Annotated in this window: 56 protein-coding genes and 1 riboswitch (1 of these 57 cut by a window edge); of the genes, 29 read left to right on the top strand and 27 right to left on the bottom strand. The window is 71.7% G+C overall.

Annotated elements, in window-relative coordinates; translation table 11 throughout:
* The 3 genes from ACLJWH_RS11125 to ACLJWH_RS11135 all read right to left on the bottom strand — a co-directional run.
* Positions 1–91, bottom strand: partial view of a hypothetical protein gene (locus tag ACLJWH_RS11125; protein ID WP_411141478.1) — the 5' portion only. Its footprint begins 86 nt before the window's first position; 91 of the gene's 177 nt are visible here — the first part of the coding sequence; it begins with the start codon at positions 89–91; its stop codon lies beyond the left edge, outside the window.
* A gap of 254 nt (positions 92–345) precedes the next feature.
* Entirely contained in the window at positions 346–621 is a 276-nt protein-coding gene (locus ACLJWH_RS11130) for a DUF4031 domain-containing protein (RefSeq protein WP_411141479.1), read from the bottom strand.
* Positions 622–671: 50 nt separating this feature from the next.
* Positions 672–1,034, bottom strand: coding sequence for a hypothetical protein (locus ACLJWH_RS11135; protein ID WP_411141480.1), 363 nt, complete (start codon positions 1,032–1,034; stop codon positions 672–674).
* A gap of 129 nt (positions 1,035–1,163) precedes the next feature.
* Between ACLJWH_RS11135 and ACLJWH_RS11140 the strand changes: the two genes are divergently transcribed.
* From ACLJWH_RS11140 to ACLJWH_RS11150, 3 genes are all read left to right on the top strand, one after another.
* Positions 1,164–2,108, top strand: coding sequence for a MurR/RpiR family transcriptional regulator (locus ACLJWH_RS11140; protein ID WP_411141481.1), 945 nt, complete (start codon positions 1,164–1,166; stop codon positions 2,106–2,108).
* Positions 2,109–2,248: 140 nt separating this feature from the next.
* Positions 2,249–3,187 (top strand): N-acetylmuramic acid 6-phosphate etherase, encoded by a 939-nt coding sequence (gene murQ / locus ACLJWH_RS11145; protein WP_411141482.1) that lies wholly within the window; start codon positions 2,249–2,251, stop codon positions 3,185–3,187.
* Positions 3,188–3,227: 40 nt separating this feature from the next.
* Positions 3,228–4,826 carry a PTS transporter subunit EIIC gene (locus ACLJWH_RS11150; protein WP_411141483.1) on the top strand — a complete coding sequence of 533 codons (1,599 nt, stop codon included), beginning with the start codon at positions 3,228–3,230 and terminating at the stop codon, positions 4,824–4,826.
* Between the two features lie 96 nt (positions 4,827–4,922).
* Here the strand turns inward: ACLJWH_RS11150 and ACLJWH_RS11155 are convergent, their stop codons facing one another.
* Positions 4,923–5,105: a hypothetical protein gene (locus ACLJWH_RS11155; RefSeq protein ID WP_411141798.1), complete on the bottom strand. Its 183-nt coding sequence runs from the start codon at positions 5,103–5,105 to the stop codon at positions 4,923–4,925.
* A 23-nt stretch (positions 5,106–5,128) separates the two neighbouring features.
* Positions 5,129–5,542, bottom strand: a complete 414-nt coding sequence (locus tag ACLJWH_RS11160) for a hypothetical protein (RefSeq protein WP_411141484.1) — start codon at positions 5,540–5,542, stop codon at positions 5,129–5,131.
* Between the two features lie 101 nt (positions 5,543–5,643).
* On the opposite strand from ACLJWH_RS11160, the gene ACLJWH_RS11165 reads away from it, so the two are divergent.
* Both ACLJWH_RS11165 and ACLJWH_RS11170 read left to right on the top strand, forming a co-directional pair.
* Entirely contained in the window at positions 5,644–6,477 is an 834-nt protein-coding gene (locus tag ACLJWH_RS11165; protein ID WP_411141485.1) for a helix-turn-helix domain-containing protein, read from the top strand.
* Positions 6,467–6,847, top strand: a complete 381-nt coding sequence (locus tag ACLJWH_RS11170; RefSeq protein ID WP_411141486.1) for a DUF397 domain-containing protein — start codon at positions 6,467–6,469, stop codon at positions 6,845–6,847. The genes ACLJWH_RS11165 and ACLJWH_RS11170 overlap by 11 nt, the downstream gene beginning before the upstream one ends.
* A gap of 65 nt (positions 6,848–6,912) precedes the next feature.
* Here the strand turns inward: ACLJWH_RS11170 and ACLJWH_RS11175 are convergent, their stop codons facing one another.
* Entirely contained in the window at positions 6,913–7,467 is a 555-nt protein-coding gene (locus ACLJWH_RS11175) for an MBL fold metallo-hydrolase (RefSeq protein ID WP_411141799.1), read from the bottom strand.
* A 253-nt stretch (positions 7,468–7,720) separates the two neighbouring features.
* On the opposite strand from ACLJWH_RS11175, the gene ACLJWH_RS11180 reads away from it, so the two are divergent.
* Positions 7,721–8,458: a dienelactone hydrolase family protein gene (locus ACLJWH_RS11180; RefSeq protein WP_411141487.1), complete on the top strand. Its 738-nt coding sequence runs from the start codon at positions 7,721–7,723 to the stop codon at positions 8,456–8,458.
* A gap of 215 nt (positions 8,459–8,673) precedes the next feature.
* On the opposite strand, the gene ACLJWH_RS11185 is transcribed toward ACLJWH_RS11180, so the two are convergent.
* Entirely contained in the window at positions 8,674–9,324 is a 651-nt protein-coding gene (locus ACLJWH_RS11185) for a response regulator (RefSeq protein WP_411141488.1), read from the bottom strand.
* Positions 9,312–10,550: a sensor histidine kinase gene (locus tag ACLJWH_RS11190; protein ID WP_411141489.1), complete on the bottom strand. Its 1,239-nt coding sequence runs from the start codon at positions 10,548–10,550 to the stop codon at positions 9,312–9,314. Before ACLJWH_RS11190 ends, ACLJWH_RS11185 begins: the two co-directional genes overlap by 13 nt.
* 113 nt (positions 10,551–10,663) lie before the next feature.
* Between ACLJWH_RS11190 and ACLJWH_RS11195 the strand changes: the two genes are divergently transcribed.
* Positions 10,664–11,173 (top strand): hypothetical protein, encoded by a 510-nt coding sequence (locus ACLJWH_RS11195; RefSeq protein ID WP_411141490.1) that lies wholly within the window; start codon positions 10,664–10,666, stop codon positions 11,171–11,173.
* Positions 11,174–11,322: 149 nt separating this feature from the next.
* Here ACLJWH_RS11195 and ACLJWH_RS11200 read toward each other — a convergent pair whose 3' ends face one another.
* From ACLJWH_RS11200 to ACLJWH_RS11210, 3 genes are all read right to left on the bottom strand, one after another.
* Entirely contained in the window at positions 11,323–11,826 is a 504-nt protein-coding gene (locus ACLJWH_RS11200) for a hypothetical protein (RefSeq protein ID WP_411141491.1), read from the bottom strand.
* Positions 11,827–11,907: 81 nt separating this feature from the next.
* Positions 11,908–12,186 carry an LCP family protein gene (locus tag ACLJWH_RS11205; protein WP_411141800.1) on the bottom strand — a complete coding sequence of 93 codons (279 nt, stop codon included), beginning with the start codon at positions 12,184–12,186 and terminating at the stop codon, positions 11,908–11,910.
* 141 nt (positions 12,187–12,327) lie between these two features.
* A complete protein-coding gene (locus ACLJWH_RS11210) occupies positions 12,328–12,867 on the bottom strand; it encodes a transglycosylase SLT domain-containing protein (RefSeq protein WP_411141492.1) in 540 nt (179 codons plus the stop codon).
* Positions 12,868–13,548: 681 nt separating this feature from the next.
* Between ACLJWH_RS11210 and ACLJWH_RS11215 the strand changes: the two genes are divergently transcribed.
* On the top strand, positions 13,549–13,875 hold the full coding sequence (locus ACLJWH_RS11215; RefSeq protein WP_411141493.1) for a plasmid stabilization protein: 327 nt from the start codon (positions 13,549–13,551) through the stop codon (positions 13,873–13,875).
* Positions 13,876–14,088: 213 nt separating this feature from the next.
* Positions 14,089–14,493, top strand: a complete 405-nt coding sequence (locus ACLJWH_RS11220; RefSeq protein WP_411141494.1) for a hypothetical protein — start codon at positions 14,089–14,091, stop codon at positions 14,491–14,493.
* A gap of 113 nt (positions 14,494–14,606) precedes the next feature.
* On the opposite strand, the gene ACLJWH_RS11225 is transcribed toward ACLJWH_RS11220, so the two are convergent.
* Entirely contained in the window at positions 14,607–15,317 is a 711-nt protein-coding gene (locus ACLJWH_RS11225) for a DUF4232 domain-containing protein (protein WP_411141495.1), read from the bottom strand.
* 432 nt (positions 15,318–15,749) lie between these two features.
* Here ACLJWH_RS11225 and ACLJWH_RS11230 point away from each other — a divergent pair, with 432 nt between their 5' ends.
* Positions 15,750–16,334, top strand: coding sequence for a short chain dehydrogenase (locus ACLJWH_RS11230; protein WP_411141496.1), 585 nt, complete (start codon positions 15,750–15,752; stop codon positions 16,332–16,334).
* Positions 16,335–16,539: 205 nt separating this feature from the next.
* On the opposite strand, the gene ACLJWH_RS11235 is transcribed toward ACLJWH_RS11230, so the two are convergent.
* Positions 16,540–18,072 carry an amidohydrolase family protein gene (locus ACLJWH_RS11235; protein ID WP_411141497.1) on the bottom strand — a complete coding sequence of 511 codons (1,533 nt, stop codon included), beginning with the start codon at positions 18,070–18,072 and terminating at the stop codon, positions 16,540–16,542.
* A 166-nt stretch (positions 18,073–18,238) separates the two neighbouring features.
* A complete protein-coding gene (locus tag ACLJWH_RS11240) occupies positions 18,239–18,562 on the bottom strand; it encodes a hypothetical protein (protein ID WP_411141498.1) in 324 nt (107 codons plus the stop codon).
* 528 nt (positions 18,563–19,090) lie between these two features.
* Between ACLJWH_RS11240 and ACLJWH_RS11245 the strand changes: the two genes are divergently transcribed.
* The 6 genes from ACLJWH_RS11245 to ACLJWH_RS11270 all read left to right on the top strand — a co-directional run bounded on the left by ACLJWH_RS11245 (position 19,091) and on the right by ACLJWH_RS11270 (position 25,458).
* Positions 19,091–19,885, top strand: a complete 795-nt coding sequence (locus ACLJWH_RS11245) for a polysaccharide deacetylase family protein (protein ID WP_411141499.1) — start codon at positions 19,091–19,093, stop codon at positions 19,883–19,885.
* A gap of 328 nt (positions 19,886–20,213) precedes the next feature.
* Positions 20,214–21,353 (top strand): PucR family transcriptional regulator, encoded by a 1,140-nt coding sequence (locus tag ACLJWH_RS11250; protein ID WP_411141500.1) that lies wholly within the window; start codon positions 20,214–20,216, stop codon positions 21,351–21,353.
* 305 nt (positions 21,354–21,658) lie between these two features.
* Positions 21,659–22,873: a cytochrome P450 gene (locus ACLJWH_RS11255; protein ID WP_411141501.1), complete on the top strand. Its 1,215-nt coding sequence runs from the start codon at positions 21,659–21,661 to the stop codon at positions 22,871–22,873.
* Positions 22,874–22,928: 55 nt separating this feature from the next.
* Positions 22,929–23,882, top strand: coding sequence for a fumarylacetoacetate hydrolase family protein (locus ACLJWH_RS11260; protein WP_411141502.1), 954 nt, complete (start codon positions 22,929–22,931; stop codon positions 23,880–23,882).
* Positions 23,879–24,202 carry a 2Fe-2S iron-sulfur cluster-binding protein gene (locus tag ACLJWH_RS11265; RefSeq protein ID WP_411141503.1) on the top strand — a complete coding sequence of 108 codons (324 nt, stop codon included), beginning with the start codon at positions 23,879–23,881 and terminating at the stop codon, positions 24,200–24,202. Before ACLJWH_RS11260 ends, ACLJWH_RS11265 begins: the two co-directional genes overlap by 4 nt.
* Positions 24,199–25,458, top strand: a complete 1,260-nt coding sequence (locus ACLJWH_RS11270) for an NAD(P)/FAD-dependent oxidoreductase (RefSeq protein WP_411141504.1) — start codon at positions 24,199–24,201, stop codon at positions 25,456–25,458. The genes ACLJWH_RS11265 and ACLJWH_RS11270 overlap by 4 nt, the downstream gene beginning before the upstream one ends.
* A 285-nt stretch (positions 25,459–25,743) precedes the next feature.
* On the opposite strand, the gene ACLJWH_RS11275 is transcribed toward ACLJWH_RS11270, so the two are convergent.
* Positions 25,744–26,202 carry a VOC family protein gene (locus tag ACLJWH_RS11275; protein ID WP_411141801.1) on the bottom strand — a complete coding sequence of 153 codons (459 nt, stop codon included), beginning with the start codon at positions 26,200–26,202 and terminating at the stop codon, positions 25,744–25,746.
* A 418-nt stretch (positions 26,203–26,620) separates the two neighbouring features.
* Between ACLJWH_RS11275 and ACLJWH_RS11280 the strand changes: the two genes are divergently transcribed.
* The 5 genes from ACLJWH_RS11280 (at position 26,621) to ACLJWH_RS11300 (ending at position 31,840) form a co-directional block, all read left to right on the top strand.
* Entirely contained in the window at positions 26,621–26,833 is a 213-nt protein-coding gene (locus ACLJWH_RS11280; RefSeq protein ID WP_411141505.1) for a hypothetical protein, read from the top strand.
* A 1,331-nt stretch (positions 26,834–28,164) separates the two neighbouring features.
* Complete coding sequence (locus ACLJWH_RS11285) at positions 28,165–28,617, top strand: hypothetical protein (protein WP_411141506.1); 453 nt, start codon at positions 28,165–28,167, stop codon at positions 28,615–28,617.
* Between the two features lie 290 nt (positions 28,618–28,907).
* A complete protein-coding gene (locus ACLJWH_RS11290) occupies positions 28,908–29,774 on the top strand; it encodes an NAD-dependent epimerase/dehydratase family protein (protein WP_411141507.1) in 867 nt (288 codons plus the stop codon).
* A gap of 483 nt (positions 29,775–30,257) precedes the next feature.
* A complete protein-coding gene (locus ACLJWH_RS11295; RefSeq protein WP_411141508.1) occupies positions 30,258–31,343 on the top strand; it encodes a sodium:calcium antiporter in 1,086 nt (361 codons plus the stop codon).
* 110 nt (positions 31,344–31,453) lie between these two features.
* On the top strand, positions 31,454–31,840 hold the full coding sequence (locus ACLJWH_RS11300) for an ArsR/SmtB family transcription factor (protein WP_411141509.1): 387 nt from the start codon (positions 31,454–31,456) through the stop codon (positions 31,838–31,840).
* 232 nt (positions 31,841–32,072) lie between these two features.
* Here the strand turns inward: ACLJWH_RS11300 and ACLJWH_RS11305 are convergent, their stop codons facing one another.
* From ACLJWH_RS11305 to thrC, 5 genes are all read right to left on the bottom strand, one after another.
* Positions 32,073–33,590 carry an alanine/glycine:cation symporter family protein gene (locus ACLJWH_RS11305; protein WP_411141510.1) on the bottom strand — a complete coding sequence of 506 codons (1,518 nt, stop codon included), beginning with the start codon at positions 33,588–33,590 and terminating at the stop codon, positions 32,073–32,075.
* Positions 33,591–33,864: 274 nt separating this feature from the next.
* Entirely contained in the window at positions 33,865–35,487 is a 1,623-nt protein-coding gene (gene groL, locus ACLJWH_RS11310) for a chaperonin GroEL (RefSeq protein ID WP_411141511.1), read from the bottom strand.
* A gap of 349 nt (positions 35,488–35,836) precedes the next feature.
* Positions 35,837–36,040, bottom strand: coding sequence for a cold-shock protein (locus ACLJWH_RS11315; RefSeq protein WP_052859305.1), 204 nt, complete (start codon positions 36,038–36,040; stop codon positions 35,837–35,839).
* Between the two features lie 413 nt (positions 36,041–36,453).
* Complete coding sequence (locus ACLJWH_RS11320; RefSeq protein WP_094791336.1) at positions 36,454–36,732, bottom strand: MoaD/ThiS family protein; 279 nt, start codon at positions 36,730–36,732, stop codon at positions 36,454–36,456.
* A 91-nt stretch (positions 36,733–36,823) separates the two neighbouring features.
* Positions 36,824–38,107: a threonine synthase gene (gene thrC, locus ACLJWH_RS11325; RefSeq protein ID WP_411141512.1), complete on the bottom strand. Its 1,284-nt coding sequence runs from the start codon at positions 38,105–38,107 to the stop codon at positions 36,824–36,826.
* A 17-nt stretch (positions 38,108–38,124) separates the two neighbouring features.
* Positions 38,125–38,280, bottom strand: a riboswitch (SAM riboswitch).
* 171 nt (positions 38,281–38,451) lie between these two features.
* On the opposite strand from thrC, the gene ACLJWH_RS11330 reads away from it, so the two are divergent.
* From ACLJWH_RS11330 to ACLJWH_RS11345, 4 genes are all read left to right on the top strand, one after another.
* The gene (locus tag ACLJWH_RS11330) at positions 38,452–39,438 is read left to right on the top strand and encodes a glucosyl-3-phosphoglycerate synthase (protein WP_411141513.1); all 987 of its coding nucleotides are present in this window, start codon (positions 38,452–38,454) and stop codon (positions 39,436–39,438) included.
* A gap of 49 nt (positions 39,439–39,487) precedes the next feature.
* Positions 39,488–41,035: a trehalose-6-phosphate synthase gene (locus ACLJWH_RS11335; protein ID WP_411141514.1), complete on the top strand. Its 1,548-nt coding sequence runs from the start codon at positions 39,488–39,490 to the stop codon at positions 41,033–41,035.
* A gap of 112 nt (positions 41,036–41,147) precedes the next feature.
* Positions 41,148–42,191, top strand: coding sequence for a cytochrome c oxidase assembly protein (locus ACLJWH_RS11340; protein ID WP_411141802.1), 1,044 nt, complete (start codon positions 41,148–41,150; stop codon positions 42,189–42,191).
* Positions 42,192–42,298: 107 nt separating this feature from the next.
* Positions 42,299–42,970, top strand: coding sequence for a hypothetical protein (locus ACLJWH_RS11345; RefSeq protein ID WP_411141515.1), 672 nt, complete (start codon positions 42,299–42,301; stop codon positions 42,968–42,970).
* A gap of 53 nt (positions 42,971–43,023) precedes the next feature.
* Here ACLJWH_RS11345 and otsB read toward each other — a convergent pair whose 3' ends face one another.
* From otsB to ACLJWH_RS11360, 3 genes are all read right to left on the bottom strand, one after another.
* Positions 43,024–44,004, bottom strand: a complete 981-nt coding sequence (gene otsB, locus ACLJWH_RS11350) for a trehalose-phosphatase (RefSeq protein WP_411141516.1) — start codon at positions 44,002–44,004, stop codon at positions 43,024–43,026.
* Positions 44,005–44,152: 148 nt separating this feature from the next.
* On the bottom strand, positions 44,153–44,521 hold the full coding sequence (locus ACLJWH_RS11355; RefSeq protein WP_411141517.1) for a DUF3263 domain-containing protein: 369 nt from the start codon (positions 44,519–44,521) through the stop codon (positions 44,153–44,155).
* 55 nt (positions 44,522–44,576) lie between these two features.
* A complete protein-coding gene (locus ACLJWH_RS11360) occupies positions 44,577–45,800 on the bottom strand; it encodes an extracellular solute-binding protein (protein WP_411141518.1) in 1,224 nt (407 codons plus the stop codon).
* 329 nt (positions 45,801–46,129) lie between these two features.
* Here ACLJWH_RS11360 and ACLJWH_RS11365 point away from each other — a divergent pair, with 329 nt between their 5' ends.
* The 3 genes from ACLJWH_RS11365 to ACLJWH_RS11375 all read left to right on the top strand — a co-directional run bounded on the left by ACLJWH_RS11365 (position 46,130) and on the right by ACLJWH_RS11375 (position 49,388).
* A complete protein-coding gene (locus ACLJWH_RS11365) occupies positions 46,130–47,062 on the top strand; it encodes an ROK family protein (RefSeq protein WP_411141519.1) in 933 nt (310 codons plus the stop codon).
* The gene (gene nagA, locus ACLJWH_RS11370; RefSeq protein WP_411141520.1) at positions 47,062–48,273 is read left to right on the top strand and encodes an N-acetylglucosamine-6-phosphate deacetylase; all 1,212 of its coding nucleotides are present in this window, start codon (positions 47,062–47,064) and stop codon (positions 48,271–48,273) included. The genes ACLJWH_RS11365 and nagA overlap by 1 nt, the downstream gene beginning before the upstream one ends.
* Before the next feature lie 185 nt (positions 48,274–48,458).
* Positions 48,459–49,388, top strand: coding sequence for a 1-phosphofructokinase family hexose kinase (locus tag ACLJWH_RS11375; protein WP_411141521.1), 930 nt, complete (start codon positions 48,459–48,461; stop codon positions 49,386–49,388).
* 72 nt (positions 49,389–49,460) lie between these two features.
* Here ACLJWH_RS11375 and ACLJWH_RS11380 read toward each other — a convergent pair whose 3' ends face one another.
* Complete coding sequence (locus ACLJWH_RS11380) at positions 49,461–50,447, bottom strand: carbohydrate-binding protein (protein ID WP_411141522.1); 987 nt, start codon at positions 50,445–50,447, stop codon at positions 49,461–49,463.
* A gap of 332 nt (positions 50,448–50,779) precedes the next feature.
* Positions 50,780–52,456: a diguanylate cyclase CdgB gene (gene cdgB, locus ACLJWH_RS11385; protein ID WP_411141523.1), complete on the bottom strand. Its 1,677-nt coding sequence runs from the start codon at positions 52,454–52,456 to the stop codon at positions 50,780–50,782.
* 300 nt (positions 52,457–52,756) lie between these two features.
* Here cdgB and ACLJWH_RS11390 point away from each other — a divergent pair, with 300 nt between their 5' ends.
* Positions 52,757–53,362: a flavin reductase family protein gene (locus tag ACLJWH_RS11390; protein ID WP_411141524.1), complete on the top strand. Its 606-nt coding sequence runs from the start codon at positions 52,757–52,759 to the stop codon at positions 53,360–53,362.
* Between the two features lie 129 nt (positions 53,363–53,491).
* Here the strand turns inward: ACLJWH_RS11390 and arfB are convergent, their stop codons facing one another.
* Together arfB and ACLJWH_RS11400 are read right to left on the bottom strand one after the other, a co-directional pair.
* Complete coding sequence (gene arfB, locus ACLJWH_RS11395) at positions 53,492–53,920, bottom strand: alternative ribosome rescue aminoacyl-tRNA hydrolase ArfB (RefSeq protein ID WP_411141525.1); 429 nt, start codon at positions 53,918–53,920, stop codon at positions 53,492–53,494.
* Between the two features lie 172 nt (positions 53,921–54,092).
* On the bottom strand, positions 54,093–55,325 hold the full coding sequence (locus tag ACLJWH_RS11400) for an amidohydrolase family protein (RefSeq protein WP_411141526.1): 1,233 nt from the start codon (positions 55,323–55,325) through the stop codon (positions 54,093–54,095).
* Between the last annotated feature and the right edge of the window lie 113 nt (positions 55,326–55,438).

Consider the following 55,438-nt stretch of genomic DNA (forward strand, 5'->3'; position numbering starts at 1 on the left):
TGAAGGTGAGCGCGAAGAGCAGTCGGCCGGATCGACGCCGCAGACGTGGCCAACCTGGCGGGCCGGCTGCGGCCCTGGTGACCCGTATCACCTGGCCGGCTTCCGGCCGATGGCCGCGAACTCGCCGGCCGCGGCCAGATCTGAGGTGACCGCGCTGGCCGCCGCCCGGTAGGTGGCCGGGACGACTTCATGGGGTCGGTAACGGTTCGCAGGGGCCGGCGGTGGCCGCACAAGGGCGCCGCCGCCCCGGAGACCGTGGCCGAGTGTGCCCGTGCCCGGGACCGGACCATTGCGCCTCCCCCGGACATGCCGGTCCGGTGCCGGGCACGCCCCGGGCCGCCGCCGTCACACCTCCGGCGGCGGCCGGTGCTTCGGGCGGCGCAGGCCGGCGGCCGTCAGGCGGCGGACGAGTTCCTTGCTGCCGATCTCCACCGCCCCGGCCCGGACCGCGGCGCCGTAACGCTCCGCGGGCAGGTCGTAGTGGTCGCGCTCGAAGGCCCGCTGGGGTGTGCCGATACCGGCCGCGAAGTGGTGCAGCTCGTCGAAGGAGGCGTCGCTGACCAGGTGCGACCACATCCGGCCGTGCCCCGGCCAGGTGGGCGGATCGATGTAGATCGCCACGTCAGCCCTCCGGAGGCGCCGCGGGGACCGTCATGGCGGGGCTCGTCATGTCAGCCCTCTACGGGCATACCGAGCCGGCCCACGCGCGCCACCGCGGTCGCCGTCTTCGGGCAGACCCAGTGCGGATCGGGCCCCAACTCCGGCTCCACTTCGAGCGCGTGCGGATCGCCGGATTCGGTGCACACCGGGCAGAGCGGCCAGCGGCCGTACCGGTCCAGGAGGGCGTCCTGGACGTCCTGGGCCACCAGCCCCGCGACGAATGCCGCGCCATCAGGCCACTGCTCCACCCACCATCTGCGGTGCGCCACCGCGTCCTCGACGAGCGAGACGATGTCGGCGTCGGCGACCTCGTCCGCCACCAGGTCGGCGAGCACCAGGGCCCGCGCGGCGTGCAATGCCTGTTCCAGCTTCATGTCGTCCATTGTCTCGCGGCCCCGGCCGGGCATCGGCGTTGTCCACAGGCCGGGGCGGGCGGAGCGCTCTGTCCACAGGTCTCACGAAGAGGGTTGACGCGAGAGCATGGCTGAAATTACTTTTCAGTCGTGAGCAGCAGCGTGAAGGAAACTTTCAAGGACGTGTCCATCGAGCCCCGGCCGGCCCCGGCGCCGCCCGCCCCCGCCGCGCTGGCCGCCAAGGTCCGCACCCTCGGTCCGACCATGACCCGCTCCATGCAGCGGGTCGCCGAGGCCGTCGCGGGCGACCCGGCGGGCTGCGCCGCCCTCACCGTCACCGGCCTCGCCGAGCGCACGGGCACCAGCGAGGCCACCGTCGTGCGCACCTCCCGGTTGCTCGGCTACCCCGGCTACCGCGATCTGCGCCTGGCACTCGCCGCACTCGCCGCGCAGCAGGCGGCCGGCGGCGCACCCGTCGTGACCGCCGACATAGCGGTCGACGACTCCCTCACCGACGTCGTCGCGAAGCTGGCCCAGGAGGAGCAGCAGTGCCTGGCCGACACCGCCGCCGGGCTGGACGTCACCCAGCTCGAAGCGGCCGTCGGCGCCCTCGCCGCGGCCCGCCGCATCGATGTGTACGGCATCGGGGCCTCCAATCTCGTCGGCCAGGACCTCGCGCAGAAGCTGCTGCGCATCGGCCTGATGGCGCATGCGCACGCCGACCCGCACCTCGCCGTGACCAACGCCGTGCAGCTGCGCACCGGCGACGTCGCCATCGCGATCACCCACTCCGGGCGGACGACCGACGTCATAGAGCCCCTGCGGGTCGCCTTCGACCACGGCGCGACGACGATCGCGATCACCGGCCGCCCGGACGGCGAGATCGCCTCCTACGCCGACCTCATCCTGACCACCTCCACCGCCCGCGAGAGCGAGCTGCGACCGGCCGCCATGTCGTCCCGGACGAGCCAGCTCCTCGTCGTGGACTGCCTGTTCATAGGCGTCGCGCAGCGTACGTACGAGACCGCGGCCCCCGCCCTCTCCGCGTCCTACGAAGCCCTCGCCCACCGCCACGCCCCACGCTCCGGCCGCTGAACCGACCGCCGGCCCGCGACCGCCGATTCCCGACCCCTGACCGCCCGCCGCACCTCACACACGCCACCACCAGCACCACGACGCTGACCGCCCACCCAGAGCCACCCAGCCGTACGAGTCCGGAAAGAGCCCGCCACGCCATGACTTCCACCGCCGACTACACCCAGCTCCGCGCCCAGCTGGACACGCTCACCACCGAGGCGTTCCGGCCCGAGCTGGCCGAGATCGACCGGCGCTCCACCCTGGAGATCGCCCGGACGATGAACGACGAGGACGCCACCGTCCCCGCCGCCGTCGCCGAGCAGCTCCCGCAGATCGCCGCCGCCATCGACGGCGCCGCCGCCCGCATGGCCGACGGCGGCCGGCTGATCTACGCGGGCGCCGGTACGGCCGGCCGGCTCGGGGTGCTGGACGCCAGCGAATGCCCGCCGACGTTCAACACCGACCCCGGCGAGGTGCTCGGGCTGATCGCGGGCGGGCCGTCCGCGATGGTCACCGCCGTCGAGGGCGCCGAGGACAGCAAGGAGCTGGCCGCCGCGGACCTCACCGCGCTCGGCCTGACCGACCGGGACACCGTCGTCGGCATCTCCGCCTCCGGCCGCACCCCGTACGCCATCGGTGCGGTCGAGCACGCCCGCGCCCAGGGCGCGCTGACCGTCGGCCTGTCCTGCAACGCCGGTTCGGCACTGGCCGCGGCCGCCGACCACGGCATCGAGGTCGTCGTCGGCCCCGAGCTGCTCACCGGTTCCACCCGGCTGAAGGCCGGCACCGCGCAGAAGCTGGTGCTCAACATGGTCTCGACCATCACCATGATCCGGCTGGGCAAGACCTACGGAAACCTGATGGTCGACGTCCGCGCCTCCAACGAGAAGCTGCGCGCCCGCTCGCGCCGCATCGTCGCGCTCGCCACCGGCGCCCCCGACCACGAGATCGAGGCCGCGCTCGCCGCGACGGACGGGGAGGTGAAGAACGCCATCCTGACCCTCCTCGGTGAGGTCGACGGGCCCGCCGCGGCCCGCCTCCTCGCCGACTCGCACGGCCACCTCCGCGCCGCCCTCCAGGCCGCCCGGACCACCTGATCCCCAGCTCCCTCATTGCACGCACAGCAAGGCACCGCACATGTCCGAAGACAAGAACCGCGCCACCGCCGCCGCGATCCTCCCCCTCGTCGGCGGCGCCCGTAACGTCACCTCCATCGCCCACTGCATGACCCGGCTCCGCCTCGGTATCAAGCACCGCTCCATGGTCCAGGACGAAGCGCTCAAGGCGCTGCCGGCCGTCATGGGCGTGGTCGAGGACGACACGTACCAGATCGTGCTGGGCCCCGGGACGGTCGCCCGGGTCACCCCCGAGTTCGAGCGGCTGGTCGAGGAGGCGCGCGCCACCGCCGGCCAATCGGCCGCCGCCACCCCCGACGGCTCCGCCCCGGGAGGCCCGCACCCGGGAGACTCCCCCGCTCCCCCGCACACCACCGCCCCGAGCGCCGAGGAACTCGCCGCCCAGGGCGCCGCCCTCAAGGCCCGCCAGAAGGCCCGGAACGCCACCCCCGTCAAGCTCTTCCTGCGCCGGATCGCCAACATCTTCGTCCCGCTGATCCCGGCCCTGATCGGCTGCGGCATCGTCGCCGGTATCAACGGCCTGCTGACGAACCTCGGCTGGCTGCCCTCGGTCGTCCCGGCGCTCGCCGCGATGGCCTCCGGTTTCATGTCGCTGATCGCCGTCTTCGTCGGCTACAACACCGCCAAGGAGTTCGGCGGTACCGCCGTCCTCGGCGGCGCGGTCGCCGCGATCATCGTCTTCCCGGGCGTCGCCAACATCACCGCCTTCGGCCAGAAGCTCTCGCCCGGACAGGGCGGTGTGCTCGGCGCGCTGGCCGCCGCGCTGCTCGCCGTCCAGGTGGAGAAGTGGTGCCGCAGGTGGGTGCCCGAGGCGCTGGACGTCCTGCTCACCCCGACGCTCACGGTCCTGCTCTCCGGCCTGGTCACGATCTTCGGCCTGATGTACGTGGCGGGCACGGTCTCCACCGCGATCGGCACCTTCGCCACCTGGCTCCTCGCTACCGGCGGTGCCTTCGCCGGCTTCGTCCTCGGCGGGCTCTTCCTCCCCCTGGTCATGCTGGGCCTGCACCAGGCCCTCATCCCGATCCACACCACCCTCATCCAGGAGCAGGGCTACACCGTCCTGCTGCCCATCCTCGCCATGGCGGGCGCGGGCCAGGTCGGCGCGGCCCTCGCCGTCTACCTCCGCCTCCCGCGCAACGGCTCGGTGCGCAAGACCATCAAGTCCGCGCTCCCCGCCGGGTTCCTGGGCGTCGGCGAACCGCTGATCTACGGCGTCTCGCTGCCCCTCGGCCGCCCCTTCATCACCGCCTGCATCGGCGGCGCCTTCGGCGGCGGCTTCGTGGGCCTGTTCAACCAGCTCGGTGACGCCGTCGGCTCCACCGCCATCGGCCCCTCCGGCTGGGCCCTCTTCCCGCTGGTCAAGGGCAACCAGGCCATCGGCACCACGATCACCATCTACGCCCTCGGCCTGCTCGTCGGCTATGTCATCGGCTTCCTGGCCACGTACTTCTTCGGCTTCAGCAAGCAGATGCTGACGGACCTCAACGCCACCCCCGAGCCCGCCGCAGCCACCCCGCCGCCCGGCTCCGCCACCCCCGACCCCGCCACCGGCCACGGCCCCGCCCCGGCGCCCGACCGGCCGGGCGCCGGCTCCTAGCCCGCGGGCGTCTGACCGTACGCACGCCCGCCCGTCACCGCCGGGTGGGGCACCGCCGCCGGATACGCGGCGCCGCCCCACCCGGCGGGACGCCCGTCACGGCATCCGGCTCTCCCAGTTCAGCTCCTTGATCCGGGCCGTCAGCAGGGCCGTCGGCGGCGCCGCGCGCAACGCGTACGGCGGGCAGTCCCACTCCTTGCCACCCCCGGGCGGCCGCAGCTGGACGTACGGCCCCTCATGGCCCATGACCAGCCCGATCCGCCCGTCCCGCCCGTCCATGACGTAGCTGCCGCGCTCCGGAATCACGGCCGTTGCCCCCGTGGACCGTGCTGCGGCCCGTCCTGCCCACCACCTTGCGCGCCGCCCCCCGTACGGCCCGCCGCGCCGCCGGGCGCCCCGCTCCCCGGACCGCCCGGCACACAGGTGGCCAGCACCTCGGCGAGCCGATGAGCGGTGGCGAGATTGCAGCGCCCCAGCTCGACCAGCGGCGCCATGGAACTGCTCGCGAGCGACACCGGATCGATGCCCAGCGACGGCAGCGTGATCCCCAGTGCCCGGAGTACGGAACCCAGTTCCGTCGCCGCCGCCTCCGCCGCCCGTACCCGCTCACGTGCCGTCGTCGCCCTCACCATCGCCGCACCCTCCATACGTTCCACACCGAGTTCTTCCACGCCGACTTCTTCCACGCTCAGTTGTTCCACGCCGAGTTCTTCCACGCTGAGTGTTTGCCTTGCACACACAGCGTGGTCGCTTCCCCGCTAATCTGGACAGAGGCGCAGACCCAACAACCGCACGTGTGCTACAGGGAGTTGCTGCGATGACCCGACCAAAGAAACTCGACCCGTCCTCATCACCCCGCGCAATGCTCGGGGCCGAACTACGCCACCAGCGGGAGAAGGCAGGGCTGTCCCAAGAGCAATTGGGCAGCCCTCTTTTCGTCAGTGGGTCGTTCATCGGCCAGTTGGAGGCGGGGACCAGGCGGATGCAGTTGGAGTACGCCATCCAGATAGACGAGATCCTCCAGACGGACGGCTACTTCGAGCGAAACTGCGGGGCAGCAACGAAGTCGAAGTACCCGGATCACTTTGCGGAGGCCGCCGAGGCCGAGGCGGTTGCGGTGACCATCAAGGAGTACGCGCCGCTGCTGATCCCTGGGCTGCTCCAGACGGAGGCTTACGCACGGGCCGTTTTCCGTGCGTACCACCCGACGGCGCCGGAAGAAGAAATCGACGAGCTGGTATCGGCTCGACTGGAGCGGGCGCAACTCCTCGACGACCCAACAAACCCGATGTTTTGGTCCGTGCTTGACGAGGCCGTGCTGCGTCGGCGTGTTGGCAGCCCGGCGGTGATGGCGGAGGCGCTGCGGCATATCGCGTCACTCATCCGACGGCATCGGATCATCGTGCAGGTACTGCCGTTCTCAGCGGGCTCGCACATAGCGCTGGGAGGCGGCTTGAAGCTGATGGCATTCAACGACGCGCCGCCACTGGCCTATCTTCACGGTTTGGGCACTGGCCAGTTGCTGGACGATCCGGCATCGGTAGCCCGCTACGAACTGACCTACGATCTGGTCGGGGCCATCGCATTGTCACCGGAAGCGTCCCTGGCCCTGATCGAGTCAGCAGCGGAGGCATTTGCCCATGAGCAGTGAGTTCGATCCGAGCGTCCTGAGCACCGCCCACTGGCGCAAGTCCAGCTACAGCGACGGTAGCGGCGGTGACTGCCTGGAAGTGGCACAGGACTTCCCGGGCGCAGCCCAGTGGCGCAAGTCCACCCACAGCGGGGGCGACGGCGGTAACTGCCTCGAAGTCGGCCAGGACTTCCCGGGTGCAGCCCAGTGGCGTAAATCCACCCACAGTGGCGGTAGCGGCGGCAACTGCCTCGAAGTAGCCGACGACTTCCCCGGCATCGTTCCCGTACGGGACTCCAAGCAGCCGCTCGGTCCGGCGCTCGTGTTCCAGGGCGGGGCCTGGTCGGCGTTTGTCACCGGCGTCAAGGACGGCACCCTGAAGAGCGTCTGACACCCGCTCACCCACCGACCCGGGGCTCGAACACCGAGCCCCGGGTCGCGTGCGTCACGGCGGCGCTACACGGCGACGAAGCGGCGGTTGCCGTCGGCGGCGATGATCCGTCCGAAGCGCATGTCCGGGAAGTGGGCGCCGACGAGCAGGTCATCCGTTTCGGCGGCCTCGTCCGCGATGCGGTTGCGCACGGCCGAGGCGGCGACCGGGTCGACGTCCCAGACCACCTCCCAGTCACGCTCGCTGAACTGGACCACCGAGTGCACCACGTCACCGAGGAGCAGCGCGCGGCGGCCGCCGGAGGAGATCACGTACACCGTGGAGCCGGGCGTGTGGCCGGGCACGTGGCGGGCGTCGAGACCGGGCGCCACCGTGAAGTCGGCGTCGAACAGCTCCAGGCGGTTGCCGAGCGGCGTCAGCTTCTCGACCGCGCTGGGCGACGCCTTCTCACCGGTGACGAAGTGCTCCCGGTCGGCCTGGTGCACGCGGTAGGTCGCCTCGGGGAACACGGCCACGCCGTCCCGCGTGGCCCAGCCGGTGTGGTCGTCGTGCAGGTGGGTGAAGACCACGTCGGTCACGTCCGCCGGTGCGATCCCCTGGGCGGCCAGGGAGGAGAGCAGGTCTCCCCCGGTTGCAAGCCGACGGGTTCGCGGATTCTCGGGGTGGCATCGCGGGAACCGGAGGGGGACGTGGCGCCCGCCGGCGGAGTAGCCGACGGGTTGGGGTGTGACTGAGGTACGCGCCAAAGGCGCAACGAGATGATCTCGAAGCCCTGATGGCTTGGCCCCCGCATTTCAGCGGGACACGCGCGCTGTTCTGCCAGCGGCGGAACACCGGCCGGGCCGGGCTCGGCGATCACTACAGTCCAGTCTCATGACGGCGATTACGACGCGTACGGTCGAGTACCCGGCGGACGGTTTGACGATGATCGGGCACCTCGCGCTCCCGGCCGGTATCGACCGCCGGCCCGCGGTGTTGCTCGGACCAGAGGGCACGGGGCTCAGCGACGTCGAGCGCCGCCGGGCCGATGCTCTCGCGGAGCTGGGATATGTAGCGCTGGCCTTCGACCTTCACGGTGGGCGCTATTTGGGGGACCCCGAGGAGATGCTGGCCCGCTGCATGCCGCTGCTCGCCGACCCCGACCGGATGCGGGGCATCGGCCACGCGGCGCTCGACGTGTTGCGCACCGAACCGCGGACCGACCCCGACCGGATCGCCGCCGTCGGCTACGGCACCGGGGGCGCCGTCGGGCTGGAACTCGGGCGCGACGGCGTCAACCTGCGCGCGATCGCGACAGTCAACGGGCTGATCACGGGCCGGCCGGGCGAGGCGGCGCGCATCTGCTGCCCGGTGTGGGCCGGGGTCGGTTCGGAAGACCCGATCATGGCGCCCGCGCAACGGGACGCGTTCGCCGCCGAGATGCAGGCCGCGGGCGTCGACTGGCGCCTCGTGGTGTACGGCGGAGCCCTGCACGCCTTCCACCACCCGCCGGTCGACCACACGGTGCGCCCCGGCGTCGGCTACCACCCACGGCACGCGCAGCGAGCCTGGCGCGACGTCGTCGACCTGCTCGCCGAGTGCCTGCCCGTGACGGAGGATCTGGGGGCATGACCCAGGCAAACATGCCGGCGCCAGGTCTGGTCGGCGTCGGGCGCTGACAGTCTCCTCTCCTGTTTTCGACAGGGTGTTCCGGAGCCACCGGGGCATTGAGAAGGAGAGCCACCCGCGGGGCCGCTTTCCACGTGGCTCGGTGTCCGCGAGACGTCGTTTGTTGGCTTGCCGGTCTGCTGGGCCGAACGGCGGCAGGGGTGCGGGCGGCGGGTCGGTCAGGTCGGGGAAGCGCCGAGGAATCTCAGGACGGCGAGAACGCGCCGGTGGTCGGCGTCGGCTGCGGGCAGGTCGAGTTTGGCGAGGATGTTGTTGATGTGCTTGGCCACTGCGCTGTCGCTGACGACCAGGGCCTCGGCGATCCCGGTGTTGGAGCGTCCCTCGGCCATCAGGGCGAGTACCTCCCGTTCGCGTGGCGTCAGCCGATCGAGCGGGTCACTGCGGCGGCGCACGAGCAGCTGGGCGACCACCTGTGGATCCAGTGCCGTGCCCCCGGCCGCAACCCGCCGAACGGAAGCCACGAACTCCTCCACGTCGGCGACGCGTTGCTTGAGCAGGTAGCCGACGCCGCTGGTGTCGGCCGTCAGCAGGTCGGCCGCATACCGCTCCTCGACGTACTGCGAGAGCAGTACCACCGCGGTCTGCGGCCATTGCTTACGGATCACCAGCGCGGCGCGCACGCCTTCGTCGGTGAAGCCGGGTGGCATGCGGACATCGACCAGGGCCAGCCCGGGCCGGTGTTCCTCGACGGCCGCAAGCAGGGCTTCGGCGTCGCCGACTTCGGCGGCGATCTCGAAGCCGGCCATTTCCAGGACCTTGACGAGCCCGACGCGCAGCAGCAGTGAGTCCTCGGCGATCACGGCTCGCATGGCAGCTCCACGGCGATGGTGGTCGGGCCCCCGACCGGGCTGCTGATGTGGAAGGTGCCGTCGACGGAACCGACCCGTTTGGCCAGCCCGCTCAGTCCGCTGCCGGTGGAGGTGTCGGCGCCGCCGATCCCGTCGTCGGTGATGTTCACCCGCAGCATTCTCCCGATCTGTTTGACAGTGACGTCCACGCGGGCGGCGCGGGCGTGCTTGGTGACGTTGGTGAGTGCCTCGGAGACCACGAAGTAGGCGACCGACTCCACGGTGGGCGCCGCTCGCTCCTCCAGGTCGACTCGCAGCCGTACCGGGATCGGTACCCGGGCGGCCAGCCCGGACAGCGCCGCGTCCAGCCCGCGGTCTTCGAGGACGGCCGGGTGCAGGCCGCGCACCAGGTCGTTGAGTTCGGCGATGGCCTCCTTCGCCTCGCGGTGCGCCTCGTCGATCACGGTGCGGGCCTCGTCCGGCAGGTTGGTGAGGTTGGCCTTGGCCAGGCCCAGGTTGACCGCGAGGGAGACCAGGCGCTGCTGGGTGCCGTCGTGCAGGTCGCGTTCGATGCGGCGGCGTTCGGTATCGACCGCGTCGATCAGGTCGGTGCGGCTCTCGGACAGGTGCTCGACACGCTGCTGAAGCTGCTGGGAGCGGCTGGTCCCGAGCAGCGCGAGCGCGATCCGGGTCTCGGCGCGGGGCACCAGCCCGGTCAGCCAGGGTGCGGCGCACAGCAGCAGCACGCCGGCCGCGGTGTAGTACACCGCTTGGGTCGCGTAGTCGACATAGTCCAGGCGAACCTGGACCGGCAACATCCAGGCCCACCCGTTGACGGTGACGCCAGCAAGGCCCGCGACCCACGCGGCGAGCACCCCCAGCTCCACCACAGCCAGGAGCGGACCGACAAGCAGGTGGTATCCGGCCTGCCGCCAGGTCTGGGCCACGGACAGCCACCGCAGAGCGCGCCTCAGCCACCCTTGCTCGCGCGCGGCCGGCAGCCGGAGGATCTCCACTCCCAGCAGCACCCGGTAACGGCGTCGCTGCACAGCGGTGAGCACAAGCACACCGAGCAAGATCAGCACAAACGGGAGCGGGAGCACCGGCCACGCCCCCGAATTCACGACACCCGCCATCCAGCTCCACAACGGCACCAGCGCAAGGTGCAGCGGAATCCCGACCGCCAAGAAACCGGTGTCCCGCCGGACCCGAACAACTCTGCGCCGCAGCGCCCGGGGAATCGTCATGGCTCGACGGTAAAACGCCAGGTGAGGGCTATGCCATGCACCGTGCATCCGGATCGATGGTGAAGCTGGCACCACCCTGAGAACGGAACCCGGCATTACTGACTGTGATCGCTGTGCGGCTCAGGCTGAAGGGCGTGCAGGAAATCATCGAACTGTTCCCGGAGCCGGACGCCGAGCGCGGCATACACAGGCCGCATGGCCCGCGCACGGGATCGCCCCCCAGCCCGCAGCGCCGTCGTCCGGACCGCCTTCCAGGCCGACGGCGGGGACTTGTCCTGGCCGGCTGCGGGGTGGCGCTGCTGCCGTGGCTCGTCGTGTTGGCCACCAGCCTGCCGACCACCTTCCGTGCCTCGCACTGGTCCGCCGCCTGGGTGGGTCTGGACGCGCTGGAGGCGGTCGGCCTGATCACCACAGGGCTGCTGGCCACCCGCGGGGACCGGCGACTGGCACCGGCCGCCGCCGCGACGGCCGCCCTGCTCACCGTCGACGCCTGGTTCGACACGATGACCGCGGCCAGCGGGAGCGAACTGCGCGCGACGCTGGTCATGGCGTTGTTCGCAGAACTTCCGCTCGCAGCGGTATGCGTCCGCCTGGCGGTTCGAGCGCTGCCCCGCACCCCATGAAACCCGCCACACCGACCCGGGCTGCAACCACGGATACCACAGAACTGGAGAACACCATGGGCTCTGCTGTCCTGACCGCAGCGCGCCTGCGCGCCGGGGCGGTGGCGGTCCGCCGGGTGATCCGGACGCGGTCGAGATCGCGCGCGATGTCAGTCGGCCAGCCGTTGGTACAGCGCCAGCGGCGTCACATAGCCGGGCCAGCGGCGGTCGTCGAAGAGACGCATCCCGGCGTCCTGGAAGCACCTGTCGACGAGTTGGGAGCAGATCATGTGTCCGGTGGCGGCGACGTAGTGACGCAGCCGCGGGACGTTCAGATGGATGCGGTGGGCGGCGATCGCCAGGTAGTCGAGGAAGCTGTACGGCACCCCGACGTACTTCAGGGCCGCGGCACAGACGTCCGCGCGGTGCTGCGGCGAGTATTCCGGCGGACAGACGTACAACACGTCGGTGTCCGCGTACGAGTCGAGCGGGCGGACGCGCGCCCCGCCCGGCTCCGCTTCCAGCAGCTGTCCGTCGGGCAGCACCAGGAAGGCGTGCTGGTAGTCGGCGAAGCCGTTGCCGTTCAGCCACTGGCCGACGCGGATCAGCCGGCCGACCTTGCCGTGTATCTGGGTGAGCCCTATGTCGCCGGGCTGGGGTTCGGAATGAATCATGTGCGGCTCCGGGAGACCCGAAAGGAAGGATTCCTGGAGGTCATACCCATTTCCGCAGCTGATGGAGCGTCACGGTAGAGATTAGTACGATGAGTTGGGCGAGCGTGACGGGACGTACGGGCCTGCCGGTTCCGGTGGGGCATTCCGGGCGCTGCTCGCCCCGGTGCCGTCGATCCGTTGCGTCGGCGCCTTGATGAACGCCCGCTGAAGCGGGATGCGGCCGAGGTCACTGCCGTCGCCGGCGCCGTGCCGGGTACGGACCGGGCTCAGCGCCTGCTCACCCTTCAGGTGACGCTTGCTGGGTGGCGACGTCCACGCCGCCCAGTTCGTCGGCGGGATGCTGCACCGAAGGCGGCCCAGGCGGTGATCCGCGGCGCCTTGCGCCGCGGGCGCCGCTTCGTGCGCGGTCCGTCGCCGGCCGGCACATGACCGGCAGGCTCCGGTGCGTCACACTCCCGCTCTCGTGCGGCATCTGCTGTCCGTTTCTCCGTGCCCGCAGGCTCAGTACGCGGAGTTGACGTTGTCGATCGAGCCGTACTTGTCGGCGGCGTACTTGGCGGCCGCGGTGATGTTGGCGATCGGGTCGGTCAGGTCGTGCGCGGTGCCGGAGACGTGGTACGCGTCGAAGGTCGGCTGGATGACCTGGAGCAGGCCCTTGGACGGCGTGCCGTTCTGGGCGTTGACGTCCCAGCCGTTGGCCGCGTTCGGGTTGCCGCCGGACTCCCGCATGATGTTGCGGTGCAGGCCCTCGTAGCTGCCGGGGATGCCGTTGGACTTCATGACGTCGAGGGACTGGCGGATCCAGCCGTCCAGGCTGCCCGAGGCGGAATCCTGCCCGGCCTTGGCGACGCTGTTCGCCTGCGCCGTGACACCGGCCGCGGAGACCGTGGCGGCGGCGACGCTGTGCGAGGCCGGCGCGGCGGCGTGTGCGGGGGAGGGCGCGATGGTGAGCGCGGCGGCCGCGGCACCGAGTGCGGCGACGCCGGTGACGGCGAGCTTACGGAAGCGCGTGCTGGTGGCGGTGCGGGTGGTGGCAGTCATGCAGCAGTACCTCTTCGTTCGGTGACAGGACGCGTCCCGGGTGGCCCTGCGACGGCGGCCTGCGCTGTACGCGGTGGGCCCGATCGGCAGCGGCGGGCGATTCCCGCCCGGTCCGGCGATCGGCTTCCCGGGACGTCAGCCATAGTTAGCGATCCGGACGTACCGGGGCAATACCCCCCTGCACTACCTCATGACGTAGCCGGAGGCCGCGGGCGGACACACGCCCGCCGTGGGCGCTGGGCGCCGCCCCCGTCGCGTCTACTACCGCGCTCCGTACGTGATCCGCGACCTATGGGCGGGCTCACAGCCGAGGGGCCCGACGAGCGTCTCCCAAGGCCCGGAATGTGGCCGTGCGTCGCCCCTTCGTCACCATCCGCATCCCGGGGCTCCGGGCTGCCGGCTCGGCGCGGAGAACGTCGTGACGGTGGAGGTGGAGGTGGACGGCGCCGTCGCGGACTCCGCGCTCTTCCGCCCGTGCACCGCCCGAGCGGTTCTCCCACCGCGCGGGCAGCTGTCGTGACGGGTGCAATGGAGTCGTGGCCGACAGCCACTCCGGCATTCCGTCGGCCGTATCGGTATCCGTATCGGTATCCGTATCGGTTTCTGTACCCGTATCCGTATCGGTATCCGTCCCCCGTACCCGTCCCCCGTACCCGTTTACCGCCCGCACAAGGAGTCAGCATGCCGGCAGGGTCGAGCAAGAAGCGCGAGCGTCAATACGAGCACATCAAGAAGAGCGCCGAAGAGCGAGGCGAATCCACCGAGCGGGCAAAGGAGATCGCCTCCCGGACCGTGAACAAGGAGCGAGCCCGCGCCGGCGAGTCGAGGACTTCGAGCAGGGTCTCCACCCAGGACCCGAAGTCCGCCTCGCAGCGTGGCGGCGAACGCTCCCACCGCGGAGCCCAGGGCCCCACGAAGGACCAGCTGTACGCGGAGGCCAAGAGGAAGCACATCGAAGGCCGGTCCCATATGAACAAAGAGGAGCTCCGCGACGCCCTCGGTCGCTGAGTGCGCAGGGCAAGCGGCGAAATCCGGACGCCGCGGGGCGAGGCTGTCGCTGCCGGACCGGAGACCGGACCGTCGGCTGAACCACGTGTGGTCAAGTTCGAGGGACCATTCGACAGCGATGCCTAAGACTCCGCCGCACGAGTGGGAAGGATGCCTCCGCATCAACCGGAATCCTTTCGCCGTACAAGATTCGCCGCACAAGAGAGGCATCGCATGAAACTCATCATCCGGACCGGGCTCGGGGTAGCGGCAGCGGTCGGAGCCGTCGCAGTAGCTGTCGCCCCCGCTTCCGCCGCCGTCGGTACCGAGAACGTCCCTGTGGTGGCCGGTGCGCAGGCAGTGGCGGCGAACCCGAAGACGATCAAGCCGGCCGCGTACAACCAGGCCCGGAGCACCCTGGCCAACGCCGGGAGCCAGACGGCGGCCAAATCGCATCCCGTTCACGGGAAGGACGATGTGCCGGTCAGCTACGGAACCAGCCTGCTGGCCGCGGCGCGCGACGAGTTCCGGCAGGCCGACCGGCACCTTCCGGCGAACCAGAAGAAGTCAGACATGTCGATTCCGCACTACAACGCGATCCACAGTGCGGCGAAGACGATGGGCATCGACCGGTGGTGACGCGGTAGACGTCGGCACACCGAGAGCCCCGCTCCGGCGACCAACCGCATCGTGAACCAGGAGCGGGGCCGCCTGCCAGGTCCGCAGGCGCCCCGCACGATTCCCGGGGTGGGTCAGCCCGCCGGGGAGTCGCTGGCCTTGTTGGCCGGGCTGATCGTCAGCTTCTGGCCCTTGTTCGGGGCGTCCGGGTTGTCGGCGGGCAGGGAGCCCGCGGGCCAGGCGACGATGGCCTGCGAGGTGTCGTTCGGGGCCGTCACCAGGATTTTGGCGATGCGTACGCCGCTGCCGCCCGTGTTGTTGTACGGGAAGGAGATGTTGAAGGCGGCGGACTCGCCGTTCTTGAGGATCTCCGGGTGGATCTTGTCGCCATTGCGGTCCACGGAGATGGTGTCGCCATCGGCCGTCTTCAGGTCGACGCCCGCATAGCCGCTGATGGAGCAGTCGCTGCCGCCCTTGTTCTTGAGCCCGACGGTGACGACGCCCGTTTGCTTGTCGGTCGTGTTGTCGGAGGCGGTGACGCTCAGGTTGGCGGTGCGGCAGATGCCGACCTTGCCGCCGCCGGCGTGGCTCTTGGCACCGTTCGAGCCGCCGCTCCCGCCGGTGCCGCTGCCGCTGCCGCCGGTGTTGCCACCCCCACCGTTGGAGCCATTGCCGTTGCCGTCGCCACTCCCACCGCTGTTGCCGTTGTCGGCCGGGGCATTGGACGCGGCGGCGCCCGACGCGCCGCCGGTTTCCTTGACGTCGATGTTGCAGGCCGTGAGGGACAGGGCGCCGACCAGGGTGATGGTGGCGAGCAGAGGCTTGGTGGCGCGCTTGATGTTCATGGAGTCCCTCGTGATGACGTGAATGAAACGGTGCTTGGAGATGACGAGTTCGGTGGGCGTGGTCGGCGGCCGTGTGCGGCGAACGAGGTTCGCCGTGACCGGGCCCCTTGCGACCGGCCCCCATAGAAAACCCTCCCCGGGAAGACCTGGCAAGGAGAGCCGGGGCATCAGGGACGCAGGAACGCTTCCATGGCCTCTGACCTGCGAGAACTGGCCTCGCCTGGAACGGCGCGATGGGACACGGACGGGACGGGCCGGACCCTCCGGCGCCCACATCGCACCGGGCGCCGACCGAGGGACCCACACGCCGAGCCGAGCACCGGGACGGGCACTGGGACGGGCACCGAGCCCCGGGTTCCGGACTCCGAGCCCCGGGTTCCGGGCGTGAGAAAGATGCGCACCCGCTTGTGGGCCGATGACATGCTCAGCGGCGTGAAGGCACTCGTGATAGGCGCAACAGGGACCATCGGCAGCGCTGTCGTCAGCGCACTGAACGCTTCGCACCAGGTGGTCAGCGCCTCGCGCAGTGGTCAACTGCGGGTGGACCTGGACGATCCGTCCTCACTGGACGCGGTCTTCGACGCGGTACGGGACCTCGACGCCGTGGTGTGCTGCGCCGCCGGCGGTCCCCTGGTCTCGCTGGAATCGACGACCGACCAGGAGATGGCCACGGGGATGCGGGGCAAACTGCTGGGCCAAGTGGCACTGGCCCAGCGCGCCGTACGCCACCTGCGACACGGTGGCTCCATCACGCTGACCGGAGGCACCTTCACCGCTCCGCTGCCCGGCGGTTCGCTGGGCGCTCTGATCAACACCGGGCTGGAGGGCTTCGTCCGCAACGCGGCGAGCGAACTCCCCCGCGATCTGCGCATCAACCTGATCAGCCCTGGCTGGATCAAGGAAACCCTGCGGAGCATGGGCGCGGACGACACCGGCGGCACACCGGTCTCCGAAGTCGCCCAGGCATATGTGACGGCCGTGGAAGGCAACGCGCAAGGGCAGACATTCCGCCCCTGAGGCGCTGAGCTGACGCCCATGGCCCGCCGTTCGGGAGGGCGGCGGGCCATCGGGACGGACGGACTGAGTACAGAGGTCGGCCGGCCGCTGTCACCGATGCCCTGGGCGGCAGTGCGGTCCGGCGCCCTGCGCACCCGGCGCGGCTCCGGCCCCGCGCGCCGCCGGGCCGGCAGGCGGGCGTGACAAGGGGCCGGCCGCCGGGCGGTCAGTGGGCGCAGAGGTGCGGGGCCGCGGCGCCTGCGGCCGGGGGCTTGCTCGCGGCGGCGGCGCGCGCCACGTCGGCCAGCAGGCGCAGGCGTTCCGCGCGGTCCAGATAGCGGCCCGCGACCAGGACGGAGTCGATCCGCTGCGTATGGCTGATGTCGGTGCGCGGGTCCGCGTCCAGGACCAGCAGGTCGGCGCGGTCGGCGGGCAGGCCGAGCATCCGGGCGGGCTCGGTGGTCGCGGCGCGGAGGACGTCCCGGGTGGGCAGTCCGGCCTCGGCGAGCAGCTCCAGCTCGTGGTGGAGGGCGAAGCCGGGGACCGCGTAGCCGGTGCCGGTGTCGGTGCCCGCGAGCAACCGCACGCCGGCCCGGTGGAGTTCGGCGACGAGGCGCAGCCGGTGCTCGTAGAGCCGGCGGATACGGGCGGCGTCCTGCGCGGTGCGGCCGGCGGTCAGGGCGGCCCAGATGGTGGGCCAGTAGTCGGTCATCCAGGTGGGAAGGTACGTGAACTCCGGTGAGTCTGTGGGGAGTTGATCGGTGCGCTCCAAGGAATGGTGGACGGTGAGGGTCGGTACGACGCGGGTGCCGTTGGCGGCGAGCCGGTCGAAGAGGGCGCGGGTACGGCCGACGTCGTATGTCTGCATCGCCTGCCACTCCACCGCGTGCACCTGCCGGAACCAGCTCGCGTAGCGCTCGAAGCTGGTGCCGAGGGTGGGGTCGATACGGACCTTCGCGAGGGCCCGCTTGATCTCGGACTCCTGGGCGGAGGTGGCGAGGAGCAGGGCGTGGAGGTGCTCGATGGACTGCTGCCCGGCGTCGCTCGCGCGGGCGACGGGCAGGGTGTCGGGGCAGTGACCCGCGTGGCGCAGGCCCTGGCGGCGGGACTCGTCGGCGATCGCCTCGTACGCCTCGGGGGTGAGCCGTGAGTACACCTTGACGAAGTCGGCGCCGCTCGCCTTCACCTCGCGTACCGCGCGGCGTGCGGACGGGCCGTCGGTGACCTCGATGACGCGCTGGCCGGTGTCGTTGGCCCATATCGAGGGGCGCCCGTCGATGATCGGGCCGGCGATCACCCAGCGGGGGCCGAGGAGCGTGCCCGCGCGGACCTTGTCGCGCCACTCGTGGTGGACGGGTCCGCCCCACATCTCGCGGACCGTGGTCACGCCGTTGAGCGGAAAGAGGGGCGGCAGCACGCTCTCGGGCCCGTCGTTGTGGACATGGGCCTCGACGAGGCCGCCCGGGACGATGTACTTGCCGGTCAGGTCGTACGTCGTCGTCCCGCTCGGGATCGGGACCTCGGCCGAAGGGCCGGTACGGGTGATGCGGCCGTCGCGGATGAGGACGGTGTGGTCGGGACCCGCGCCGAGGACGGTGGCGTGGGTGAGGGCGAGGGCGCCGCCGGGTTGCCGGCCGGATGCGGCCGTCGCGTGGTCCTGGGCCACGCGGGGGTCGGCCGCCGCGGCCGGGGCGGCGGACAGGAGGGCGCCGCCGGCCAGGGCGGCCGAGGCAGCGAGGGTTTCGCGTCGAGTGGGCATGGCACCACCCTGGTCCGCGCCGGAGCCTCGATCACTGGCTCCAGGCAGTGAACCGGGGGTGTCGGTGGCAACACCTTGAGGACTGGTGCCATCCCCAAGGAAGTGGCTCCGCGGGCGTCCACCCTCGGCGCGCACCCGCCCCCGGATCGAAATCCTCCCGCATTTTCTACGGGTTGAAAACAAACAGAATATGGGCGTCATCCAGGTACTTGATATCAACCTCACAGCCCTTCTGCACCTTTGACATGCGGGAGGCGGGAATGGTGTCCCGGCCATCCACGTGTCGCGTTACGTCACCCTCGCGCCAGGAAAGTCGATACGCTATTTCGAAGGACCCGCTTTCATTTGTCCCGACGTGACGAACGTCCTCCACCAGGGCCTTGATGTCCCGCCCGTGCGTTTTGATCTTGTTGTCACGGAGGAAAAGACTAACAATATAGGCAATCATGCCCACGGTGAGAATGACGGAAATGATGACAGCAAACGTCATGCATGCCCCCTTCGCGTAAAAATTGCCGTACCGCATACGCGTCGCCACATGTACAAAATGATGCCCGCCCTTGCCGGCGGCAAGGCCAGAGACTGTTCTGCCGAATGAGCGAAAACACTTTCAGCCCGCTCGGCTTGCAGAACTGAAGCGTATCGCTGCCTGCCGATTCTGTCGCAACAATATGGTCAAAATGGACTTCTTTGCCTCGTCCTCCGCTATGGGCGCCCCGCTGACCGTCTCCAGCACCACCGGCCCTTCGCACTGCTCCCGACCGACGGGCGGAAGAAGGCGGATTGTGGATTCCGTTGTGCGGCGCGCCGTCATTCCGTTGTTTCCCCGAAGATTTCGCCGCTCGGCCGGCCTACCGTCTGTGCCCGGCGCGTGCGGCGAGGCCGGGCGTACGGGCCCGGGTTGCCGTACGGGCGGCCGCATACACACAGCCGGTTGATCCAGGCGCGGAGCGCAGCGGAGGAAACAGTGAGTGCCAGCGGGATTTGGGGACCGGAGCGGCGTCGGGCAGCGGTATGCGTGACGTTCGATCATCTGGGTGAGGCCGCCGATCTCCAGGCGGGCATCCTGCCGCCGGACACCCCGCGCGGGCACCACCCGAGCGTCTCCCGGGACCTGCCGCGCATCCTGGATCTGCTGGCGGACCGCGATATCACCACGACGTTCTACGTCGAAGCGCTGAATTGCGAGCTCTATCCCGACGCGCTCCGCTCCATCGCCGCCGCCGGACACTCACTCGGGTGGCACGGGTGGTGGAACGAACCCACCTACCGGCTCTCGCCCCAAGAGGCGAGCGCCACCATGGCAAGGACTCTCGCCGCGTACGACGCGCTCGGCCTGCGCCTCGCGAGCGCTCGTCCGCCGGGCGGCCTCCTGGGCGGGCATCCCCTCGGCCGCTACCTCGACGCCGGGTTCGGCCACCTGTCCTTCGCCGGCCGGAACTACGGGCTCGTCGACGGCGTGCCCCTGCTCCCCTTCCCCTGGCAGAACGTCGACGGCTGCTACTACTTCGCGCAGTTCGCCGCACTCCGTGTTCCCCCGGGGCGCGAGCCGGTGGGTCCCCGGGGTCTCCTGCGGGCCCATCTCGCCCATATCGACCAGACCGTCGACGCGGGCGGCTGCACATCGTTCGTCTTCCACGTCCCCTGGACGGACACCCCGGAACGCGTGGAGGTCATCGGCGAGTTGCTCGACCGTCTCGCCGGCGATCCGCGGGTGTGGTGCGCCTCTCCGGACGAGGTGGCCCGGTGGATGGCCGACCACCCCGCCGATGTCCCGGCCGTCCGCCACCAGGACGAGCCGCCGGCGTGGTGACAGCCCCTGCGTGGTGACGGCCCCGGCGGGGGGAAGCGGCCCGGCCGGTCAGGTCTGTTCGCGAGGAGAGGCCGGTGCGGAGGGCCGCGTCGCGCAGCGGGCGGCCGACGAGCGATGCCGTCGCGGCGGTACGAGGTGACGGTGGCGTACGGGGGTGACGGCGGCGTGCGGGGTGACGCCGACGCGGCGGCCGGTGGCCATGGCGGCGGATCGGTCGCCGATGGCGCGGGGCCGTCCCGCCGGTCTCCGGGAAACCGGATCGCGGTGGCCGCGGGCGGCTCCCCGGCCCGGTTCAGCAGCCGGAGCCGGACCGGCATACGCTCGGGTGATGACGTCGGCCCCCACCGCGATGCAGCGGTTGTGCGAGACGGTCGCCCTACGCCTGGAACACGAGGTCCCCGACCTGACGGCGCGGATCCGCGCCGAGCTGCCCTCCTACGAGAATCTCTCCGAGTCCGAACACCGGCGTACCGTCCGTGACCTGACCCGCCGCATGCTGACCGGGATCGCGTCCCGGCACGCGCCGGACGCCGAACATCTCCGGTTCACCCGGCAGGCCGCCCGGCGGCGGACGCAGCTGGGCGTCTCCTCCTACGACGTGCTCAGTTCGTTCCATATCGTCGTGCGCGAGCTGTGGGCAGCCCTGCGGGCGGCGCCCGAGGCGACCGACGACCTGCTGCTCAAACTGGTCGAGCCCATCGGCTGGTGGACGGAGGCCATGAGTGCGTCGGTCGTCGACGCCTTCGCGGCGGAGTCGCCGGGCATGGCCGCGCAGGACGCCGAACTGCGGCAGCGGTTCCTTGCCGAGCTGGGCGACCGCTCGCACGGGGAGCAGGTCCAGGAGACCGCGCGCTCGCTCGCGTTCGACGTGGCCGGGCGGTTCCAGGCGTGGTGCGCGGCCCGCGCGTCGTGGCCGCGCGCCGAGGTGGAGAATCTCCAGCGCGCGACCCGGCGGCTGCCCGGTGTCGTGCACTGCGGGGTCCGCGGCGACGTCATGATCGCCATCGCGCAGGACTGCGACCCCGCGCTCGTCCTCCGGGCCGTCCACCGGATCGGAGGCGACCGGTCCGCCGTCGGCATCGGGCTGCCCCGTCCGGGCCTCGACGGGGCGCACCTGAGCACCGTCGACGCCGAGCGCGCCCTGCGGACCGCGCAGCTGTGGAACGTACCGTCGGTGCGTTTCGCGGATTCCTGGCTGGAGGCGACGCTGCTCGACAGCCGGCCCCGGCTGACGCCGCTCTTCGCCACCGTCCAACGGGTTCAGCACGACCATCCCGACCTCGCCGCCGCCGTCCTGGCGTTCGCCGACTGCGGGTTCTCGCTGTCGGACGCGGCGAAGCGGCTCAGCGTGCACCCGAACACCGTGAGCTACCGGTTGACCCGGTGGCACGAACTCACCGGTGCCGACCCGAGGACCTTCGCCGGGCTGGTCCGGTCGGTGACCGGCTGCCGGTCCACGCAGCGGTAGGGCGACACGGCGGTACGGCGACGCAGCGGTACGGCGACCGCGGCGGTACGGCGACCGCGGCGGTACGGCGACGCGGCGGTAGGCGACGGGGCGGTAGGCGACGCGGCCGCCGGACAGCGGCGCGCCCCGTTCCGGCGGGCACCACGGGTGGCCTGGTGGAAACCACGGGTGGCCTGGTGGAAACCACGAGCCGCCCCGTCCCTGCTTCTCGTGTTCCCCAAAGACGGCGTCCGCCGGCCGGCCGTACCGTCGGGGAACGCGCGCAGGCCCGCCATCACCGTGACGACGACTCAACGAGGAGAAGCATGTCCCCCACCGAGTATCTGGACCTCGGTGACCCGACGTTCCACACCGACCGTTTCGCGGTCTACCGGCAGCTGCGTGACCACGACCCGGTCGCCCGGACCGGCCCCGACGGCGCACGGATCGTCCTGAGCCGCTACGCGGACGTCGAGCGGATCTTCAAGGACCCGCTCATGCGGGTGCAGCCCGCCGCCGGCCGGTTCCCGGACAACATCGGCACCGGCGCCGGCGCCACCTTTCACCAACTGTCGCTGCCGGACCTGGACGCGCCGACGCACACCCGGCTGCGCAAGCTCGCCGTGCAGGCGTTCGCGCCACGGACCATGGCCACCATGCGGTCGTGGGTCGAGGAGATCATCGCCGGCAACATCGAGGCACTCGGCGCGGCCGACGGCGAGGTCGACTTCGTCGAGACCTTCGCCCAGCGCGTCCCCGCGGAGATCGCGTGCCGGCTGCTGCACGCCCCCGCCTCCGACGCGGGGACGGTGCTCCGGCGGATGCCGGCGCTCAACCCCCTGCTGAGCCACGGCCCGATCACCCCGGAGCAGCTGGCCGCGGGCGATGAGACCGCGGAGTTCTACTTCGACTACCTCGGCCGGATCGTCGACTCCCTGCGCGGCAGACTCGGCCCCGAGGACCCGGTCGGCGCGCTGATGCGGGCCGAGGAGGCCGGTGGGCGGCTCAGTCGCGACGAACTGATCGTGACGCTCGTCGGGTTCTTCGTCGCCAGCTACCACACCACGATGACGGCGATGACCAATGCCGTCCACGCGTTGCTGCGCCATCCCGGCCAGATGCGGCTGCTCGCCGCCGAGCCGGACCTGGCCCCGGCCGCGTGGGAGGAGGTGCTGCGCTGGCAGTCACCCGTGCATTTCATCACCCGTTACGCGGGCTACGAGTTCGAGCTGCACGGCGAAACCATCGCCGAGGGCACCCAGCTGCTGCTGGGGATCGCGTCGGCCAATCGCGACGAACGCCGCTTCGCCGACCCCGACGCGTTCGACATCCGGCGCACGGGCAACCGGCACCTCGCCTTCACCGCGGGCGGCCACTACTGCCTCGGGGCGCCGCTGTCCCGGCTGGAGGGCGAGATCATGCTGCGGCTGCTGCCACGGCGGCTGCCGGCGATGACGCTCACCGTCCCGGACCCGCCGTGGAGCGACGACCTCGTCTTCCGCTGGATGACGGCGCTGACGGTCGCGCCGAACGGGGTGTGAACGGCCCCGGCGCGGTGCCGCCGCGAACCCTGCCCACCCATCCGTCCTCCGAAAGATGACCATGCGTATCGTCAGCTTCGGCGGGCCGGGGGGCGAGCAGCCGGGCGTGCTGGTCGACGACCACACGATCCTGCCGCTCGCGCCCGTGCTCGCCCCCTTCGGGCTCCCCGCCACGGACATCACACAGATCCTCGCGGTGTGGCCGACGGCCCGTCCCCTCGTGGCAGCGGCCCTGGCCGATCCGGAGCACCGGATCGCCCGCGCGGCCGTGCGCCTCGGGCCACCGGTGCCCCGCCCCGGCAAAGTGATCGCCGTCGGGTTCAACTACCCGGTCCACTCCCATGCGGTGCTCGGTGACGTCCCGGCGCCCACCGAGCCCGTGCTGTTCCTCAAGCTGCCGGGCAGCGTGTGCGGGCCGTACGACCCGCTGATCAGGCCGCCCGAGACGGCGGCGCTCGACTACGAACTGGAACTGGCGGTCGTGATCGGCCGGGCCGGCCGACGGATAGCCCCCGGCGACGCCCTCGACCATGTCGCCGGTTACATGATCGCCAACGATGTCACCGCGCGGGATGTGGTCCTGGGCGCCGGGGGGACCGGGTCTCCGCTCCAGATGCAGCTGCTCCGGGGGAAGGGCTTCCCGTCGTTCTGCCCGACCGGGCCCTGGCTCGCCACACCTGACGAGCTGCCCGACGCCGAGCCGCTGCGCCTCCGGCTGTCGGTCAACGGACAGGCCCGCCAGGACGGTTGGACCAGCGACATGCTGTTCGACGTGCCGGCCCTGATCTCGTCGGTGAGCGCGACCACGGACCTGCTCCCGGGCGACGTGATCCTCACCGGGACCCCGAGCGGCTGCGGATTCGCACTCGACCCGCCCGCCTACCTCACCGACGGCGACGAGATCGCCGGCAGCATCACCGGCCTCGGCGAGATGCGCCAGCGGGTCATGGACGAGCGTGCCGTCGTCCGTCGCCCCGCCGTCCCCACCACCCCCCAGGAACTGCCATGACAAAGATCATCTACGTGCAGCCCGACAGCACGCGCGTCACCGTCGACGCCGCCCCCGGCGACTCGGTCATGTCGGCCGCCCTCGCCGGTGACGTGGACGGGATCACCGCCGAGTGCGGCGGCAACATGATGTGCGCGACCTGTCACGTCCACGTCGAGGAGTCCCTCGCGGACCGGCTCCCGGCGATGTGCGACGACGAGGACCAGATGCTCGCCTGCACGGCCGCACCGCGGACCGCCACCAGTCGGCTGAGCTGCCGGCTCCCGGTCACCGACGCGCTCGACGGAACGGTCGTGACCGTACCCGGGGACCCGTCGTGAGGCCCGACGGCACGGTCGTGATCGTCGGCGCCGGGCAGGGCGGGTTCCAGGCCGCGGTGTCGTTGCGGGAACGGGGACACACCGGTCCCGTCGTCCTCATCGGCGACGAACCGGGCCTTCCCTACCAGCGACCGCCCCTGTCGAAGGGGTTCCTGCTGCGTGAGGAGGGGACCATCGAACTGCGCGCCCGTTCCTTCTACGAGCGCCGTCGCATCGAACTCCGGCACGCCCGCGTCACCGCGATCGACCGGCCCGCCCGGCAGGTCCGGTTCGCCGACGGGAACGCGCTCGCCTACGACCATCTCGTCCTGGCCACGGGAGCCCGCAACCGCGTTCCCCCGATCCCCGGCACCGGCCTGGACGGGATCGGGCAGCTCCGCACCAGAGGCGACGCCGAACGCCTGCGCGCCGGGCTGTCGGCCGTCTCGCGCGTGGCGGTCATCGGTGCCGGGTTCATCGGGCTGGAGGTGGCGGCCGCCGCGGTCAAAACGGGGGCCGCCGTCACGGTGGTCGAGTCGCTGGACCGGCCGATGGCCCGGTCGGTGTCCGCCGTACTCTCGGCACACATCGCCGGTCTGCACCGGTCGTACGGCACCGAGTTGCTCCTCGGCCGTTCCGTCGTGCGCCTGCACGGCAGTCGGGACGGCACCGTCGAGGGTGCCGAACTCGACGACGGCGGGTTCGTCCGGGCGGACCTCGTCGTGGTGGGAGTCAGCGTGTCGCCCGCCACCGAGCTCGCGGCCGACGCCGGTATCGACGTCGGGGACGGCATCCGTGTCGACGAGTTCCTCCGCACCTGCGACCCGGACATCTCCGCCATCGGCGACTGCGCCGAGTTCCCCGGCGCCCGTACCGGCGCGCGGATCCGGCTCGAATCGGTCCAGAACGCGGTCGACCAGGCCCGCTGCCTCGCCGCCCGGCTCACCGGGGCCCCCACGCCCTACACCGCGCTCCCCTGGTTCTGGACCGAGCAGTTCTCGACGAGGCTCCAGATCGCCGGACTCGGACAGGGACACGACCGGACCGCGGTCCTCGGCGACCCGGCGACCGGCTCGTTCTCCGTCCTGCTGTTCCAGGGCGACCACCTGCTGAGCGTCGAATCCGTGAACGCTCCGGCGGACCACATCGCCGCCCGCCGCGTCCTGGCGTCCGGCACCACGCCCGGTCCCGATGAGGCGGCGGTCGAGGGCTTCTCCCTACGGGACTGGGCCGACCGGCAACGCCGGACCGACGCCCGGGTCGAGGTCACCGGCTGAACACCTCACGTACGGACGCGGCGCGCGGACGGCCCCGGGTGCACCCTACGAACCCGAGCCCCGAGCCCCGGGCTTCGAGCCCCGAGCCCCGGGCTTCGAGCCCCGAGCCCCGGGCTTCGAGCCCCGGGCTCCGGGCTCCGGGCCTCGCGCTCCGGACTCCGAGCCCTGCTTTCAAGGAACGGGCGGGACAGTAGAACCCTCCCACCCTCCCGCCCTCCCCCGTCCCCGGCGATCTGCGCCTGTCACGGGCGGACGGCGTCAGGGCAGCCGCCCGGTCGGGACGGGCTACCCGGACCCGGTATCGCTGTCGGTACGGGCGAAAATGCCCGCCAGCAATCCGGTGGCCTCCCCGACCTCGATCAGATACCCATCGGGATCGCGCAGATAGCAGCGCACCTCGGCGCGCCGGTCGATCGGCGGAGTCAGGAACTCGGCCCCCTTCGCGCTCCACTGGGCGTAACACGCCTCGATGTCGGCGACCCGCAGGTTCATGAAGCTGGAGACGGTGTGCGGTTCGCCGGGCGGGACCAGCGTCACATCGGGCTTGTCCGGGGTCGGGCCGCCACCGGGATTCATGATGACCCAGCTGTTGGCCAGCTTCACGATGCAGGGATTCTCGTCCAGGACGACCTGCCCGCCGATCACCTCGCTGTAGAAGCGACGCGAGCGCGCCACATCACGCACCGTCAAAAAATGCGTCACCAGCAGCCCTTCACTCGGGGCTGGAATTTCACCCTTGTTCATACCGAGCCTCTCTCCGCCGACCGGGATATGGATATCTGACGCATTATCAATTTCCATGCGTCCGGAAGCGCCGAGGCGCACACCGCTCCGGGCGGCGTTCACCCAACACGCCGAGCCGGACGACGCCGAGCCGGACGACGCCGAGCCGGACGACGCCGAGTCCGAAGAATCCCCGAGTGATCCCCGGCCCGCCGACTCAAAGGCGACGTGCCGGCCTCGCGGTATTCCGGGTTCGTGGTCCGCACCGACGGCAGACCCGGAGCGTCGCCCGGTGTACGCACCGGCCGGCCGCAGCCATACGGCCGGCCGGACCAATCCGCGGCACGAGGGGGCGGCGTTCCCGGGTCGCGGTGCCTGCCGCCGGGTGCCGCTCGTTGGCGTTCGTGCATGTTCCCGAACCACAGAAGGAGGACCCCTGATGGCCCCACGATCCCGTCCGGCCCACCTGGCGGCGGCCGCAGTCCTGAGCGCAGGCATCGCCCTCGGCGCGGCCGGCACCGCCCACGCCGACATCGACTACAGCTCATCGACCGGTCTCGACGCCGACTGGAATCAGAGCGGGGCCCAGGCATGGGCCCCCGAAGCCAACACCACGTGGCACGACGAGAGTCACGTCACCCTGTACGACTGATCCCGCGCCGGGTGGGCTCGTCCCGCCTGACGGGGGCAAGCCCGTGAAACCGAACGCGCCGTTCACGTCGTTCGCCGCCACCCACCAGTCGCAGGTCCACCCTTACGCCCGGCCGCACCGCCGGGTGCCCCGTTGGCCCGTACGGGGCAACGGGGCAACGGGGCACCCGGCGGTAGCGATGTCGGCGAAGCTCTGCGCGGACTCGGACTTCGATCCCGGCGGGGCCGTTGTTCCTGACGTCCCGCTTCCAGAACGCGTGCGGCGACCCGTTCGAGAACGCGCGCGACGACCTGACACCGCATCCGAACTCAACCGCACAGACCCCAACAACCGTGCACACCAGCACAGATAACTTTCCGTGATCGGCTTGCCACATCCCGTGGCGCCGGTCTAGCGTGCGCAGCAATAAACAACCCCGACAGGTGCTACCAACACCGGCCGGGGTCTGACCATCAAGATCAAGACAGGATCTCATGGCTACCGAAGACCTTAGCGCTGCCCCGCCCGCAGACGCACCCACAGGCACGCCCACCCCCGCGCCCGGCCCCGCATTCGTGCATCCCGCCGCCACCCCCGGCTACGGCAAACGCAGCGCCCCGGACCAACGTCCGCGCCGCCCGGCCGATTTCGCCCACCTCCCGCCCCGCGAGGCGTCCATCGCCGCGTACCTCGACCGGCTTCCCGAGGGCGCGGACATCGCCGTCAAGACGCTGGCCAAGGTACTGCCGGACTACGGCCAGTGCGCGCTGCGCACGGCGCTCCGCCACCTCTCCACGGCCGGGCACCTGCGCCGGATCACGGAGATCCGTAGCGGCACGGGCGGCCCAGGCGGCACCGGCAGCCCGCGCTGGGTGACCCGTACGTACTTCTCCCGCACGGCACGCGACGACCCCTGGTGGGCGGCCTTCAGCACGGGCAACGTCCCGAAGGAACCGTGGCCGGGGCCGGGGCCGGGGCCGGGGCCGGGATCGGGTCCATGGCCGGGGCCGGAAGCGGGGCCATCGCCGGGGCCGGAGCCATTGCCGGAATCGGGGCCGGAGCCGGAAGCGGGGCCAGGACCTCGGCCAGGATCGAAACCGGGATCAGGAACGGCACCGGGATCGGGGCCAGGACCAGGGCCAGTTCCGGGAACGGAGCCAGGACCAGGGCCAGTTCCGGGAACGGAGCCAGGACCAGGGCCAGTTCCGGGATCGGGGCCGGTTCCGGGACCTCAGCCCCCTCCGCCCGCGCAGCCCCCGCACTCCACACCGCCCCGCAGGACCGGCCCGTTCCCCCCGGCCCGCAGCGCCGCCTACGCCGCCCTCGCCGCGCTCGGCCGCGCCGAACCCCGTATGACGCTCTCCGCCGCCGACTGCACCGCCCTCGAAGAGCTGGCCGCGCAATGGCTGGCCCGAGGCGCCACCGAAGCGCAACTGCTCCTGGCCCTCACCGCAGGGCTGCCGCCCGAGGTCCACCACCCCGGCAAACTGGCCCGCAGCCGCCTCATCAGCAAACTTCCCCCCGAGCCGGAACAGACCGGGCCCGAACAGACCGGGCCGGAACAGGGCGGGCCGGAACAGGGCGGGCCGCACCGCCGTCCGGCGCCGTCACCCCTCCGCATCATGGAATGCACCGTCTGCCGGGCCCCCGGCCGCCCCGAAGCTCTCCCGGGCGGCCTCTGCTCCCCGTGCCGTGGCGAGACCCCACCGGCCCACTCCGCCGCAGGCCCCACACCTGCCACGGTCCGCGCCCACGTCCAGCACCTACGCAACGCGGCCCGCACACCGGCGAGGAGTCACACATGACCGCACCGACCGTAGAGACCAGAACCACGCCTCACCCAGCCGTACGGGGCCGTCGTCGAACTCCCCGCCCCCGTCGGCGTCACCTTGGCGACAGCGAAGCTCAAGGACTACGCGCACTGACCGTGCCACCGGGCACCCCTGCCGGCCGCCGGCGCGTCGCGCGACACCCCGCTTTCCGGACCGATTGGCCCATCAGAATGCCGTCGAACTGTCCCAGGATGACGGGTCGCTTCCGACCTAGGCTGGGCTCGCACCACCGCGAACCCCTGGAACTGGAACTGGAGCCCCCCATGCGTGTCTTCGTCGCAGGCGCCACCGGCGCCGTCGGCCGGCTGCTCGTCCCGCTGCTGGTCGCGGCCGGGCACGAGGTGACCGGGACGTCACGGTCCCCGGCCGGGGCCGAGCGGATCCGGGGCCTCGGGGCGACGGGGGTCCAGGCGGACGCGCTGGACGCGGCGGGGCTGCGGGACGCGGTCCGCGCGGCGGCGCCGGAGGCGGTGATCCACCAGCTCACCGACCTCTCCGGCGCGGACGGAGCCGCCAACGGCCGACTGCGCCGCGAGGGCACCCGGAACCTGGTCGCGGCCGCGAAGGCGGCCGGGGCCGGCCGGATCGTCGCGCAGTCGGTCTCCTGGGCGTACGGGCCGGGCGCCGGCCCGGCCGAGGAGACCGAACCGCTCGACAGCACGGCGGCTCAGCCCCGCGCCCGGATGGTGGCCGGCATCCGGGCCCTGGAGGAGACGGCGGCCGAGCTGGAGACCGCGGTCCTGCTGCGTTACGGCCTGCTGTACGGGCCGGGCACCTGGTACGCACCGGGCGGCGCCTTCGCGGCGGCCCTGGCCGGTGACCGCGCGGCACCGTTCCTGGGGAGCACCGTGGCGAACGACGCGGTGAGTTCCTTCGTCCACGTCGCCGACGCCGCGGGCGCGGCGCTGGCCGCGCTCGACTGGCCGGACGGACCGGTCAACATCGTGGACGACGAACCCGCCCCCGCCCACGAGTGGCTCCCGGCCCTCGCCGAAACCCTCGGCGTGCCCGCACCCGCCCCGGTGGCGGGTCGGCAGAAGTGGGAGCGCGGCGCCCTCAACACGCTGGCCCGAAGCCGGGGTTGGCACCCCGGGTGGCCGACCTGGCGGACCGGTTTCGCCGCCCGGTGAGTGCGATGTCCCCTGAGTAAGGCCGGGGAGATGAGGAAGATCGCGGTCAGGTGGGCACACTGATCACGACGGCGGACCGCCACCGTCAGTCGACTGCGCACCACCACCGTCAATCACCGGTTCACACCCTGCGTGCCGGAGCCACCAGGCTCTCCGGGATGCCGATGGCACTCCGTCCCGCCGCGCTTCCCACAGGCGGGGGACGGGCGGCGCCTCCCGCCGGACGGCGCGGGCGGGTCCCGCCGGCTCCTGTAGGGTGGGACGCTGCGAAGGGGAGTAGCCCCGCAATACCGGTCGTCGACACACTGGAGCCCTCGTGGTTCCCGGTGGCCGGGCCCGCACTCGGTGAGAGGGCGGGCGGGCGAGACCTTCGGCCCTGTTTGTCGACGACTGATGCGCGTCGCGGGGTCGAAGCCGTGCCGCCACTCCTCGCGCCGCTCGTTCTTCGAAGCCCCCGCGGTGCGGGAAGGCTGAACGAAACCCGTGATCCATTTCGTACTGCTCATCGTGTGTGCGGTGGCGATCTACCTCTCCTGTGAGTGGTTCGTCAACGCCGTGGAGTGGCTGGGCGAGCGCCTCAACGTCGGGAAGATGGCGGTCGGCACGATCCTGGCCGCCTTCGGTACCGCACTGCCCGAATCCGTCGTGACGCTGGTCGCGGTCACCACCGGCGACACCGCGGAGGCCAAGGACATCGGCGTCGGAGCCGCCATGGGTGGCCCGCTGGCCCTGGCCACCGTCGCCTACGGCGTCACCGGCACGATGCTCTGGCTCAAGCACCGCAAGGAACTCCGGCACCGCAAGGAGCACGCCACCGTCCCCGTCCTCGAAAGCGGCCCCGGCGCGGCCGTGGCCCCGCCGCGTACCGCGCGGTCGCTGGGCGAGGCGAAGGACATCAAGCGGCTGGCGAAGGACCAGCAGTGGTTCCTGCCCATCTTCGTGGTCAAGGTCGCGCTCGGTCTGGTCGCCTTCGCCTTCAAGCCCGTGCTCGGCCTGCTGTTCTTCGCCGCGTACGCGGTCTACTTCTGGCGTGAGATCCGCAGCGGCCACGGCGAGGAGGCCGAGGACGGCGGGGAGGAGTCGCTGGAGCCGCTGAAGTTCCAGCCCAAGGCCGCCTCGCCGGCTACCTGGGCCGTGGTCGCGCAGACCTTGGCCACCCTCGTGGTGATCTTCTTCGCCTCACAGCTGTTCGTGAAGCAGCTGGACGCCATCGGTCCGATGCTGGGCCTGTCCGCCGCCGTGACCGCGCTCCTGCTGTCCCCCATCGCCACGGAACTGCCGGAGATCATGAACGCGGTGATCTGGGTCCGCCAGGGCAAGACGAAGCTGGCCCTCGCGAACATCTCCGGTGCCATGATGATCCAGGCCACCGTGCCCAGCGGCCTCGGACTCCTCTTCACCCGCTGGCACTTCGACGGCGCCCTGCTGTGGTCCGGCCTGGTCACCATGGCCGCCATCGTCTACCTGCTGGCCACCATGCGCGCCCACAAGCTGACTCCCGCCCGTCTCGCAGCCGCGGCCGGCTTCTACGTCCTGTTCGCCGCCGGCCTCATCCCGGTCCTGGCCTGACCCGGCCCGGGGCCGTACCCCGGCCGCACCTGCCGTCCCACGGGCAGGCACCCGGCCCCTCCGGCCGGGTGCCACGGCCTCCGGACCAGACCGTCCACGCGAGGAAGCAGATGACCACCGACGACCACGACCCCGATGCGGCGACCCTGGCCCAGGCCGCCGCGGTGTTCCGACTCCTGTCATCCCCGGTGCGGCTGCACCTCGCGTGGCTGCTGAGCACCCGAGAGCACAGCGTCACCGAACTCGCCGAGCGAGTCGGTGCCTCGCTCCCCACCGTCAGCCGCCATCTGGCCACGATGCAACGCGCCGGACAGGTCCGCTCCCGGCCCCACGACCGCCACCGCCTCTACACCGCCGCCGACCCCGGCCTCCTCGCCGTCGTCCGCCACGTCATCCCGCACCCACCGCACCACCGGCCACCACACCACCGGCCACCCGCCTCGACGGAGACGGACGGGCGGGACGGAGACCGAGACCGAGACCGAGACCGAGGCTGAGACGGATACGGATACGGATACGGATACGGATACGGATACGGACAGCTGACGGGTGAGCGGGGTGACGGATGAGGCTGGGGGTCCAGGGGCCGGTCCGGACCCCGTCCCGACGCCCTGGGGCGCCGGCCATTACCGGGGCCGCACCCCGGCCCCGAGGCCGCACCCCGGCCCCGGTCCGGCCCCGAGCCGGACCCGGACCGGCCCCCGCCGGGCGGCCCGACACCGCCAAGGGCTACGCGCGCTCGCCCGGAGAGCTCGCCGACGCCACCGGCACCGCGCCCGCCGCCGAGCCCGCCCCCGTCCGCGGCTCCCAGCACTCCACGCCCGTCAGATCCGGCATCCGGTCCCTGGTGAACACCGGGTCCAGGCCCGCCCGCCGCTGCGCGACGTAGTCGTCCAGCAGCCGGAAGGCGATCACCGACAGGGGCAGGATCGCGACCAGGTTGACCAGCGCCATGAAGCCCATGAAGACGTCCGCGAGGTTCCACACCACGCTGACCGAGCCGAGCGCGCCGAGGAAGACCACGGCCAGCACCAGCACCCGGTAGGTGGGCAGTACCCACTTCTTGCTGTTCGCGGTGCCCTCGCCGCCCTTGTCGATCATGAAGCCGATGTTGGACTCGCCGTAGTAGTAGTTCCCGATCATGGAGCTGAAGGCGAGCATGAAGACGACCAGGGTCAGGACGTGACCGGCCCAGCTGCCGAGACTGCCGGTCAGCGCGGACTGGGTGAGGTCCGCGCCCTGGCGGCCGCCCAGCTCGGGGTTGGTCGTCAGGATGATGAAGGCGGTCATCGAGCAGATCAGCAGGGTGTCGAAGAAGACCCCGAGGGACTGGACGAGGCCCTGCTTGACCGGGTGCGAGACCTCGGCGGCGGCGCCCGCGTTCGGGGCCGAGCCCAGGCCCGCCTCGTTGGAGAACATGCCGCGCCGGATGCCCTGCTGAATCGCCGCGCCGATCCCGCCGGCCGCCAGCTCCCGGAAGCCGAAGGCGCCGCCGATGATGTCGCCGAAGACGCGCGGCAGGTCGGCGGCGTTGAGCAGCACCACGGCCGCGCCCAGCAGCAGGTAGATCACGGCCATCACCGGGACCAGGACCGTCGTCACCGAGGTGATCCGGCGCACCCCGCCGAACACCGCGAGCCCCAGCAGCACCGCCAGCAGCAGGCCGATCGCGGGGGCGAACCACTCGGCCTCACCGCCGGACAGCGAGCCGGAGGCGACCGCGGCGATCGTGTTGGACTGCACGGCGTTGAAGACGAAGCCGAAGGTCACCGTGATGGTGATCGCGAAGAGCACACCGAGCCAGCGCTTTCCGAGCGCCCGCTGCATGTAATAGGCGGGGCCACCCCGATAACTGCCGGACCGGTCGCCGTGCCGGACCTTGTAGAGCTGGGCGAGTGCCGATTCGACGAACGCGGAGGCGCCGCCGATGATCGCCATCATCCACATCCAGAAGACCGCGCCCGCGCCACCCAGCGTGATCGCGGTCGCGACACCGGCGATATTGCCGGTGCCGACCCGCGCCGCCGCGGAAATGGTGAACGCCCCGAACGACGACACCGTCTTTCCGCCGTCCGGACCCGGCTGCGCCTTGTCCTTCAGCACCCGCAGCATTTCGGGAAAGAGCCGCAGCTGTACGGCCTTGGAGCGGATCGTGAAATACAGCCCCGCGCAGATCACCAGCGGGATCAGCAGATAGGTCCAGAAACCGTCATTGACATCGACGATCAGCGAATCGAGTGTGCTCATGGGAGTACCGCGTCCTCGGAGTCGGGTCGGGCTAGGGCCCCCTCGTACCCGAGGATGGGGAGGGGCGGCTCGGCTCTGAGCTCGGAAAAGTGTCACCCGGGACTAAATCCCGCGAACAGGGACTTTGGTCCCTCATTGCCCCACGGGCCGCCATCCGGCCATGACTCCCCACACATCCCAGCGGCGTACATCCCTGCCGGAACGCCGCTGGGGCGGCACCCCCTGGGAGGAGGGTGCCGCCCCAACGAACGTCAGGACAGATGATCCGGGAGGATCAGAAGTCCATGTCACCGCCCGGCATGCCGCCCGGAGCGGCCGCGGCGGCCTTCTCCGGCTTGTCGGCGATGACGGCCTCGGTGGTGAGGAACAGCGCGGCGATCGACGCGGCGTTCTGGAGCGCGGAGCGCGTGACCTTCGCCGGGTCGATGATGCCCTCGGCGATCATGTCGACGTACTCGCCGGTCGCGGCGTTCAGGCCGTGACCCACGGTCAGGTTGCGCACCTTCTCCACGACGACGCCACCCTCAAGGCCGGCGTTGACGGAGATCTGCTTCAGCGGGGCCTCCAGGGCCAGCTTCACAGCGGCGGCACCGGTGGCCTCGTCGCCCTCGAGCTCAAGCTTCTCGAAGACCTGCGACGCCTGGAGCAGGGCCACGCCACCACCGGCGACGATGCCCTCTTCGACGGCCGCCTTCGCGTTGCGAACGGCGTCCTCGATGCGGTGCTTGCGCTCCTTGAGCTCGACCTCGGTGGCGGCACCGGCCTTGATGACGGCCACGCCGCCGGCCAGCTTCGCCAGACGCTCCTGGAGCTTCTCGCGGTCGTAGTCCGAGTCGGAGTTCTCGATCTCGGCGCGGATCTGGTTGACGCGGCCCTGAACCTGCTCGCTGTCGCCCGCACCGTCGACGATGGTGGTCTCGTCCTTGGTGATGACGACCTTGCGGGCGCGGCCCAGCAGGTCGAGACCGGCGTTCTCCAGCTTGAGGCCGACCTCCTCGGAGATGACGGTGCCACCGGTGAGGATGGCGATGTCGCCGAGCATGGCCTTGCGGCGGTCACCGAAGCCCGGGGCCTTGACGGCGACGGACTTGAAGGTGCCACGGATCTTGTTGACGACCAGGGTCGACAGGGCCTCGCCCTCAACGTCCTCGGCGATGATCAGCAGCGGCTTGCCCGACTGCATGACCTTCTCCAGCAGCGGAAGGAGGTCCTTCACGTTGCTGATCTTGGAGTTGACGATCAGGATGTACGGGTCGTCGAGCGACGCCTCCATACGCTCCATGTCGGTGGCGAAGTACGCCGAGATGTAGCCCTTGTCGAAGCGCATACCCTCGGTGAGCTCCAGCTCCAGACCGAAGGTCTGGGACTCCTCGACGGTGATGACGCCTTCCTTGCCGACCTTGTCCATCGCCTCGGCGATGAGCTCGCCGATCTGCGTGTCGGCGGCGGAGATGGAGGCGGTGGAGGCGATCTGCTCCTTGGTCTCCACGTCCTTGGCCTGGTCCAGCAGAGCGGCGGAGACGGCCTCGACGGCCTTCTCGATACCGCGCTTGAGGGCCATCGGGTTGGCGCCGGCGGCTACGTTGCGCAGACCCTCGCGGACCAGCGCCTGCGCCAGGACGGTCGCGGTCGTCGTGCCGTCACCGGCGACGTCGTCCGTCTTCTTGGCGACCTCCTTGACCAGCTCGGCGCCGATCTTCTCGTACGGGTCCTCAAGCTCGATCTCCTTGGCGATGGAAACACCATCGTTGGTGATCGTGGGGGCGCCCCACTTCTTCTCGAGGACGACGTTGCGGCCCTTGGGGCCGAGGGTCACCTTGACGGCGTCGGCGAGCTGGTTCATCCCGCGCTCGAGACCGCGCCGTGCCTCCTCGTCGAACGCGATGATCTTGGCCATGTGAAGTGGTCCTCCCGGACGTATGGGGTCTCCCCTGCTCGAACGCAGTTGAGAGCTTGGGGAAGGATTGCTTGCTCCGGACCGCGCCTGGCGCCCGCGACGGACGGCCTGCGTGCCCTGTGGTTCCTTAGTCCCACCGGCCCGCGGACCTCACCAACCCGGTCCTTGATTGTCACTCTCACCCGGAGAGTGCTAACGCAATGATTAGCACTCGACCATGGAGAGTGCAAGCGGCCGAGGGGGAAGCCACTCCGGAAGCGCCGTCGGCACACGACAGGAGGCCCGTACCCCCCGGCGGGGGTACGGGCCTCCTCTTTACGCGGTTGTGACGCGGCAGTCGGTCGGCGCCCTAGCCGGCCATCCGGACCATGTCCGCCTGCGGTCCCTTCTGGCCCTGCGAGATCTCGAACTCGACCCGCTGACCCTCCTCAAGGGTGCGGTAGCCGTCCATTTGAATCGCGCTGTAGTGGACGAAAACATCCGCACCACCGTCGACCGCGATGAAGCCGTACCCCTTCTCCGCGTTGAACCACTTGACGGTGCCCTGAGCCATGCCTAACTCCCCTATTACTGGCCCTTGCGCAGGACCGCACTCCGCGGACCCGGGTCAGACCTCACCCCCCGAGAGGCCCGTGGGGTGTGCGCCGGAACGCGTCGACCGCCGCTGAATGTATCCGCACCACTGCCCAGAGCAACAGGTCAATCGGACGAGAATTCTGGCGCCGGAGAAACGGCGATATGCGGTGAACTCCCGATAGTCCCGGGCAATTCGGGCCGGGCATAGCGTGCCTATGCGACAAATACCGCACACACTTCGGGCACAACTCACCGCGGTCTCATATGCGTTCAGCACGCTTGCGGAGAGGGATCACCTGAATGGTATCGCCTTTCCGCACATGGAATTGCCCCGTCCGCTTTACGGCGGACGGGGCAATTCCAGTCAGGCAAGCGGAGAGATGGCTTGAATTAGCAGCCGCCGGCCACCGCGGGAATGATCGAGATGCCCGCACCGTCCGGCGTGGCCGTCGCCAGGCCCTGCTCGAAACGGACATCGTCGTCATTGACGTACACGTTCACGAAGCGGCGCAGCTTGCCCGCGTCGTCCAGCACCCGGGCGGCGATGCCCTGGTGGTTCTTCTCCAGGTCGGCGATCACCTCGGAGAGGGTCGCGCCCTCGGCCGGGACCTCGGCCTGGCCGCCGGTGTACGTACGGAGGATGGTGGGGATGCGGACCTTGACGCTCATGGGTTCTGCCTTCCAGCGACTTCGGGTGCGAGTTCGGGAGCTGCTGCGGAAGCTGTGCGCGGCCGCCGCCGCACACGCCGCGTACGACGGGTCAGCCGGCCAGACCGGCCGCGCGGAACGCTTCCAGGCTCGGGCGGATGGTGGCCGTGGGCCCGGTGGTGGGGGCCACGGCGTCCAGCGTCTTGAGGCCGTCACCGGTGTTCAGGACGACGGTGGTCAGCGCCGGGTCGAGCAGACCGTTCTCGATGAGCTTCTGGGTCACGCCGACGGTCACCCCGCCCGCGGTCTCCGCGAAGATCCCCTCGGTGCGGGCCAGCAGCTTGATCGCGGCCACGATCTGCGCGTCGTCGACGTCCTCCACCGCACCGCCGGTACGGCGCGCGATGTCGAGCACGTACGGTCCGTCGGCCGGGTTGCCGATGGCCAGCGATTTGGCGATGGTGTCCGGCTTCTGCGGCCGTACGACGTCGTGGCCCGCCTTGAAGGCCGTGGAGACGGGCGAGCAGCCCTCGGCCTGGGCGCCGAAGATCTTGTACGGCCGGTCCTCGACGAGGCCGAGCGCGATCAGCTCCTTGAGCCCCTTGTCGATCTTCGTGAGCTGGGAGCCGGAGGCGACCGGGATGACGATCTGGTCCGGCAGCCGCCAGCCCAGCTGCTCGCAGATCTCGTACGCCAGCGTCTTGGAGCCCTCACCGTAGTAGGGGCGCAGGTTGACGTTGACGAAGCCCCAGCCCTCGCCCAGCGGGTCGCCGATGAGCTCCGAGCAGAAGCGGTTGACGTCGTCGTAGGTGCCCTCGATGCCGACCAGTTCGCCGCCGTAGACCGCGGCCATGACGACCTTGCCGGCCTCCAGGTCGTGCGGGATGAAGACACAGGAGCGGAATCCGGCGCGGGCCGCCGCGGCGCCGACCGCGCCCGCGAGGTTGCCGGTGGAGGAGCAGGACAGGGTGGTGAAGCCGAAGGCGCGGGCGGCCTCGACGGCGATGGCGACGACCCGGTCCTTGAAGGAGTGCGTGGGGTTGCCGGAGTCGTCCTTGACGTACAGACCGCCGGTGACGCCCAGCTCGCGGGCGAGGTTGTCGGCCTTGACGAGCTTGGTCAGCCCCGGGTTGAGGCTGGGCTTGCCGGCGACGTCGGCGGGGACGGGCAGCAGGGGGGCGTAGCGCCAGATGTTGCCCGGACCGGACTCGATCCGCTTCCGTAGCCCGTCCGGGTCACCGGTCGGCAGGTCGTAGGCCACTTCGAGCGGCCCGAAACACTCCTGGCAGGCGAAGAGGGGGCCGAGGTCGAAGCGCTGTCCGCACTCGCGGCAGGAGAGCGCGACGGCGGGACCGAGAGTGACGGCGGGAGAGCTTTCGGTGACTTGCACAGCCATGGAGGCGAGGCCCTTTCTCCTCATCTTCCTCGCGGCGCATCTCGCCACGAGACGGATTTGGCACCTTCCCCGCCGGGAGCCTCGCGCGCTGTGATCATTGATCTTCGCGGAGACCGGCTGGAGGGTTGCCGGGGCTTCAACGGGCCGTATCCCTCTGCCCCTCTGGATGAGCGGTATGGCACTGGGTGAAACCCAGGCGTTTGTGTGCGGCGACCCCGGCATGCGGCGGTCCTCCGCGTTGTTCAAGACTGTAACCGAAGCCACTGATGGTTGAGATAGTCGTCCGAACCGCGAGATGGATCACACCGACCGCCCGCCCGGCGGCCACCGAGGGAGTCGTAGACGTGCTGGAAGAGGTGGAGCGCTGGCTCAGCAGCCGCTCCTGGTCCGCGGCCGACCGCCCGCTCGACCGGCTGCTGGAGGCCAAGCGGCAGACGGGCCGGACGGTCAGCGTGGTGCTGCCCGCCCTCGACGAGGAGGCGACGGTCGGCGCGATCGTCGCGGCGATCCGCGGTGAGCTGATGACCGACGCGGTCCCCCTGGTCGATGAGCTGGTGGTGCTGGACTCGGGCTCCGCCGACCGGACGGCCCAGGTGGCGGCGGCGGCCGGCGCGCGGGTCGTGCACCGGGACGCCGTGCTGCCGCGTATCCCGGCGCTGCCCGGCAAGGGCGAGGTGCTGTGGCGCTCGCTGCTGGTCACCCGGGGCGACATCATCTGCTTCGTCGACGCCGACCTGCGCGAGTTCTCGGCCACCTTCGTCTCCGGCATCGTCGGGCCGCTGCTGACCGAACCGGACATCCAGTTCGTGAAGGCGATGTACGACCGGCCGCTGGAGACGGGCCGCGGCGGCGCCGACGGCATCGCCGGGCCGGGCGGCGGCGCAGGTCAGGGCGGCCGGGTCACCGAGCTGGTCGCCCGCCCGCTGCTGAATCTGCACTGGCCGCGGCTGGCCGGTTTCGTCCAGCCGCTGGGCGGTGAGTACGCGGCCCGCCGCTCGCTGCTGGAGCGGCTGCCGTTCCCGGTCGGCTACGGCGTGGAGCTGGGCCTGCTGGTCGACGCGCTCCACACGGTCGGCCTCGACGCCCTCGCCCAGGTGGATGTGGGCGTGCGCAAACACCGCCACCAGGACGGGCAGGCGCTCGGCCGGATGGCCGCGGCCATCTACCGCACCGCCCAACTCCGGCTCACCCGCGGCCACTTGGTGCGCCCCCGGCTCACCCAGTTCGACCGCGGCGCGAGCGGTTTCGTCCCCCGGACGACGGATGTGGACACCGAGGAGCGCCCTCCGATGGCCGAAATACCGGAGTACGCGGAGCGACGCGCGGCCTGACCCGCGCTCCGTACGTTTGCGCGGATCCGTGCCGGGTTAGTGTCGCGGCATGGTCTCCGAGCGCAGTGGTGCCGAGGTTCTCGTCGCGTCCAACCGCGGTCCGGTCTCCTACACCCTGGCCGAGACCGGACCCCCCGGGCAGGCCGGTCAGGGAGCTGCCCGCGCGCTGACCGCCAAGCGCGGCGGCGGCGGGCTGGTCTCCGGTCTGTCGGCCATCGGGCCCGGTACGGACGCGGTGTGGGTGTGCGCCGCGCTCGGCGACGGCGACCGGGAGGCCGTCCGGCGGGCGGCGCACGGCGCCCCGGCCGGGGACGGCCCGGCGGCGGGTGAACTGGACCCGGCCGATACGGGCGGCCGGCGCGTACGGATGCTGGACATCCCCGCGGACATCCACGCCGCCGCCTACAACGGCATCGCCAACTCCGTGCTGTGGTTCGTCCACCACATGCTCTACCAGACACCGCTGGAGCCCGTCTTCGACACGGAGTTCCGGGCGCAGTGGGCGTCGTACGAGACCTACAACGCGGCCTTCGCGGACGCGCTCGCCGACGGGGCGGCGCCCGGCGCGGCCGTCCTCGTGCAGGACTACCACCTGGCGCTGGTGCCGGGGATGCTCCGCGAGCGCCGCCCCGACCTGCGGATCGCGCATTTCTCGCACACTCCGTGGGCGCCCGCGGAGTACTTCGCGATGCTGCCCGACGACATCCAGCGGCAGCTGGCACTGGGCATCCTGGGCGCGGACCGGGCGAACTTCCTGACCCGGCGGTGGGCCGCGAACTTCATGGCGTGCGCCGCGACCGCACTCGGCGCGGACTGCGCGCCCGCCCACCCCGGGGACGACGCCCCGGCTCTCGTCTCGTACCCCGCCGGGCGGCCGGCGCACACGACCCGGATCGGGGTGCACGGCCTGGGCGCCGACGCCGGTTTCCTGCGCGAGCGGGCGCACCGCCCCGACGTGGACGAGCGGCTGGCGGCGCTGCGCGCCCAGATCGGCGGGCCGGACCGCAGGACCATCGTCCGCGTCGACCGCACCGAGCTGTCCAAGAACATCGTGCGCGGGCTGCTCGCCTTCCGCCGGCTGCTCGCCGACCACCCCGAGTGGCGCGAACGGGTCGTACACCTCGCCTTCGCCTACCCCTCGCGCCAGGACCTGGCCGTCTACCGCGACTACACCGCCGAGGTCGAACGGGTCGCCGGGGACATCAACGCCGAGTACGGCACGCCCGGCTGGCAGCCGGTCGTGCTGCACGTCAAGGACGATTTCGCGCGCTCGCTGGCCGCCTACCGGCTCGCGGACGTGGCCCTGGTCAACCCGATCCGGGACGGGATGAACCTGGTCGCCAAGGAGATCCCGGTGGTCTCGGACGGCGGCTGCGCGCTGGTGCTGTCGCGGGAGGCGGGCGCCCACGAGGAACTGGGCGCGGACGCGCTGACGGTCAATCCGTACGACATCACCGGCACCGCGCGGGCGCTGCACGAGGCCCTGACGATGCCCCACGGCGAACGGGCCGCGCGCACCGAACGGCTGGCCGCGGCCGCCACCGCGCTGCCGCCCGACCGGTGGTTCCTGGACCAGCTGCGGGAGCTGACGGGCTGAGCGGCGGCTCCGGGCACCCGGGGCCGGGCGGTCCGTACGGGGCCGTCCGCGCGTTCGGGGTGCCCCGCGCGCGGCCCGCCGGGCGGCAGGTCTAGCGTGGTGGTCCGTGACAGTGACAACGCTTTCGGCCGGTTTGCCGGAGCTGACCGCGGGTCGGCTGGCAGGCAGCTGGCAGCTGGATCCGTACGCGCTCGTCCTGGTGCTGCTGCTGGGCGGCCTCTACGCCTGGGGCGTCGTGCGGCTGGCGCGCCGCGGTGAGCGGTGGCCGGTCGCCCGGACCGTGGCGTTCGCGGGCATCGGGCTCGGCGCGATCGTGGTGGCGACCATGTCCGGGCTGGCGGTCTACGACCACGAGCTGTTCTGGCCCGCCGCGGTGCAGAACATCGTCCTCGACCTGATCGCCCCGCTCGGCCTGGCGCTCGGCGACCCGCTGGCGCTGGCGCTGCGGGCGCTGGACGAGCGGACGCCGACCGCCCGGTGGCTGCGCGGCGCGCTCTCCGGCCGCGTCCTGCGACTGCTGACGTTCCCCCTGGTCAGTACCGTTCTGGTGCTCTCCTCCGAGCTGGCCATCTACTTCACGCCGTACTTCCCGACGGCGCTGCGGCACGGTCCGCTGCACGAGCTGATGTATCTGCAACTGCTGGTCGTCGGCTGCCTCTTCGTCCTGCCGATGCTCACCCGTGAGGCGCTGCTGCCCGCATGGTGCAGCCATCCGGTGCGGGCGCTCCTCGTGCTGGTCGACGGGCTGGTCGACGCGGTGCCCGGCATCGTGGTGATGACCAGCGGCACGCTGATCGCGGGCGGCTGGTACACCGCCCACCACCGCCCCTGGGACCCCAGCCCGCAGCTCGACCAGATGATCGGCGGCGGGCTGATGCTGACCATCGCCGAACTGGTCGGGCTGCCCTTCCTCATCGCGGTCTTCGCGGAGTGGGTACGGTCCGAGCGCGGGAAGACGGCGGCGCTGGACGCCCGCCTGGACCGCGAACTGGCGACGGTAGCGGCGGCGCCGGGGGTGCCGGATACGCCGGCCGGCCCGGACGCATCGAGCGGCACCGGCGCGCCGGCCGTACCGCAGCCGGAGCTGACGCGCCCCTGGTGGGAGACCGACCAGGGCGTGGTGGGCGACCGCTTCCGGCGCGGGGGCGACAGCTGACGGACGGCTGACGGACGGCGTACGCCCGGCGCGTACGCAGGGCGGCGGTGGCCGCCGCGCTTCCGCCGCCCCGGCTGGACCGCACCGCCGCTGGGTAGTCCTCCGTCATGCCGAATACCGCACGCTGGGCCGTGCTCGCGGCCTCCGCCGCGCTCGTGGCCGCCGTCACCGGATGCTCGTCCGGCCAGTCCCCCGCCGATGCCAAGGGCGGCTCACCGCACCCCGGGGCGGTGCCCCCCTCCGCCGTGGCGAGCGAGCCGCCGATACCGGTGGGGCCCGGTCCGCAGTCCGCGTACACGGTGCAGCAGCAGCCCGCCCCCGGTTCCTGCCACTTCCGGTACACCGCCGACAAACAGCCGCTCCCCGACCCGAAGTGCACGCCCGGGGCGACGAACCCCAAGGTCACACCGGCGACGTTGAAGACGACGATCTGCCACAAGGGCTACACCTCCGGTATCCGGCCCCCGGCGAGCATCACCGGCCGCGAGAAGAAGGCCAACGCCGCGTCGTACGGCTATACCGGCAGCCTGCACGACGCCGAGTACGACCACCTCATCAGCCTGGAACTGGGCGGCGACCCCAACGACCCGCGCAACCTGTGGGCCGAGCCCCCGTCCCCGGGGCACAAGCCGGGCTCCGGGCCCAACAACCCCAAGGACCGGGTGGAGAACCGCCTCAAGTCCGCGATCTGTTCGGGCAAGGCCGAGCTGACCAAGGCGCAGCGGGCCATCGCGCACGACTGGACGACGGCGGAGTCCGTCCTCGGTCTCGACCAGTAGCTCCCCAGGCCCGGCCGGTGACGCCGCGGGCCCGGTGGGCCCGCGGCAGCGCCTCAGGAGGCGGCGAGCCGGTCCGCGAGGGCGGTCAGCAGGCCCACGACGCCCCGCGGACCGTCGACCACCAGGTCGGCGCGCTCGGCGAGTTCGGTGACCTCGTCGCTGCCGCTGCACACCAGCACGCCGGTCAGGCCGCCGGAGCGCAGTTCCTCGACGGCGGCGAAGGCGGCCAGGTCGCCGAGGTCGTCGCCCATGTAGAGCACGGTCGTGGCGCCGGTCTCCCGCACCCAGCCGGCCAGCGCGACGCCCTTGTCCATACCGGGCGGGCGCAGTTCCAGGACCAGCCGGCCGGGCTCGACGACCAGGCCGTGGCGTTCGGCGAGCGCGGCCAGCGGGGCCCGCAGCCGGTCGAAGGCGGCCTGGGGGTCGTCGGCGCGACGGGTGTGGACGGCGATGGCGCGGCCGCCCTTGGTCTCGACGGCCGTTTCGACCCAGGTGCCCCGCCAGACGCCGGAGCGGTCCAGGACGCCGGGGAGTTCGGCCTGCACGGCGGCGATACCGGGGTGCGGGGCGGGGGCCCGGACGGTGGCGGTCGCCGCGTCCCAGCGCTCGGCGCCGTAGTGGCCGAGGACGACGAGGTGTTCCAGCCCGGGGACGCCGGCCACGCCGCCGAGGGCGACCGCGACACCGGCCGGGCGGCCGGTGATCACCGCGGCGGCGCGCAGCCGCGGGGCGAGCCGGCCGAGCGCGGCGGCGGCGCCGGGGTGGGCGCGGGCCTGCGCCGGGTCGGGGACGATATCGGCCAGGGTGCCGTCGAAGTCGATGGCGATGACGGCCTGTTCGGGACGGGCCAGCAGCGCGGCGAGGCCGTCGCGGCCGGCCTGGGTACCGGGCACCGGGACGGGCGGCGTGGCTGCCGGCGGCTCGGAGCTGCGGGGCTGTGCCGTGTCCGGGGCCGGTGCGGGGTCCGGCGTCGCTCGGGGATGCGGGGCCGGCTCGGGGCTCGGCGTCGGCGCGGCGTTCGGGGGGCTGCCCATGGCGCCGACCCTATCGGTGGCGCGTGGGCGCGCGTGGGGTGAACGGGAGCATCGGGACGGCGGACGCGGGGCGCTCCGGTGCCGCGGCGGGGTGACCCGATGGCGCGGCGCGGCGGGGTGACCCGGCGGCCGGCGGCGCGCGGTCGCCTCAGCGGCGGGCCCGGCGGGCGTCGCGTACCCGGCGCAGGCGGTTGACGGTGACCGCGTCGTGGGCGAGCGCGCGCGGGTCGTCGAGCAGGGCGTTGAGGAGTTGGTAGTAGCGGGTCGGGGAGATGCCGAGCCGCTCACGGATGACGCGCTCCTTGGCGCCGGGGCTCGGCCAGGAGCGCCGCTCGACGGCGAGCACCGCTTCGTCCCGGGTGGAGAGCGGCGCCGTACGGGCACCGGCCGCGGCGGCGGCCACGCCGTCCGCCGTGGTATCCGCCGCGGCCGGTCCGGGTGCGCCGTCCGTGCCGGTGCCGGCGGTCTCGTCGCCTCCGGCGCCGTGCTCCGCGCCGCCGCCCGTACCGCTCGTCATCACGTTTCCACGATAAGCCCACGGTCGGACAGCGGCCGGTGCGCCGGGCGCGGGCTCATTCGGCGGCGCTGTCCGCCCGGTCGGCGAGGTGCTGGATGTCGGTGAGGACGCCGGCCGGGTTGCCCCGCGGGCCGACCACGGTGCCCATCTTGGCCTTGAGGGTCTTGGAGACCAGCGGCCAGGAGGTCTTGTTCGCCGGGTAGAACTCGGCGTTCTTGAGCTGCTTGAGGAAGCTGTGCAGCTTGCTGTACTTGCCGTCGGCCAGCATCGCCTCGGAGGCGGAGGTGGTGACCGGCAGCAGGCCGTAGGTGCCGGAGAAGTCCAGGACGTTCTTCTCGCTGTAGACGAAGTCCAGGAACTTGCCGACCTGTGCCTGGTGGCCGTTCTGTTTGAAGGCCATCATCCAGTCGGCGACGCCCATGGTGGACTTGGCCTTGCCGCCGGCGCCGGGCAGTTCGACGGTGCCGTAGTCGATGCCCTTGGCCTCGGCCTGCTTCATCAGGGTCGGGTGGCCGTTGAGCATGCCGACCTCGCCGTCCGCGAACGCCGCGAAGGCGTCCTCGCGGTTGAGCTTGGCGGGGCTGGCGCCGGTCAGGCCCTTGCCGACGAGCTCCGTGCGGAGCCATTCGAAGGTCTTGACGTTCTCCGGCGAGTCGATCGCGTACTTGCCGATGCTGTCGGTGTAGCCGCCGCCACCGCCGAGCATCCACAGCAGCGTCTCGGCCTGGGTCTCCTCGGGGCCGAGCGGCAGCGCGAACGGCATCTTGACGCCGCGTGCCTTCAGCCGGCCGGCGTCGCGGGCGACGTCCGCCCAGCTCTGCGGCGGGTCGGTGATACCGGCCTCGGCGAACAGCTTCTTGTTGTAGAAGAGCCGCCGGGTGCTGGCGCCGAACGGCATGCCGTACTGGGTGCGGTGGTACTCGCCGGCCTCCGCGAGGGCGGGGGTGAAATCGGCCTGGGTGGGTATCGAGAGCAGCTGGTCGGCGCTGTAGAGGCGGCCCTTGGCCGCGTAGTCGGCGTACGCGCCGACCTGCGCCATGTCCGGGGCCTTGCCGGCCTTGACGAGGTCCTCGACCTTCTTGTCGACCTCCGTCCAGCTGTAGACCTGGACATCGATCTTGATCTTGGGGTTGGCCTGTTCGAAGGCGCGGCTGAGCCGGTCCCAGTACTTCTGGGAGCTGTTGGCCTTGCTGTCGCCGTAGTCGGCCGCGACGAGTTTGAGGGTGACCGCGTCGCCGCCGTCCGAGCCACTGCCGCAGGAAGTGAGGGTCAGTGTCATGACTGCGGCGAGTCCCGCCGCCGCCAGGCCCAAGTACCGCCGCTGCACTGCCGTTACCGCCTTCTGTCCCGAAGATTCACGCTTGCCGGGTATGCCGGTGGTACAGGGGTCACTTTCAACCGCCATGAACCAAGAGTCTCTCCCGCGTACCGACACAAGGTCTACACCACCTACCGTTTCAGTTCGATATCACCCCACATCTGCGCAGGTCAGCGGGGTGCGCTACAGGACGCCAGAAGGAGGAACGGTGACGAAAATCCCGGCGGGAAAGACGAACCGCTCCGCGAGTGGACTAGACCTTTTATGGCAGATCGCGCGAAACTGTTCCCGTGAAACACGTCATCGCCCTTGATGTGGGCGGCACCGGGATGAAGGCCGCCCTCGCCGGGCCGGACGGCACGCTGCTCTACGAGGCACGGCGCCCGACCGGCCGGGAGCGCGGCCCCGACGCGGTCGTCGAGACCGTACTCGGCTTCGCCGCCGAGCTGAGCGCCATCGGGCAGGAACGGTTCGGCAGTACCGCGCTGGCCGCCGGGGTCGCGGTCCCCGGCATCGTCGACGAAGGCGCCGGCATCGCCGTCTACGCCTCCAACATCGGCTGGCGGGACATCCCGATGCGGGCGCTGCTCTCCGAACGGCTGGGCGGTGTCCCGGTCGCCCTCGGCCACGACGTACGCACCGGCGGGCTGGCCGAGGGCCGGATAGGCGCCGGCAAGGATGCCGACCGCTTCCTCTTCGTTCCGCTGGGCACCGGTATCGCGGGCGCCATCGGCATCACGGGCCGCATCGAGGCCGGCGCCCACGGCAGCGCGGGCGAGATCGGCCACATCGTCGTACGGCCCGGCGGGCGCGCCTGCGCCTGCGGCCAGCGCGGCTGTCTGGAGACGCTGGCCTCGGCCGCGGCGGTCGGCCGCGAGTGGGCCGCGGCCTGCGGCGATCCGCAGGCCGGCGCCGCGGACGCGGCCAGGGCCGTGGCGGCCGGCGACGAACGGGCCCACGCCGTCTGGCAGACCGCGGTGGACGCCCTCGCCGACGGCCTGGTCACCGGGCTCACCCTGCTCGACCCGCAGACGATGATCATCGGCGGCGGCCTCGCGGAGGCGGGCGACACGCTGTTCGTACCGCTGCGGGAAGCGGTCCGCCGGCGCGTGACGTTCCAGCGGCTCCCCTCGATCGTTCCGGCCGCCCTCGGGGACGCCGCCGGATGCCTGGGCGCAGGACTGCTCGCCTGGGATCTTCTCTCCACGGAGGTAACCGCCTGATGGCACAGCAACAACCCGCGGACCACCGGCGCACCCTCCTGACCGGCGCCCGGATCGCCCGTCCGTCCGGCGTCGTCGAGAACGGCCGGATCGCGATCGAGGGCACCCGCATCGCCGACGACCACGGCGGTCAGGGCGATCAGGCCGATCAGGGCCGCCACGGCACGGACGCGGTCACCGTCGATCTCTCCGGCCACCTCGTCGTCCCGGGCTTCGTCGATATGCATGTGCACGGCGGGGGCGGCGGCTCCTTCTCCTCCGCCGATCCCGAGGAGTGCCTGACCGTCGCCGACACCCACCGCCGGCACGGCACCACCTCGATGGCCGCCTCCACCGTCACCGGCGATCTGGACGACCTCGCCCGGCAGGCCGCGGTGCTCGCCGAGCTCGTCCAGCAGGGCGAACTGGTCGGTATCCACTTCGAGGGCCCGTTCATCTCCCCGCACCGCTGCGGCGCCCACCAGCCCGAGCTGCTGCGCGACCCGGACCCGGCCGACGTCCGCAAGCTCATCGACGCGGCGCACGGCGCGGCGGCGATGATGACGATCGCCCCGGAGCTGCCCGGCGGTCTGGAGTCCGTACGGCTGCTGGCCGACGCCGGCGTGATCGCCGCCATCGGCCACACCGACTCCGGCTACGACGCCACCCGCGAGGCCATCGACGCGGGTGCCACCGTCGCCACCCACCTCTTCAACGCGATGCCCGGCCTGGGGCACCGTGCGCCGGGCCCGGTCGCGGCCCTCCTGGAGGACGAGCGGATCACCGTCGAGCTGATCAACGACGGCACCCATCTGCACCCCGCCATCCTGGAGATGGCCTTCCGCGACGCGGGTGCCGGGCGCGTCGCGTTCATCACGGACGCGATGGGCGCGGCCGGTATGAACGACGGTATGTACCCGCTCGGCCCGATGCGGGTCGAGGTCAAGGACGGCGTCGCCCGGATCAGCGAGGGCCCGACGGCCGGCTCGATCGCCGGTTCCACCCTCACTCTGGACCGCGCCTTCAAACGCGCCGTCACCATCGACAGGCTGACGGTCGGCCAGGCCGTACAGGCACTTTCCGCCAATCCGGCCCGGCTGCTGGGCATCGACGACCGGGCGGGCTCCCTGGAGACCGGCAAGGACGCCGACCTCGTGGTGCTGGACTCCGCGTACGACCTGGTGGGCGTCATGCGGCGGGGTGAGTGGCTGGTGCGCCCGGACGGCGTCTGAGCGCCGGACAGGACGGCACGGCGGCCGTCCGCCGGATGGATGTGCACCACACGGTGGTTGGCCCGGGTCTGGGCCAACCACCGTTCGCGATGGCATGATCGCTCGCGCACTTGTCCGTATGCCGCCGCACCGCTCGGTTGCCAGACCCACGGCCGTCCGGTCCACGACCGCCCGGAGGGGGAGCCATGATCCTCACGGTCACGCTGAACGCCGCCCTGGACATCACCTACCGCGTGCCCCGGCTCCACCCGCACCGCACCCACCGGGTCACCGACGTCGCCGAACGCCCCGGCGGCAAGGGGCTGAACGTCGCCCGGGTGCTGGCCTCGCTCGGCCACCGCGCCGTCGCCACCGGTTTCGCGGGCGGCGGCACCGGCGAGGCGCTGCGCGCCCTGCTCACCCAGGAGACCGACGTCGCCGACGCCCTGGTGCCGGTCGGCGGCGCGACCCGCCGCACCGTCGCCGTCGTCGACGAGTCCACCGGCGACACCACCCAGCTCAACGAACCGGGCCCGACCGTCTCCCCCGCCGAATGGCACACCTTCCTCGGCACCTACCGCGAACTGCTGGGCGACGCGCGGGCGGTGGCCCTGTGCGGCAGTCTGCCGCCGGGCGTCCCGGTCGATGTCTACGCCCGCCTCACCCGCGTCGCGCGCACCGCCGGCGTCCCGGTCCTCCTGGACACCAGCGGGGAACCGCTCCGCCGCGGCCTGGCCGCCCGCCCCGACCTCGCCAAGCCCAACGCCGATGAACTCGCCGCCCTCACCGGCAGCACCGAACCGCTGCGCGCCGCCCGTGACACCCGCCGCCGCGGCGCCCATGCGGTGGCCGCCTCCCTGGGCGCGGACGGCATGCTGCTGGTGACCGCCGACGGCGCCTGGCAGGCCGCCCCGCCGCGGCGGATCGCCGGGAACCCGACCGGCGCCGGCGACTCGGCGGTGGCGGGCCTGCTGTCCGGTCTGGTGGAGGATCTGCCCTGGCCGGAGCGGCTGTCCCGCGCGGTGGCCCTGTCGGCCGCGACCGTACGGGCCCCGGCGGCGGGCGAGTTCGACCCGGCGGTCTACGCGGAGCTGCTGCCGCACGTCGTGGTGACGGACCGCCCGACGGCGGCCTGAGGAAACGGGCGAGGCCCGGCCGGCGCGGACGCCGGGGAGCACCCGCCGCCCGTCACCCGCGGGTGCCGGGCCTCACTTGGCCTCCGTCAGCCAGACCTGATCGATGTTCACATCGCACTGATTGCCGCTCTCGCAGGACAGCCGGAGGGTGTTCGTGCCCTTGTTGAGCTGCACAAGGGACCAGGAGTTGGTCCAGCCCTTGTCCCAGGCGCCCTCGCTCGCGCCGGTGTAGTTCTTCATGCTGATCGGCCGGCTCTCCGCCTTGCCGTTCACGCCTATCGTGAGGTTCGCGTCCTTGCCTGGCACGCCGTAGCCGACCCAGAACTTGTACTGACCGGCCTTGTCGACATTGAGCGTCCACGTGGCCGACGCGCCGGGCGTGTTCATGCCGGCTATATACGAACCGCTCGCCGACCGCGCGCCCGGGACGTCCTTCGCCGAGCTCGCGCCGCCGTCCAGCCGCATGCTGCCCGCGTCGAGCTTGGGCAGCTCGCCGGGGGTGGGCTTGGTGGTCGGGGACGGCGGCGGCGAATCGCTCTCCTTGACCGACTCGGCGGCCGTCGGACCCGGCGTGCCCTGGGCGTCCTTCTTGGTGTCGTCCTTGCCGTTGGTGACCATCGCGACGCCGATGCCCACGCAGACCACCGCGACCACGGCGACGGCGGCGATCAGCAGGCCGTTGCGGCGGCGGGGCGGCTGCCGGTCACCGTGGCCCTGCCCCGGGACGGGACGGGTGCGGTCACCGCCGGGCAGCGTCTCCGGTGCGGCGTAGTGGGCGTTCTGCTGGCCGTAACCGGGCTGCTGCCCGTAACCCGGCTGCTGGCCCTGGCCCGGCTGCTGCCCGTAGCCCGGCTGCGGGGCCTGCTGCGGGGCGCCGTACTGCCGCTCGCCGACCGCGCGCACGTTGTTGTAGGAGGTCCGCGGGACACCCGGCTGCCGCGTCGGCGCACCCTCGCCCGCCGAGCCCGCCGAACCGCCCTCGCCGCCCTCCTGGCGGTAGAGGTAGGCGAACGGGTCGTCGTTCTCCGGCGTGTCCGCGCCGTTTTTACCGGCCGTCATTCCGTGTCACTCCCCAACGGTCTGTACGCGTCTGTGCGTGCCTGTATGTGTGCGCAGGTATCCGCGCGTTCGCACATATCCGCGCGAACTGTCTTTTCCGGACTCCCGGCGGCGCCGCGCCGCATCGGCGCAGCCTACCTCTTTCGGCTTTTCGGACGGCGCGCCGCAGCGGCCACAAGATCGCTACAGATCGGTGAACGGCTGGTAGGCCGGTACGGATTGCGGCGCGTGCGGCGGATGCGCGGGGTGAGGCATCGTACGACGGCCGTCCGCACCGTCGCGCTCCGGTCCACGGCGGCGCACCCGGGCCCGTGGCCGCGCACCCCGGCCGGTCAGCCCGCCGCCCGCCGGTTCCCCTTCGACCGGGAGCGCTTCTCGACGTACATCCGCTGGTCGGCCGAGGCCAGCACCTCCTCGGCGGTCATACCGCAGCTCGCCCAGCCGATGCCGAAGCTGGCACCCACCCGGACCGCCCGGCCGTCCACCCGGATCGGCGGGACGATGGCGCTCCGCAGCCGGACCGCGAGGTCCTCGGCGTCGGCCGTACCGAGGCCGTCGGCGAGCACCACGAACTCGTCGCCGCCGAGCCGGGCGACCGTATCGCCGTCCCGGACGCCGCTGGTCAGCCTGCGGGCGACCTCGATCAGCACCGCGTCGCCGGTGTGGTGCCCGAAGCGGTCGTTGATGGACTTGAAGCCGTCGAGATCGCAGAAGAGGACCGCGAGCCCCTTGGCCCCGTCGTCCGCCGGGCCCTCGGCCGGCGCGACGAGATGGACGTGGTGGTCGTACGGGACCGGGCTCATGCCCTCGAAGCCTTCGAGCCCGTCGAACGGCTCGGGGCCGCCCGGCCGGAAGCTGCGCGGGTCGCTCGGGTCGGCACAGGCCGCGGCCGAGGCGGCGAACGCCGCCGCGAGCGGGGCCGGCGGGCTGGAGCACAGCCGGGCGCCGAGCCGGGCCCGCAGCTCGGCGCTGTTGGGCAGACCGGTCAGCGAGTCGTGGCTGGCGCGGTGCGCGAGCTGGAGCTCGTGCCGCTTGCGCTCCTCGATGTCCTCGACGTGCGTGAGCAGGAACCGGGGCCCGTCGGTGGTGTCGGCGACGACGGAGTTGCGCAGCGAGACCCAGACGTAGGTGCCGTCCCGGCGGGCCAGCCGCAGCTCGGCCCGGCCGCCCTCGGCGGAGGTGCGCAGCAGGGTGCCGATGTCCTCGGGGTGGACGATGTCGGAGAAGGAGGAGCGGCGCAGCGCGGCGGCCGGGCGGCCCAGCAGCCGGCAGAGCGCGTCGTTGGTGCGCACCAGCCGGCCGTGGTCGTCACCGCCCATCTCGGCGACCGCCATCCCGCTCGGCGCGTACTCGAACGCCTGCCGGAAGCTCTCCTCGCTGGCGCGCAGGGCCTGCTGCTCGCGCTCCAGCCGGACCAGCGCGCGCTGCATATTGGCCCGCAACCGGGCGTTGCTGATCGCGATGGCGGCCTGGAAGGCGTACATCTGGAGGGCCTCCCGGCCCCAGGCTCCGGGGCGCCGGCCGTTGCGCGGCCGGTCGACGGAGATCACCCCGAGCAGCTCGCCGCCGCCGTTGGGCGCCATGTACAGGGGCGCGAAGAGGCGGTCCCTGGCGTGCCACTCGTCGGGGAACCGGGGCACGGGCCCGTCGGTGTGCCACTGCGGGACATCGTCGTCGTCCAGCACCCAGCCCTCGGTGTGCGGAATGAAGCACAGATCGCCCCACCGCTCCCCCATCGCCAGTCTGCGGTCCCAGGAGGTCCGGGAACCGACCCGCCCGGCCATCAGCGCCTCGGCGGCCGGGCTGCCGGCCACCGCGGCGACGACGAGATCGCCGTCCGGGCGGACCAGATTGACCGCGGCCAGCTCGTAGCCGAGCCCGCGGAGTACGCCGTCGGCGACCGTCTGCAAGGTGTCCGCGAGGCTACGTGCGGTGGTCAGCTCGGCGACCGCCTGGTGCAACTGCCGCAGGGCCGCAAGGCGGACGTATGGCTCCGACTCGGTCTCCATCGTTCGCTCCCCCTGAGACCTCGACAGCAACTCCAGGATTCTTTGTCGTCCGATTCCACGCTCACTGAATCACAGTGAGCTGTTCACTCGGTACACAGGGTCAACAATAACTGCACGCTGTGACTCAAGTCACAGACAGTGAGGGCTTGTTGACGCTCCCCGAGGGGGCCTCGGCTGGCGCATTTCTCCACTTCCTGAACGCAAATCCGGGGCATCCGCCGCCTCCGCCGTCAGACCTAGGGCACGGGTGGTCCCAAGGCCCGATGCGAGCCGGGGCCGGACGGCGTTAGCGTTCCTGGCGTGTTCACGAAAAACCCTGCCACCATCCCGGCCGCCGGTTCCGCCGCGCCCGTCGTCAGCCTCGCGCCCGTGCCGGGCGGCGCGGTGATCCCGCATCCTGTGGGGGTGAGTGACGACGAGTTCCGCGCCGCCCTGTCCCGCCTCGCCGCCGGTGTGGTGCTGATCACCGCCCACGATCCGGAGGACGGACCGCGCGGCGAGGACGTCGGCATGACCGCCACGGCGTTCGTCTCCGTATCGCTGGATCCGCCGCTGGTGATGGTGAGCGTTCGCAACGACTCGCGGATGGACGACCTTCTGGCGCATCAGCCGCTCTGGGCCGTTTCGGTGCTGTCGGAGAACCAGCGTCACGTTGCCGGACGATTCGCCATGAAGGGCCGCATCAGCGACCGACTCCTCTTCGAGGACATTCCTCATGTACGGGGAGAAGCGGCCGGCGCCCCGCTGATCGGCGGCGCCCTGGCGGTCCTGGAGTGCCGGACCGAGCAGCGGGTGGTGGCCGGCGATCACACCCTCGTCATCGGCCGGGTGCTGACCGCCTCGGCCCCGGGCGACGACGGCGGCCCGCTGACGTACTTCCGCGGGAAGTACCGGCAGTTGGGCTGAGCGCCGGAGGGCCGGGCCCGGCGGCGACGGGGGAGCCGCCGGGCCCGGCCGCACCCGGCGGGCGCCGACGTCGCCACAGCCCCTGGCGGGCGCCGACCACGCCGGTGGCGCTCCCGGTGGCGGCCCGGCTCAGTCCCAGCCGCGGCCGGAGCGCCCGCGCTTGGTGTCGCCGCGCTGCTTCTTCTCGCGCAGCCGCCGCTCGTTGATACCGCGCGGGATCCGGGACTTGCGGCGCGCTTTGGGCGGCGGTGCGGTGGCCTCGGCGAGCAGCCCGGCCAGCCGGACGGCGGCGGTCTCGCGGTTGCGCCACTGGGAGCGGTGGTCGGAGGCCCGTACGGTCAGCACGCCGTCGACCAGCCGGCCGGCCAGCCGCTCCAGGGCGCGTTCCTTCCACACCTCGGGCAGCGCCTGCGTGCCGGCGAGGTCGAAGCGCAGCTCCACCTGGCTGTCGCTGGTGTTGACGTGCTGGCCGCCCGGACCGGAGGAGCGCGAGAACCGCCAGACGAGCTCGGCCTCCGGAAGGACGACCGAACCACGGATGACATGGGGCCCGGACATGCCCCTATGATCCCGCCTGCGCGCGCCTCCCGTCACCCTCTTTCTTTACCCGGACCTCCCGGACCCCCCGGACCCCAGGGGTTTCCCGGGCCCGGCGGCCCGGCGGCACGGGCGGGCGCCGGTACCGCCGGACGGCCGCCGCCCGCCGGCCCGTCCCCCGGCGCCGGTGCGCTCAGCCCCCGGCCGCCGCCCCCGCCCACAGCCCCTCCCCGGTCAGCCCCAGCAGTTCGATCGCGTTGCCGCGGACGATCCGCTCGACGACATCCGCCGCCAGGTGGCCCATCTGGGCCTCGCCGACCTGCCGCGAGGCGGGCCAGGTGGAGTCGGAGTGGGGGTAGTCGGTCTCGTAGAGGACGTTGCCGGCGCCGATCGCGTCCAGGTTCTTCAGGCCGAAGGCGTCGTCGAAGAAGCAGCCGTAGACGTGGTCGGCGAAGAGTTCGGAGGGCGGGCGGAGCACCTTGTCGGCGACGCCGCCCCAGCCACGGTTCTCCGACCAGACCACGTCCGCGCGCTCCAGGATGTACGGGATCCAGCCGATCTGCCCCTCGGCGTACATGATCTTCAGGTTCGGGAAGCGGTCGAACTTGCCGCTCATCAGCCAGTCGACCATCGAGAAGCAGCAGTTGGCGAAGGTGATCGTGGAGCCGACGGCGGGCGGCGCGTCGGCGGAGGTGGACGGCATCCTGCTGGACGAGCCGATGTGCATGGCGATGACGGTGCCGGTCTCGTCACAGGCGCGCAGGAACGGGTCCCAGTCGTCGGTGTGGATGCTGGGCAGCCCCAGGTGCGGCGGGATCTCGCTGAAGCAGACCACCCGGACGCCGCGGGCCGCGTTGCGCCGCACCTCCGCGGCGGCCAGTTCCGCGTCCCACAGCGGGACGAGGGTGAGCGGGATCAGCCGGCCGCCCGCCTGCGGCCCGCACCACTCCTCCACCATCCAGTCGTTGTACGCGCGCACCCCCAGCAGCCCCAGTTCGCGGTCCTTGGCCTCGGTGAAGGTCTGGCCGCAGAACCGCGGGAAGGTCGGGAAGCAGAGCGCGGACTGGACATGGTTGACGTCCATGTCGGCCAGCCGCTCCGGGACGCTGTACGAACCGGGGCGCATCTGCTCATAGGTGATGCCTTCGAGCCTGACCTCGTCGCGGGAGCAGCCGACGGCGGTGTCGAGGCGGGTGAGCGGCCGGTGCAGATCTTCGTAGACCCACCAGTCGGCCAACGGCCCGTCATCACCCACAACGCCCATCTTCGGGGCGAATTTTCCGCCCACGAACGTCATGTCCGTCAGCGGCGCCCGGACGATCCGCGGACCGATGTCGTGGTACTTCGACGGGAGCCGGTCCCGCCAGACGTGAGGTGGCTCCACCGTGTGGTCGTCCACCGAGATGATCTTGGGGAAGCTCTCCATGTCCCACACGGTAGCGCCGATCTGACGACCCGTCAGTAGCGTGGGGCGGCAGGAACGGCACACCGGGCGAGGGGCCGGGCCGGGGCGCGCGCGGGGCTCGGTACCGTCCGGGG

This window comes from Streptomyces sp. x-80, from assembly GCF_046549095.1.
Classification (GTDB): domain Bacteria; phylum Actinomycetota; class Actinomycetes; order Streptomycetales; family Streptomycetaceae; genus Streptomyces; species Streptomyces celluloflavus.

Bases quoted from the DNA above. Each gene is read 5' to 3' on its own strand.
- ACLJWH_RS11275 (WP_411141801.1), bottom strand. From the start codon at position 26,202: ATGAACAAGGGTGAAATTCCAGCCCCGAGTGAAGGGCTGCTGGTGACG.
- ACLJWH_RS11165 (WP_411141485.1), top strand. From the start codon at position 5,644: ATGACCCGACCAAAGAAACTCGACCCGTCCTCATCACCCCGCGCAATG.
- ACLJWH_RS11285 (WP_411141506.1), top strand. From the start codon at position 28,165: ATGACGCTCTCCGCCGCCGACTGCACCGCCCTCGAAGAGCTGGCCGCG.
- thrC (WP_411141512.1), bottom strand. From the start codon at position 38,107: ATGGCTGTGCAAGTCACCGAAAGCTCTCCCGCCGTCACTCTCGGTCCC.
- otsB (WP_411141516.1), bottom strand. From the start codon at position 44,004: ATGGGCAGCCCCCCGAACGCCGCGCCGACGCCGAGCCCCGAGCCGGCC.
- ACLJWH_RS11200 (WP_411141491.1), bottom strand. From the start codon at position 11,826: ATGATTCATTCCGAACCCCAGCCCGGCGACATAGGGCTCACCCAGATA.
- ACLJWH_RS11190 (WP_411141489.1), bottom strand. From the start codon at position 10,550: ATGACGATTCCCCGGGCGCTGCGGCGCAGAGTTGTTCGGGTCCGGCGG.
- ACLJWH_RS11320 (WP_094791336.1), bottom strand. From the start codon at position 36,732: ATGAGCGTCAAGGTCCGCATCCCCACCATCCTCCGTACGTACACCGGC.
- ACLJWH_RS11300 (WP_411141509.1), top strand. From the start codon at position 31,454: ATGACCACCGACGACCACGACCCCGATGCGGCGACCCTGGCCCAGGCC.
- ACLJWH_RS11305 (WP_411141510.1), bottom strand. From the start codon at position 33,590: ATGAGCACACTCGATTCGCTGATCGTCGATGTCAATGACGGTTTCTGG.
- ACLJWH_RS11150 (WP_411141483.1), top strand. From the start codon at position 3,228: ATGTCCGAAGACAAGAACCGCGCCACCGCCGCCGCGATCCTCCCCCTC.
- ACLJWH_RS11260 (WP_411141502.1), top strand. From the start codon at position 22,929: ATGACCATGCGTATCGTCAGCTTCGGCGGGCCGGGGGGCGAGCAGCCG.
- groL (WP_411141511.1), bottom strand. From the start codon at position 35,487: ATGGCCAAGATCATCGCGTTCGACGAGGAGGCACGGCGCGGTCTCGAG.
- ACLJWH_RS11155 (WP_411141798.1), bottom strand. From the start codon at position 5,105: ATGGACGGGCGGGACGGGCGGATCGGGCTGGTCATGGGCCATGAGGGG.
- ACLJWH_RS11185 (WP_411141488.1), bottom strand. From the start codon at position 9,324: ATGCGAGCCGTGATCGCCGAGGACTCACTGCTGCTGCGCGTCGGGCTC.
- cdgB (WP_411141523.1), bottom strand. From the start codon at position 52,456: ATGGAGACCGAGTCGGAGCCATACGTCCGCCTTGCGGCCCTGCGGCAG.
- ACLJWH_RS11400 (WP_411141526.1), bottom strand. From the start codon at position 55,325: ATGGAGAGCTTCCCCAAGATCATCTCGGTGGACGACCACACGGTGGAG.
- ACLJWH_RS11220 (WP_411141494.1), top strand. From the start codon at position 14,089: ATGAAACTCATCATCCGGACCGGGCTCGGGGTAGCGGCAGCGGTCGGA.
- ACLJWH_RS11255 (WP_411141501.1), top strand. From the start codon at position 21,659: ATGTCCCCCACCGAGTATCTGGACCTCGGTGACCCGACGTTCCACACC.
- ACLJWH_RS11265 (WP_411141503.1), top strand. From the start codon at position 23,879: ATGACAAAGATCATCTACGTGCAGCCCGACAGCACGCGCGTCACCGTC.
- ACLJWH_RS11225 (WP_411141495.1), bottom strand. From the start codon at position 15,317: ATGAACATCAAGCGCGCCACCAAGCCTCTGCTCGCCACCATCACCCTG.
- ACLJWH_RS11360 (WP_411141518.1), bottom strand. From the start codon at position 45,800: ATGACACTGACCCTCACTTCCTGCGGCAGTGGCTCGGACGGCGGCGAC.
- ACLJWH_RS11290 (WP_411141507.1), top strand. From the start codon at position 28,908: ATGCGTGTCTTCGTCGCAGGCGCCACCGGCGCCGTCGGCCGGCTGCTC.
- ACLJWH_RS11355 (WP_411141517.1), bottom strand. From the start codon at position 44,521: ATGACGAGCGGTACGGGCGGCGGCGCGGAGCACGGCGCCGGAGGCGAC.
- arfB (WP_411141525.1), bottom strand. From the start codon at position 53,920: ATGTCCGGGCCCCATGTCATCCGTGGTTCGGTCGTCCTTCCGGAGGCC.
- ACLJWH_RS11345 (WP_411141515.1), top strand. From the start codon at position 42,299: ATGCCGAATACCGCACGCTGGGCCGTGCTCGCGGCCTCCGCCGCGCTC.
- ACLJWH_RS11235 (WP_411141497.1), bottom strand. From the start codon at position 18,072: ATGCCCACTCGACGCGAAACCCTCGCTGCCTCGGCCGCCCTGGCCGGC.
- ACLJWH_RS11375 (WP_411141521.1), top strand. From the start codon at position 48,459: ATGATCCTCACGGTCACGCTGAACGCCGCCCTGGACATCACCTACCGC.
- ACLJWH_RS11315 (WP_052859305.1), bottom strand. From the start codon at position 36,040: ATGGCTCAGGGCACCGTCAAGTGGTTCAACGCGGAGAAGGGGTACGGC.
- ACLJWH_RS11215 (WP_411141493.1), top strand. From the start codon at position 13,549: ATGCCGGCAGGGTCGAGCAAGAAGCGCGAGCGTCAATACGAGCACATC.
- ACLJWH_RS11210 (WP_411141492.1), bottom strand. From the start codon at position 12,867: ATGACTGCCACCACCCGCACCGCCACCAGCACGCGCTTCCGTAAGCTC.
- ACLJWH_RS11170 (WP_411141486.1), top strand. From the start codon at position 6,467: ATGAGCAGTGAGTTCGATCCGAGCGTCCTGAGCACCGCCCACTGGCGC.
- ACLJWH_RS11280 (WP_411141505.1), top strand. From the start codon at position 26,621: ATGGCCCCACGATCCCGTCCGGCCCACCTGGCGGCGGCCGCAGTCCTG.
- ACLJWH_RS11250 (WP_411141500.1), top strand. From the start codon at position 20,214: ATGACGTCGGCCCCCACCGCGATGCAGCGGTTGTGCGAGACGGTCGCC.
- ACLJWH_RS11240 (WP_411141498.1), bottom strand. From the start codon at position 18,562: ATGACGTTTGCTGTCATCATTTCCGTCATTCTCACCGTGGGCATGATT.
- ACLJWH_RS11335 (WP_411141514.1), top strand. From the start codon at position 39,488: ATGGTCTCCGAGCGCAGTGGTGCCGAGGTTCTCGTCGCGTCCAACCGC.
- ACLJWH_RS11135 (WP_411141480.1), bottom strand. From the start codon at position 1,034: ATGAAGCTGGAACAGGCATTGCACGCCGCGCGGGCCCTGGTGCTCGCC.
- nagA (WP_411141520.1), top strand. From the start codon at position 47,062: ATGGCACAGCAACAACCCGCGGACCACCGGCGCACCCTCCTGACCGGC.
- ACLJWH_RS11380 (WP_411141522.1), bottom strand. From the start codon at position 50,447: ATGACGGCCGGTAAAAACGGCGCGGACACGCCGGAGAACGACGACCCG.
- murQ (WP_411141482.1), top strand. From the start codon at position 2,249: ATGACTTCCACCGCCGACTACACCCAGCTCCGCGCCCAGCTGGACACG.
- ACLJWH_RS11180 (WP_411141487.1), top strand. From the start codon at position 7,721: ATGACGGCGATTACGACGCGTACGGTCGAGTACCCGGCGGACGGTTTG.